The organism is Flavobacterium sp. DG2-3, assembly GCF_030730925.1.
Lineage (GTDB): Bacteria > Bacteroidota > Bacteroidia > Flavobacteriales > Flavobacteriaceae > Flavobacterium.
Genome location: NZ_JAVAMB010000004.1, coordinates 173,014 through 230,684 on the forward strand (window position 1 = coordinate 173,014; position 57,671 = coordinate 230,684).

Sequence of the window (57,671 nt, forward strand, 5' to 3'; positions counted from 1 at the left end):
TGCAAATTTAAATCCTGGCTTTTGAGTTGTTCTATCATCAAATTTAACTGTGATTTTTAATTTTCTCAATTTAGCCGTTAAGTCCTTAACCGCTTCTGAAATTTGAGCCAATTGTTCATCAGTCTTATATATAGGAACAATTACTACTTGTATTGGAGCTAAATTTGGAGGCAATACTAACCCTTGGTCATCAGAATGCGTCATGATAAGCGCACCCATTAAACGAGTAGATACTCCCCAAGAAGTTCCCCAAACATGTTCTTGTTTTCCTTCAGCATTAGCAAACTTAACGTCAAATGCTTTTGCAAAGTTTTGCCCTAAAAAGTGAGATGTACCAGCTTGCAACGCCTTTCCGTCTTGCATCAATGCCTCAATGCAATAGGTTTCATCTGCTCCGGCAAAACGTTCTGTCTCGGTTTTAAAGCCTTTTACTACTGGAATTGCCATAAAATTTTCAGCAAAATCAGCATAAACGTTCATCATTTTTTCTGATTCTTCAATTGCCTCATCTTTTGTTGCGTGAGCCGTATGCCCTTCCTGCCATAAAAACTCAGCAGTTCTCAAGAACAAACGCGTACGCATTTCCCATCGAACCACATTTGCCCATTGATTAATTAATAAAGGTAAATCTCTGTAAGACTGCACCCATCCTTTATATGTAGACCAGATAATTGCTTCACTTGTTGGACGAACGATAAGCTCCTCCTCTAATCTTGCATTTGGATCAACCATTAATTTCCCTGGTCTCTCCTCATCATTTTTTAATCTGTAATGCGTTACTACCGCACATTCTTTTGCAAATCCCTCAGCATTCTTCTCCTCCGCCTCAAACATGCTTTTCGGCACAAACAAAGGAAAATAAGCATTTTGATGTCCAGTTTCTTTGAACATACGATCTAACTCAGCTTGCATTTTTTCCCAAATAGCATATCCGTATGGTTTTATTACCATACAGCCTCTAACTCCTGAATTTTCAGCTAGATCTGCCTTAACAACCAGTTCGTTATACCATTTCGAATAATCTTCTGATCTTGTAGTGAGGTTCTTACTCATATTATATATTTTGGCACAAATTTTGTTTTATACAATTTTAACTAAATAGTTTGACAAAACTAACTAATTTTGTAATGTGCAACAATAAAAAACACCACAGATATGAAAACTTACCTTTCACTCCGCCAAAACTCTAATCATTTTTACTTAATTGGATTACTGAGTTTATTGCTTACATCATGTGGTTCTTACCAAAATTCATCTTATTATGATAATGATGGCGTTTATGGTGGTGGTACATCAGTAAAATATGTACAAACCGGAACAAACAACCAATACAAAGAATATTTCAGATCGCTTCAAGACGATGATCAGCCAACTGAAATATTTACTGACGTTGATAACTATACTAATTATTCTGAAAACGACAGCACGCAAACTGCTTCTGTAGGTTATCCTGCATGGGGAAGTAGCAGTTCTGAAGTTTCTGTAAACCTTTACTCTACTCCATCATGGTCATTCGGATTCGGAATGGGTTATCCATATTACGGATGGGGTTATGGAGGCTACTGGGGATGGGGATACCCATATTATGGTTGGGGATACCCAGGATATTGGGGACCAGGCTGGGGCTATCCAGGATATTGGGGAGGTGGCTACTACGGCTACAACAACTATAGCTATTCTTACGGAAGAAGAGGTTCTGCTGGCTATTACGGAGACCGCAACTACGCTTACAACAGAAATTACTCTTCTGGCAGAGGCTATGCGACCAACAGAAATTATACAACTAATAGAAACTACACTACCAATAGAGGAAATTACACCACAAACAGAGGAAGCTATACAACTAACAGAAATTACACCACAAATAGATCATCTAACGGTTATACAGATTTCAGAAGAAGCTCTAATGTAAACGGCAGAACAACAAGTCCTACTTTTACCAACAGAAGCAATTCAAACTCTAACTATAGCAACGGTACCTATAGCAACAGAAGGTCATACAACAATAGCGGAAACACAACAACAAACAGAAGCTACACACCAAGCAGCAATAGCGGTTCGTCAAGAAGCTACACTCCCAGCAGCCCTTCTCGTTCAATGAACAGCAGTGGCGGAGGCGGAAGTATGAGATCATCTGGCGGTGGCGGCGGCGGAATGAGATCTGGCGGTGGCGGTGGAGGAAGAAGATAATTTTTTCAGCCCACTAAAATTCTAATTTAAACTTATCAAAATGAAAAAAATACTTTTCCTATTTATAACAGGACTAACTGTCAGCGCGTCATATTCACAAGAAGTTTCAGATGCTTTGCGTTATTCACAAGAAAATCTTACCGGAACTGCACGTTATAGAGCAATGAGCGGTGCCTTTGGAGCTGTTGGAGGAGATATATCTGCCTTGAGTGTTAACCCTGCTGGATCTGCCATTTTCAACAGCAACCAAGTTGGAGTAACTTTTAGTAATCAGAATGTGAAAAATAACTCTAATTACTTTGGCACTCAAACTTCTGATAAAGAAAACTCTTTTATTTTAAATCAAGCTGGTGGTGTATTTGTATTTAAAGACAATAACCCAAACAACGGCTGGAATAAAATCGCAATTGGTGCAACTTACGAAAACACTAATAATTTTGACAATCAAGTTTTTTCAGCTGGAACAAATCCTACTAATTCTGTAGATGGCTACTTTTTAGATTATGCAAACGGGATCCGCTTACAAGATATTGACGGCTTAGATTATAGAGATTTAAATTATAGAGAACAGCAAGCCTACATGGGATATTGGGGACATGTAATTGACCCAGCTGCTCTTGACCCAAACAATACAGAATATATAAGTAATGTTCCTGCTGGCGGAAATTACTATCAAGAAAACGAAGTTTACACTAGAGGCTACAATAGCAAATTAGGTTTCAATATCGCAACTTCATATAAAGACAAATTGTACTTTGGAGCCAATTTAAACGTTCACGTGACAGACTACAGAAGAACAACAAGCTTCTACGAAGACAATGACAATCCATTACAGCCATATGAAACGATTTCAAACTTACGTTTCAACAATGAACTTTATACTTATGGAAATGGTTTTTCTTTCCAGCTTGGAGCAATAGGAAAAGTAACCGACAATTTTAGACTTGGTGTTGCTTACGAATCAAACACTTGGTACGAGCTGTACGACGAAACTTCTCAAAGTATATACACAACTAGGCAAGCTGACGGAGGACCTGCATTAAACGCTAATGTAAATCCTAATGTTATAAATGTTTACGAATCTTACACTTTACAAACTCCAGACAAATGGACTTTTAGCGCTGCATACGTATTTGGAAAATCAGGTTTATTAAGCATTGATTATGGCATCAGAAACTACGGAAACAGTAAATTCAAACCTACAAACGACGCTGGTTTTAGAGAAATAAACAGCGACATCAGCAATACTTTAACTAGCACAGGCGAGCTTCGAATTGGTGGTGAATACAAAATCAAACAATTAAGTTTAAGAGGCGGATACCGTTATGAAGGAAGTCCGTACAAAAATGGAATTACTGTTGGAGAATTAAACAGTTATTCTGCTGGTTTAGGTTATAGTTTTGGTGCTACCAAATTAGATTTAGCTTACTCTTATTTAGAAAGAAAATCAAATCAAGGTTTTTTCTCAAGAGGATTTACAGATGGAGCTGAAATCAAGTCTAAATTAAACAATGTCACTATGACTTTATTATTCGAATTGTAATTAAAAATCAAAATAAATGATTGAAAATTTCCGTCAGGTTTTACTTGACGGATTTTTTTTAGCCTTAAAAAATCTAATTCTCAAAACGTAATTCAAGATTTGAAAGCCCGAAAGCTCAGGCAACTTCATAAAAAACAGCTAAAACAAACTGCAAACTAGTGTGGTTTGAATAAAAAAAGTGTAATTTTGCACTCCAATTTATAAAAGTATGAGAACCAAGTCTTTAAAAAAGAACAAAATTAACGTAATCACTCTTGGGTGTTCAAAAAATGTTTATGACAGTGAAGTCCTTATGGGTCAGCTGCGTGCGAATGGAAAAGAGGTTGAACATGAAGCTCCTGCAGAAAAAGAAGGAAACATTATTGTAATCAACACTTGCGGATTTATTGATAATGCAAAAGCAGAATCGGTAAATATGATTTTGGAATATGCAGATAAAAAAGACAGGGGACTTGTAGATAAAGTTTTTGTAACTGGATGTTTATCTGAGCGCTACAGACCAGATTTAGAAAAAGAAATTCCGAACGTTGACCAATATTTTGGAACAACAGAATTACCTCAATTATTAAAAGCTCTTGGAGCAGATTATAAACATGAATTACTTGGAGAGCGTTTAACTACAACTCCAAAAAATTATGCTTACCTTAAAATTGCAGAAGGATGCGACAGACCTTGCAGTTTTTGCGCGATTCCTTTAATGAGAGGTTCTCACGTTTCTCAGCCAATTGAAAAATTAGTTAAAGAAGCTCAAGGTCTTGCTAAAAATGGCGTTAAGGAATTAATCTTAATTGCTCAGGATTTAACGTATTACGGACTTGATCTTTATAAAAAAAGAAATCTTGCAGAACTTCTAGAAGCTTTAGCAGCTGTTGAAGGAATTGAATGGATTCGTTTGCATTATGCTTACCCAACTGGTTTCCCAATGGATGTTTTGGAATTAATGAAACGCGAACCGAAAATCTGTAATTATATTGATATTCCATTACAGCACATTTCAGATTCTATCTTGAAATCAATGCGTCGTGGTACAACTCAGGCTAAAACAACTCAATTATTAAAAGATTTCCGTGCTGCTGTTCCAGGAATGGCAATTAGAACTACTTTAATTGTGGGTTATCCAGGTGAAACTCAGGAAGATTTTGAAATTTTGAAAGATTTTGTTCAAGAAATGAAATTTGACAGAATGGGATGTTTTGCTTATTCTCATGAAGAAAACACTCATGCTTATTTATTGGAAGACAACGTTCCAGATGATGTAAAACAAGCAAGAGCAAATGAAATTATGGAGCTTCAATCTCAAATTTCTTGGGACTTAAACCAAGAAAAAGTGGGGAAAGTTTTCAGATGTATCATTGACAGAAAAGAAGGTGCTCATTTTGTAGGACGTACAGAATTTGACAGCCCAGATGTTGACAACGAAGTTCTAATTGATGCTTCTAAGCATTATGTTAAAACCGGAGAATTTGTTAATATAAAAATAATTGAAGCAACAGAATTTGATTTATACGGCGAACCTGCTTAAATTTACGGTAAACTATTATCAATTTAGATAAACTATTATGAAACCTACGAACATATTTTTTCTTTTGATTTTCACTTTGTGCTGTTTCAATTTGGCATCAGCCCAATATGGTGGCGGTTATGGCGGTTACAATAACGGATATGGCGGCGGTTATGGAAGAGGCGGCGGAATGGGCATGGACAGAAGCATGATGGCCGGCGCAGGACAACAAGGTTCGCAAAGCAAACCTAAAGAAACTCCTCCTGAAGAAACTGCTGGAATGATTGTAGAACAAATGAAGCCTCAGGTAAATCTTGACGAGTTACAAGCTATCGCAATTACAAATGTTTTAGCTGACAGCGTAAGAGAGCAAGGGATTTTGTTAAAAAACGAAAGCAGCAGTCAAGATCAGAAAATTGAGCAGATTAAAGCCCTAAGAGAGAGCACTGATAAAAAAATTACCGCTTTCTTAAATCCTGATCAGGTTGAAAAGTACAAAACTTTTATGAATACCTTAAAAGAAGTTAAGAAACCCAAATCTAAAAAGAAAAAAGACAAAGACTCTAATAAAGATACCAAAGAAGTAAAAGACGCTCCAGATACGAAAATTTCAGAATAATCGTTATTAACTTATAAAACAACGAATTATGACAAAAAAACTTTTTTGTTATCTGACTTTAGCAATTATAGTCAGTGCTTGTTCGACAAATCCGTACAAGAATACTGAAAAAGCTTACGACCAGCAGCTGAAAAATTTAGAAAATCAAATTACAAGCAAAGAAGCAAAACCAATTCCTCCAGTTCCACCTTTAGCAATTGACACTTCTTATGCTCAGCAACTGGGAATCGTAAAAGATACTTTATCAAAAACAGGTTCTACTTATTTAGTAAATGGAATAAATACCGAATGGGTTGGTACGGTAAATTTTAATTTAAGAAAACCTAGCTTTGTAATTATTCATCATACAGCGCAGGATTCTCTGCAACAGACGATAAATACTTTTACAAAAACAAAAACTCAAGTAAGCGCTCACTACGTCATTTCTGAAAACGGAAAAGTTGTACAGATGCTTAATGATTATTTAAGAGCATGGCATGCTGGAAATTCTACTTGGGGAAAGGTTACAGATTTAAATTCTTGCTCTATTGGGATTGAATTGGATAATAATGGTTTTAAACCTTTTACTGAAGCACAAATCAGCAGTTTAGTGGCTCTTTTGACAAAATTGAAAAAGGATTACAACATCCCAACACAAAACTTTTTAGGTCATGCTGATATCGCTCCAGGAAGAAAACAAGACCCAAGCGCCTTATTTCCTTGGAAGATTTTAGCAGAAAAAGGATTTGGAATCTGGCCAGACGAAGTTTTAGAACCAGCTCCATTTGATTTTAAAATTGAACCTGCGTTAAGAATAATTGGTTATAATACCAAAAATTTAACCTCAGCTATTCAAGCATTTAAATTGCATTATATTCAAACTGATGCGACTTCAGTTTTAGACAGAAAAACAATCGATGCTATTTATTCGATATATAAAAAACAGGTTCAATAAAACCTCAACTATAAAATAAAAAAGCGTTTCTATTAATTTAGAAACGCTTTTTTTTCGTCAGGAAAATCCTTTATAATTTAGGAGATACATGCGGTGCGTCTCTACAACAAAAACAACACATATAAATCCTCATCAATTAATAAAAATCCTTTTTATGCAGTATTGGAGACGCACTGCGGTCCGCCTCTACAATAAAACAATTTCAACAATTCAAACCTGAAGTGCAACTTGAAACTTGAAACCTGAAACAAAATAAAAAAGCTGCCAAAACATTAGTAGGTTTCGACAGCTCCAAAAAAAAAAAAAAAAATATCAATCTTTATCTCTAGAAAGAGTATGTTGTTGCAATTAAAGCGTAGAAGCTTCCTCCTGTTGGCAATGCATCTTTATCTAAGAATATATCTTCAGAAGCTGCATCGTATCTTAGCTCAGGAATAATTGTTAATTTTCCGACTTTATAATTTAAAGAAACAGTATTAGCAAATACGTTTGATCCAGTTAATGTTCCTAAACTTGGAGCCGCATCTTTAGCATCAAAATATTCCATTCTGTAAGCCAAAAGCAATGACGGACTGAAAGTGTAATTAGCATATCCTACCAAAGAAAACCATTCTCCATCTAAAGTACTATCAAAATCGTTTGTCGTCTTAGCATACGTTGCATTAAATCCTAAAGCAAATGAATCGCTAATCGTTTTAGATGCTACCAAATCAAACTGTGTTTTATTTTCGTCTGAAACTGGAATTGTACTTCCTGGAATCGGATTGCTACTTCCTGTTGTAAAATTCAAGTAAGCACTTCCTGTATCTCCTATATACCCTAACTGTCCGATGAATGTTTTTTGGTAAGAACCTGCATCCATAGCCGATTTAAAATCTGTCGGATTTGTTATCCCTGCCATAGCCGTAAATTTACCAGAAGTATATTGCGCTTTTACCCCTGTATTAAAAAACGGTCCATAAGAAAACGCATAAGACATACTATAGTTTTTGTTATCTACTGCATCTAGCACTTCATAACCGATATGGGTTCCGAAACTACCCGCTACTACTTTAAATTCATCTGTTAAATTATATGTGAAAAATAATTGTTTAATCATAAATTTTGCACTTGCATCTTTATCTGGCGTTTCATTATATGAAAACTCTGCTGCTCTTTTTCCGAAACCTAAGTCTACAAAAACAGAAGCTTTTCCAAAAGTATGACCTGCTTCGATCGACGCCATTCCTAATTCGAATGAATTCTGTGAGTTGGTAAAGCTCGTCAATCCATTCATTTGTTTTGAAAAATCATATTTATAGTACGCATCTGCAGATCCTCCCCAGGTGGTTGCAGGAGGTGTTGCAGCTTCTTCTTCTTGAGCAAAGGCAAAAGAACTTGTTAACATCGCGGCTAAAATGTGAAATGCTTTTTTCATGTTTTAAATTGGTTTTTAGTTATTAATTGATTCTGGTTAGTTAATCTTTTATATATCTATTTAATAGTATAAGTCATTTCTAAAACCTCTTATTCGCCTTCAAATCATCATCATTTTCATTAGCGAATTTATTAACTTTTGTATGAGTAGAATAATCCAAAAGTGCTTTTTTGACGTTTTAGGCAAAGAATTGCGGATTACAAAAATTAAGTCGCCAATAATCACTATTTAATATTAATCGATATTTGTTTTTGAAAATTCAACAACACATTTTTAGTCAATTTTAAAAAATTTTAGAGGTATTTAAAAATTAAAGCAGACAAAAACTACAAAAAATCGCCACTAACTACAACTAAAAAACATATACCCCCTAAAATTTTAGGGGTATCACTCAAAAAATAAATTTTAACTCAAAATAACACTATTAGAATCAAGAACTAAAACATGAAATTCCATCAGGAAATTATTCTTACAAAAATTCAATTCTCAAAGCTTAAGTTCTAAGCCTTTCTTTACTCTATTTTTTCAATAATTGTCAACCACAAAAAAACAGAGCCTGCTCCAAAATGAAGCAGGCTCTGTTTTTTTTTAACGTATAAATAATTTATTCTTCCTTATTATATTGTCTTAAATATTCGCGGACTTTAATTCCAGATTCTTTCAAGTCCTCATCTTTGCACTTCCCTTCCGATTTGGCTGATTTTTTCAGAATCGAACAGGTTTCGTCTTTATCGGAAACCGACCAAGTAATCCAGCTCAATTTTCGAGCTTCCATCCAATCCACATATTCCTGCCAGGCTTTATAATTTAAAGGGCCGTCGCCAGAAGCTTCCATTCCAGCTGATTCTGAAATAAAAACAGGTAATCCATCTTTAATAGCTCTATCGGTTCTATCTCTTAATTCTTTTCCGTGTGTGGCCGCATAAAAATGCATTGTATACATTATATTAGTATAACCTCTTATTGGATCTTCTGCTGGAAGATCGATATCCTGATCCCAATGCGGACAGCCGACCAAAATAATATTATTAGGATCGTTCTCCCGAATAACCTTAATAACTTCTTCTGCGTAGCTTTTTACTTCCCACCAAGTCTCGTAATCTGGCTCGTTAAACACTTCATATATTATATTAGGGTACTTGGCATACTTTTTAGATATCTCCGCAAAAAATTCCTTCGCTTCTTTCAGATTTACATTATGACTGTGCCAATCTATAATCACATAAATATCTGATTTTATAGCGCCATCTATAACCGCTTCTATTTTCTCTTTTGAAAATTGCGGATCCTTTATATAAGAGTACTCGCCAAGTTCGATTCCCATTGCGGCACGAACTACATTACAATTGAAATCTTTTTTTAACCAACTGACCGCTTTTTCATTATAAAATCTCGGCCACATGCTATGCCAGCCAAAACTTAATCCGCGAAGCACTATTGGATTATTGTCTTTATCTACAAGCTGGGTTCCGAGGACACTTAACTGACCATGTTTTTTCACAAATTGTGCTTTTGAAACATTTACAAGAAGCAAAAAAACAATAGCATACCAAAGCTTTGATTTCATAATATCAATTTAAGGGATTAATTTTAAGGTAATAACGTCATGAGAAGCTATTTCTGCTGAAAAGGCTTTTTTAGTATTCCCGATTTCTTTGTTTTTCCAAAGATCTTTGATTTTGAAGATCGTTTTACTAAAATCAGCTTCATAACCAAAATCGGTATCTTTTAAATTGTTTTTCTTCCAGTCAAAATTGACTTTTTTTGAAGCTTCGGTTCTGTTTACAAAACTGATTGCCCACGCTCCATCAGAAAGTGGTTTTACCCATACTTCCACTCCATCTAAAATAGCATATTTAAATCCTTGAATTCCAAGTTTGTCTTGATTTACAGCAAGCAATTCTTTATTAGTTAAAATGGCTAAAGTTTCTTTTGACATTTTACGGTAATCATTTCCTGTAAACAATGGGGACGAAAGCATGCACCACATTGCGAAATGCGTTTTATCTTCGGTGTCGTTCATTTCGTTTCCAACTTCCATCATATCAAAATCATTCCAGTGATCTGGGCCAGAATATTTACGAATATCTTTTCGCATATCGGCAATTTTCATGAATCCCCAAGACGACCAATTTTCTGGATGTTTGAATTCGCAATCGAAACAAGGATAAATATCCCCAGAAATTCTCCAAAGATTTCCAATTGGTTTTCCCCATTCCCACGGCTGATTATCTCCCCATTCGCAAAGACTGAAAACAATTGGTCTTCCTGCGGTTTTTAATGCATTGCTCATTGTAGCGTAAGCTTCTTTTGCCGTAATGCCTTCTGTATTGCACCAATCGTATTTTAGAAAATCGATTCCTAATTTAGCATAAAATCGGGCATCTTGATACTCATAACCTCTAGTTCCTGGGTAACCTGCGCAAGTTTTAGTTCCCGCGCAATTGTATAATCCGAATTTCAAACCTTTACTATGCACATAATCGATAAGCGATTTCATTCCGTTTGGAAACTTTACTGGATCTGGCACTAAATCACCGTTTGCATCACGTTCGTGGGTCATCCATCCGTCATCTAAGACAATATAATTGTATCCCGCTGCAGCTAAACCCGAAGAAACCATGATATCAGCAGTTTCTTTTACTAATTTTTCATCAATATTAGTTGCAAAAGTATTCCACGAATTCCAACCCATTGGTGGCGTCATTGCAAGTCCTTCAAATTTTCCTCCTTGCTGTTTATGCGTGTTTCCTTGGCTGAAAATAAGACTCGAGATACTCAGACAACATCCTAAAATTATTTTTTTCATTTTTTCTATTTAAAAAAATTAAAAAATGTTCCCTAATTTTTCAACTAGGGAACATTTCAAACTAACTCAATACTTATTATAAAAACCCTATATCATCAATATAAAGTATACTTGCTGGCGTAATTGTTCCTCCAGAAAATTCTTGAATAAACACACTATCAAAATTTCCATCAGGCAAAAGCTCAGGATGCAAAGCTGAAATAGGAATTGAAATATTATTCCATTGCCCTGGCACTAAAGTAACTGTAGTACCTTTAGCAGAATCACCCGTATCACTATTTATGGTAACCATAATTTTAGTACTTTCTGTTGGGAATATAGACATTTTAACGAATTGATAATCTGCAGCTTTTAGAAGCAAGTCTGAGTGCATGAAAAGTCCGCTCCAAGCTTCGGCAACTTTTTTGATTGCATTTGTTCCTCTGCTCACTTTTTCAGTGCTTTCCCAGGTGATGTCGCCTCCCCAGCCCCAGCCCCATCCTTTCAATGAGTCTTCGTATAATAAGTATTTAAGACCAATACCGCTCGGAGCAGAAACTCCAAAGTCTGTCTCTACCACAATAAGAGCATAAGAATCAAAGTCTGCTGGAACAGTTGCCTTTATTTCTGTTTTAGACACTGTAGTAAATGTAGCGGCAGTAGATCCGAATTTTACGCTTTTCACTTTTACAAAATTTTGACCTGTAATGGTAATAACATCTCCAGGAGAAGCCAATACTTGCGATAAGCTTGTAATTGATGGCGCCGGAGGAGTCAATTCTATCACATTACTCAAAACATTTACAAAACCGTTTGTTCCGTAATAATCTAATCCTGGCGCTTCTTTATCAGATCCATTAACCTTTAAAACATTATTGGTTACATTAATACTTAACAGATATAGATCGGGATTCAACGCATTTGCCATTGTAGCATAATCACCTGTTTGCAAATAATCAGCTTCAACGCCATCCAGTTTAGCAACTCTTTTCTTCACGCCTTTAATAACATGACTTAAAACAAGTTGTTTTAAATCTTCTACAGGAACTAAATTTATATCTGGATAACCTAAATCATTAACATAACCGTTGGCTACCAAATAAGCATCGAAAGTAGCATCGTTTGGAACAAAATAAGTATAATTATCAGCTGTATCTAAAGTCGATTCTAAACCAGCTAATTTTATTGCTTTTGTAAACGTAGTTAAATTACTATTTGCTTTAATTAAGCCATATGCTGTATTGTAATTTTGCTGTGCTCCTCCAATATCTTCAATTTCGTTATCGCAGGAAGAAGCAGCAACAACCAAAAAGACACTTAAAGCAATATGTTTTACTTTATTATATATATTTTTCATAAATTCTTTTTTAGTTTTTTAATTATGGTTCCAGATCAATAGAATACACTTTTGTTGAAATCTATTTTTTGAATCCTAACAATTATTTTAGTACCAATCCGATATCATCTAGATAGATCACATTTCCGCCAAAGCCACCAAATTCTTGATATCCAATTTGAGATAATTCAGTTGGATTACCCAATGAACTATATGGCACCTCAACATACGTCCAAGAAGTTCTGATATCAACTATTACAATATTCTTCTCAGCATCTCCATTGGCAAAAAACTTTACTTTTCCTGCTTTTTCACCTTTAGCCCAAAATCTTACCGCTTTGAATTTATCTGTATCATGATAAGACCAATTGTTAATACCAATAACATATCCGTCCCATTCTCCAGCTTTCCATTGAATACACTTAGTTCCTTGCTGAACATCTTTAGCGTAAGCTGCATCAAATTCATTAGTTCCATCCCAAAGAGATTGCCAGCCCCAAATATTAGTGAAAGCGTCATCATAAATTTCAGAACCTATTACTTGCGAAGCCACTGTTGTTCCCGACACATTAGTTACTGACAAGGTTTTTAGATAACTTCCTTCAGGAACTTTAACCACAATCTCTGTTAATGTAGAAGAAATTGGCTCTACTTGAGTATCTCCAAAATTCACTTTAGGGCGCAAGAAATACTCACCTGTAATAGTAATAACATCTCCTGGATTTGAATTGACAGGAAATCCTGTAATATTAGGATTTGGAGGCCTGATCGCTATTTTATAGTTCAAAGTTCCTTTGCCTGTAACGATTTTCATCTCATCCATTTCATTATAGTATGGTGTTTTTGCATCGACCAATACCACAATAGCATTATCTGTAACGAATGTTGGATTAAAATAAGATTCCAACCCATTAAATGATATTGATTTTAATGTCGAAAAACCAGACCCTCTAATGATGTAATAATTTCCTGCATTGATAATTTCTGTAGGAACATCAACTTCTCTATCTCCTTCAACCAAAGGATCATCAACAACAGATTTGCTAATTCCTGTTACTTCAAGCTTTCCAGAAGAACCTCCCGAATCATCATTTGAACAAGAAGCGAACAGCAAAATTGAAATCGAAGCCAAAAAACATAACTTCAATACCATTTTATTTTTTATATTTTTCATAGTGATTTACTTTTAAAAAATTATTTGAAAGTGTAAGGAACTGGCGCTTCTTTCAACTTTGGATTTTTTCTAACTTCAATGTCTGGTTTTGGATAAATAAAGTCTGTTGGAGTTGGCGTATAATGCATTACCCCTTGAGAATCAAAACCTCTATCTTGCTGAGAAATGATATTAATTGCTTCCTGACGTGGCAATCTTCCTAAATCGAACCAAAATTCTCCTTCAAAAGCAAATTCAACTCTACGCTCATGAAATAATGCTGCTTTCGTTAAGGGCACATTAGCTCCTAAAATTCCAAGACCCGCTCTAAATCTCACTTTGTTATAAGAATCTTTTGCTGCGGCATTAGTAGTTTCATCAGCTCCAGCCATAATTGCTTCAGCGTGAATTAATAAAAGATCAGCATAACGCATAATATAATTACAGTTATTCATTCCTCCCCATCCATCAGCCGGACCTGTCTCGCTAGTAACTTGGCCTACAACATACTTCTTAACAGCAGCTCCTGTATTACCTAATGCATCTGGATATTTTGTTTTGTCCATAACAAAACCTACAACACCGTCTCCTTTAAGGTCAGGGTAAGAATCTCCATAAATCATAAACGACTCTTTTCGTCTTAAATCGCCAATTTCAAAAGCATCCTGAACATCATTACTTGGAACATAAGTAGCTCCGTAAGACGCATTATCATTTAAAATATCTAAACCATATTGAATATTAGAAAAATTTCCTCCTCCGTAAGTGTTTATAGCACCAGACCATTGCCAAGAATAGATAGATTCTTCGTTGTTATTTTTACTTGTCAAAAACAAATCTGCAAAATTTGGCACCAAACCAAACTCGCCAGAATTGATTACTTTTTCAGCCATTGTTTTAGAATCAGCATATTTCTTTTCATACAAATACACTTTGGCTAAAAATGCTTCAGCAGAACCTTGAGTTACAAAAATATTGTCTCCACTAGCAGATCTAGATCTCACTTTTGTTTTAAGATTTGTTGCCGCAAATTTTAAATCGTTTTCAATGAAGGTATATACATCTTCAATTCTGTTTGTATTCACCATTGGATCTTTCGCCAAAGCCAGATTATCTTCTATAATTGGCACAGGCCCATACAAACGAACCAAATAAAAATAGGCTATCGCTCTAAAAAAATGCGCTTCAGCAATTGTGTTTTTAATTACCGCCCTGCTCACATCTGCAGTAGCATTTTTTTCAATGTTATTAATTAAGTTATTGGACTGTGCCACAATTGCAAAACAAGCTCTCCAAGGATCTAGCAAAATTGGGCTGTCAGATGTCAATTTAAACTGAATCAATTCTGGTCCATCAGCATACGCTAAACAATTCCCCGATGATAGTTCTGACAATGCGTAAAAGTTCTTAGTATAATAAGGAGCCCACATCGCGCCATACATTCCGTAAGTAGTTCTTGCAACCTGCTCATCAGTATTATAAAATTGATCACTGCTATAACTATCTTCAGATGGGCGATCCAAAAAATCTTCGCTACAAGAAGTAGTTGCCAAACCTAGTGTTAAGAATAAAACTAAGGTCTTTATATTGATATATTTTTTCATAAGAGTAGTAATTAAAATTCTAAATTCATTCCAAAAGTGAAACTACGATTGGTTGGGTAACGCCCTGAATCAATTCCTGATAATAGCGGATCTTGATTGTAAGATCCTACCTCAGGATCATATCCTGTATATTTAGTAAATGTGTAAAGATTTTGAATACCAAAATAGAATCTTAGTTTACTAATACTTGCTTTTGAAATCACATCCGACGGCATATTATAACCTAAAGTTACCTGTTGAATTCTTAAGAACGAACCATCTTCTACATAGCGATCAGAGATTGCTATATTAGGATGTCCATCACCACCATCGGGTCTAGGATATTTGGCATCTGTATTTTCTGGTGTCCAAAAATCTGCCGCTTCTGCTAATTGATTTTCATACAAACGCTGGTTTTTAGTACCTGCACGTCTTGTCAAATTCATTACTTTGTTGCCATAAGATCCTTGTAAAAAGACTCCTAAATCAATATTTTTATATGTAAAAGTATTATTGAATCCGTAAGTAAATTTTGGCTGTGGATTACCAATGTACGTTAAATCCTTGTCATCAATTAGACCGTCTTTATTTTGATCTACGTATTCAACATCTCCCAATTGGCTTTTTACTGCTTTGTTTCCTGTAAAAGGAATCGGTGCATTTGCCAATTGCTCGTTAGTTCTTATAATCCCAACTGTCTCATAGCCATAAAACTGACCAACTGGCATACCTACTACCGTTTTGGTTACAGCTTTATTAGTATAATCATTCAGCATTACGTCTTTCGTTAAATCAAAATTATCCTGTAAACTCATCAGTTTATTTTTATTGGTAGAGAAAATTACTTTTGAGTTCCAGCTAAAGTTTTTGCTAAACTTATTATTGTAATCCAAAGTCATCTCAAAACCTTGATTTCTTAAGCTTCCTAAATTTACACTAGGCGCTCCTAAACCTCCTTGATAAGCATCTGTACCAGTAACATAATATGGCAATGGCAAGACAAACAAAAATCCTGCGGACTGTTTTCTGTACACATCAAATGTTGCCTGAAGTTTTGAATTAAAAAGTGTAAAATCTAAACCTAAGTTGGTTTGTTCAGAAGTTTCCCAAGTCAAATCAGGATTTGCGATATTATTAACCGTAAAGAAATTACCCATTGCCGATTTTATGGCACGAACCGTACTCATATAACCGCCACCGCCAATATTTTGGTTTCCAGTCTCGCCGTAACCTCCTCTAATTTTGATGTTATCAATATATTCTCTAGTTCCTTCCATAAAACTTTCGTTTGAAAGTTTCCAATAACCTGAAACAGAAGGAAAGTAACCCCATTTTTGCCCTGGTCCAAAATTAGAGCTTCCATCCGCTCTCATCGTTACCTGCAATCCATAACGATTATTATAATCATAATTAAAAGTTCCGAAGAAAGAGTAAAAAGCAGAACTTCCTTTATATTCTGAAGCTACAATTGTATCTGGATCTCCTAAACTGATAGAATGAATATCATTACTCAACAAGCCAGAAACGGTTTGCGAGTTTCCGAACCAATGACTATCATTAGCCTCTTGAGCTGCCAAAATATTAAAATGATGATTACCCGCATCAACCTTGTAAGTTAAAACGTTTTTAATATTAAGTTGATACCAATTGTTTGCTCGCTCTGTCAACTGATTTGTTTCTCTAACCGCTGCACCCCATTTATAAGTAGGCTGAAATCCTTCGAAATTATCAATATTAGTAGATCCTCCAAGATCAAATCTATATTCAAGCCCTTTTGCTATTCTAAAATTGGCGTAAAAATTCCCAATAAAATTCTTTTTAATTAACTTATTAGTATTCATCAAAGCCGAAGCCACAGGATTAATCCAAACTCCTATAGAGCCGTCAGCCGGTGGACCAGCATAATTTCCGTTAGTATCTTTTACTGCAACATCTGGAGTAGACAATATAGACGTGCTAATAATCCCGTTACTTGCACCGTTGATTGTAATATCTTCATTTGTTATACCTGCACCAATAGACACTCCAACAGTTAACCAATCTTTTAGCTTACTGTCAACATTCGTTTTAAAGCTATATCTTTTAAAACCAGATCCAATAACAATTCCTTCCTGATTGGTATAACCTCCAGAAATGTAATAGTTAGTACCATCCTTTGCCCCTGAAAACGAAATCTGATGATTATTCATTATCGCCGTTTTGTAAATCTCATCTTGCCAATTTGTTCCGTTACCCAAAACAGACGGAACAGCAAATTCATCTCTTGGAGCAACACCATAGACAGCTGCCAAAGCATTTTGCTGTGCAGCATATTGACTTAAAGTCATAGTATCTAATAAGCGAGTTACATTTTGAATGGAGAAATACGTATCATACGCGATTTTTCCCACTCCTTTTTTTCCTCTTTTTGTAGTAATAATAACAACCCCATTCGACGCTCTAGAACCATAAATAGCAGTTGCAGAAGCATCTTTCAAAATATCTAATGTTTCTATATCATTAGGATTTAAGAAAGCAATAGGACTAGAAGTTACGTTTCCTGTGTTTGTTCCCAAATAACCTGTAACGATTGAACCTCCGGTAGCAGTATTAGCAGCATCTCCCGAAATCGGAATACCATCTACAATATACAATGGTTCATTAGTTCCTGAAATAGAAGTAGTTCCACGAATTTTTACTGAGACACTACCTCCAGGCTGTCCAGAATTATTTGTCACTGTCACCCCTGCAGCACGTCCTTGTAACAATTGATCTACAGACACTTGTGGAGAATCTGCAAAATCTTTAGAAGTAACAGTAGAAATAGCTCCTGTTAAATCCTTTCTCTTAACACTTCTATACCCTACGTTTACTAGAACTTCGCGCAAATCTTCGGCGCTTAGTTTCAAAATAACGTTTACAGTTCCTCCATTTTTAACGTTGATTGTTTGCGCAACATATCCAATAAAGGAAACAGTAATAGTAGAATTTGCAGGTGCATCGATCGAATATTTTCCATCAAAATCGGTTGAAGCCGTTTTTTTCGTACCTGTAACTACTATGTTAGCACCAGGAATAGAAAGTCCCTTTTCATCAGAAACCGTTCCCGAAACCTTTACCTGAGCCGTAATAAAATTACTAGTCAGTAACAAAAATAATATCAAAGGAACGGCCGTGTGGTCAGCCATCCAATGAATGAAGCTAGTCATTAGTTTTTTCATAATAAGTGTTTGGTTAGTTATTTGTTTATTGCATAATCTAAAAGTAATGCCAGGGTAAATTTTACTTTAAAATTATTTAACAAATCTATAACAGAGAGAATTATCAAATCGATAGTATTATATCATTTAATGATAATATTTTTACTAGAATCGATTTAAAAAACAGATATGAAAATAAAATCATATAAATTTTAAATAATTCGCAATCACAGCACCCTAAAAGAACATATCTAATGAATAAAAACCAATGAAAACGCAAAAATCAAACGTTTTCGTTAAAAATAATATTTATGAGTGACAAAAAAGTATCACTATAAAATACGTTTCAAACCTGAAAACTCTTCACGATACTGACTTGGTGTGCAGTTTTTTGTTGCTTTAAAACTGCGATTAAAGTTGGCAATATTATTAAAGCCAGATTTAAACGCAACTTCAGAAACGCTCATATCTTTTTCAACCAGCCAGCGCGCCGCGTAACCAATTCTGATATCATTTATATAATTGACAAAAGTTTTTCCGGTACGTTTTTTTATAAATCGGTTAAAAGAAATAATCGACATGCTCGCCACATTTGCCACATCTTCTAAAGTGATTTTTTCTGCAAAATGTTTCTGCACATATTCATAGACCAATTTCATTTTATCATAATCATCAAACGTATCATAATCTACCGTATAAGTTGAAAGCAATCGCTGATTTCGAGAATTTGCCAAATCATATAACAAAGAGGTAATTTCAAGAAAATAGTCCATACCATCCAGCTTAGAAAGCCTCACAAGCCTTGGAGTCAATTCTTCCGCTGTTTTTTTCGAAAAAAGAATTCCGTGAATAGATCTATTAAACATATCTCGAATCGGATTCATGATTCTTCTAGACAGTAAAGATTCATGAAATAAATCATTATGAAACTGAATGGTTATTTCGTGTATTTTTTTACTGGTACATTTATTTAGCTCCCAACCGTGATATAAATTCGGACCAATTAAAACCAATTCGACATTATCAATTTCTTCAATATTATCTCCCACAACCCGTTTCACTCCTTTTCCGTTCAAAATAAAATTGATCTCAAATTCAGGATGATAATGAACTGGAAAATCAAAACTGTCTTTTACGCGATCAAAAACCAAAAAGCTGTCACTCGCAGCAAGCGGCGCAATTTCTCTATAAAAATTTTTAGTAGTACCCATCTCAAAAACTGTTTTCAGGAAGTAAGTATTCGTTTTTTGACTGCAATAATATGATATATAATTGATAAAATAATATTAATTACACTTTAATCATCCGTTTATCTTTGAAAAAATTAATTATCATTTCTTTAAAAACAACATTAATAATAAACATTAATCATTTTTTATTAAATAACTTTTTATAGTTTTAATAATTTTAGCAATAATAGCTTAGAGAATTTTCGAAAGAAAAAACACTAAGATTTACAAACCGTAAACCCTTGTTTATTTTGCTTTTAGCTAAACAACCAACTTATATTTCGAAATGAAAAAACATTTTTTAACGCTTTTGACCGTAACTTTAATAAGCAGTTCCTGTTTGTCTCAAAAAAACACCGCTAATACTAATTTGTCACTTTCAGATAAAAAAGCAACTTCAGAAACCAAAACTTTATACAAAAACCTTAACACACTTTCTCAAAAAGGTTTTTTATTCGGACATCAAGACGATTTGGCGTATGGTGTAAAATGGAAATATGAAGATGGAAGAAGCGACATAAAAGATGTAGTCGGCGATTATCCTGCTGTTTATGGTTGGGATATTGCGGGTTTAGAAAATGACAGCCCAAATAATATTGACGGCGTTCCCTTTAGCAAAATGAAACAATATATTATCGAAGCAGATGCCAGAGGCGGAATCTCAACAATCAGTTGGCATTTTGATAATCCTGCAACAGGAAAAAACGCATGGGATAATCAGCCAAATTCTTTAAAAACGATTTTGCCTGGTGCAGAAAACCATAAAAAATTCACTTCCTGGTTAGATAAAGCAGCCGTCTTTTTTCTTTCTTTAAAAGATAAAAACGGAAAAAACATTCCAATTCTTTTCCGTCCGTTTCATGAACTTACTGGCGGATGGTTCTGGTGGGGAAAAGGGAACTGCACGCCAGAAGAATTCAAAACCGCATGGAAATTTACCTTCGACTATCTGCAGAAAAAAGGTGTTCACAACTTAATTTATGTGTACAATACAGGAAGTTTTGGCAGTGAAAATGATTTCCTAACTAATTACCCTGGCGATCAATATGCTGATATGTTAAGTTTTGATACCTATCAAAATAACAATGATCCCAATGGTGAAAAGTTCATCTCTGAAGTTCAAAATCAATTTAAAATATTGAACGAAATAAGCCTTAAAAAACATAAATTAATGGCTTTAGCAGAAGCAGGTTACGAAGCAGTTCCAGATCCAAAATGGTGGACAGGAACTTTATTGAAAGCTATTGGAGATTATAAAATTTCTTATGTGCTGTTATGGAGAAACCACGGCTGGCAGGAAAAAGAACAAAAAATGCATTATTATGCGCCATTTTCTGGTCAGGTAAGCGAAAAAGATTTTGTTGATTTTTATAATCTCAATCAGACTATATTTGAAAAAGACATTAAAAAAGCTCTAAAATAAACTAACTCAATTTAAACCTCAAATAATTAACCAATGCACGACAAAATTAGTTTAAAAGAAAAAATCGGTTACGGACTCGGAGATGCCGCTTCATCCATGTTTTGGAAAATTTTCAGCATGTACCTCCTATTTTTCTACACCGATGTTTTCGGATTGGCACCTGCCGTAGTTGGAACCATGTTTCTAATTACTAGAATCTGGGATTCTTGCTTTGACCCAATTGTTGGAATTCTAGCCGATAGAACCAAAAGCAAATGGGGAAAATTCAGACCGTATTTACTTTGGGTAGCCATACCTTTTGCCGTGATTGGAGTGTTAACTTTTTATACTCCAGATTTTGACGAAAAAGGAAAAATCATTTATGCCTACGTTACTTACTCTTTAATGATGATGATTTATTCGTTAATCAATGTGCCGTATGCATCACTTTTGGGCGTAATGTCTTCTGATAGAAAAGAAAGAAATACATTATCGTCTTACCGAATGGTTTTTGCTTTTGGAGGAAGTTTATTAGCGCTTTGGTTAATTGAGCCTTTGGTAAATTATTTTGGCGGAAATTTAAATTCTAAAACGGGCTGGCTAGCCACAATCGCCGTTTTCGGATTAATTACAACTATTTTCTTCTGGGCTTGTTTTTTATTTACTAAAGAAAGAGTACAGCCAATTGGAGACGAACAAAATAACTTAAAAGAAGATTTACAAGATCTTCTAAAAAATAAACCTTGGTGGATTTTATTGGGTGCTGGAATTGGCGCTTTGGTTTTCAATTCTATTCGAGACGGTGCGGCAGTTTACTATTTCAAATATTATGTAAGCAGTTCGGTAAACTTCGATTTTTCACTTTTCGGAACCGATTTCCACATGACACCAACTTCAATTTATTTAGTTTTAGGACAAGCCGCAAATATCATCGGAGTAATTCTAGCCACACCAATTGCCAATAAAATAGGAAAAAAGAAAACCTTTTTCGGAGCAATGGCTTTGGCAGCAATTTTAAGCCTTATTTTCTATTTATTCGGAAAAGAAGATATTTTCCTAATCATGACTTTCCAAGTTTTAATCAGTATTTGTGCGGGTTGCATTTTCCCATTAATCTGGTCAATGTACGCTGACAGCGCCGATTATTCAGAATGGAAACAAGGGCGAAGAGCAACAGGTTTGGTTTTCTCAGCATCCTCAATGTCTCAAAAATTTGGATGGACAATTGGCGGCGCTGGAGCAGGTTGGCTTTTAGGCTATTTCGGATTTCAGGCCAATGTTGAACAAACTGCCTTCACACAAAACGGAATTCAATTAATGCTGAGTATTCTTCCTGCAATTGCAGCTGCAATATCAGTACTATTCATATTATTTTATCCTTTATCTGAAGAAAAATTACAGCTTATAGAACAGGATTTAAACGAAAAGAGAAATCAAAATCATTAAAAATAAAGACAAAGAATAAATCTATATGACAACAATAACCTCTTCAGCCACTTTTCAAGAAAGAAAATCGGCATTAGAAAAACAACATAAAACACTGCTTGAGCAAATAAACGAACCTCAAGAAATAGTTGGAAACGGCATATACGAACGTTACAAAAACCCAGTTGTTACTGCAGCGCACATTCCGTTAAACTGGCGTTTTGATTTTAACGAAAATTCAAATCCGTTTTTACAGGAAAGAATTGGAGTAAATGCTGCTTTTAATGCCGGCGCCATGAAATGGAATGGAAAATATTTATTAGCAGTTCGTGTAGAAGGAATTGATAGAAAATCTTTTTTCGCTATTGCGGAAAGTCCAAACGGGATCGATAATTTCAAGTTTTGGGATAAACCTTGCGTAATTCCACAAACGGAAGAGCCAGATACAAATGTTTACGACATGCGTCTGATCAACCACGAAGACGGATATGTTTACGGCATTTTCTGTACGGAAAGAAAAGATCCAAAAGCACCAAAAGGTGATACAAGTTCGGCTGTAGCCAATGCAGGAATCGTTCGTTCTAAAGATTTAATAAACTGGGAAAGACTTCCAGATTTAATTTCAAACACAGGACAACAACGAAATGTGGTGCTTCATCCTGAATTTGTAAACGGAAAATACGCTTTATATACACGTCCGCAAGACGGTTTTATTGATGTTGGATCTGGAGGCGGAATCGGTTTAGGCTATATTGACGATATGACAAATCCCGTTGTAAAAGAGGAAAAAATCATTTTCGGAAAACAATATCATACGATTTATGAATTGAAAAACGGTTTAGGCCCTGCTCCTATTAAAACTTCAAAAGGCTGGTTGCATCTGGCGCACGGAGTTCGAAATACTGCCGCAGGATTACGTTATACTCTGTATATGTTTATGACTGATTTGAATGATATTACAAAAGTAACGCACGTTCCAGCAGGTCATTTTATGGGGCCAGAAGGAATTGAAAGAGTTGGCGACGTTTCGAATGTTTTATTTTCTAATGGATGGATCGAAGATGAAGACGGAACAGTTTACGTTTACTACGCTTCATCAGATACACGTATGCACGTTGCCGTTTCATCTGTTGACAAATTGGTTGATTATGTAATTAATACTCCAGCAGACACTTTTATTTCTGCAGGTTCTGTTCAGACTATTATTAGCCAAATCGAAAAAAATAACGCAATTTAAAATATCGTGTCACTACAAGTAAAGCTTTTAAAATCGGAACTCACCGCAGAACTAGATTCTATTCTAAACTATTGGTCGAAGCGTACTATTGACGACCAAAATGGTGGTTTTGTCGGGCAAATCGATTTTAATGATCACCAAATTGCGAATGCAGAAAAAGGTTCGGTTTTAAATGCCCGAATTCTTTGGACGTTTTCTGCCAGCTACAAGACCACAAAAAACGAAAACCACAAAAAACTGGCAGAAAGAGCATTTGATTTTCTAGTAGCTTATTTTTATGACACCCAATTTGGAGGTCTTTTTTGGAGTATAAATGAGGATAAAACTCCAAAAGACACCAAAAATCAGATTTACGCATTAGCTTTTGCCATTTACGGATTATCTGAATATTATTCGATTTCTCAGGAAGAAAGAGCTTTAGAAATTGCTAAAAACTTATATCATAAGATTCAAGAATACAGCTACGATCCTGAAAACAAAGGTTATTTTGAAGCTTTTACGAGAGACTGGAAACCGATTGAAGATTTGCGTTTGAGCGAAAAAGATGCCAACGAAAAGAAAACAATGAACACGCATCTTCATATTATTGAAGGCTATGCAAATCTTTACAAAGTCTGGAAAGACGAAAAACTGCTTGCAGACATTGTTGAATTATTAGAAACAATCGAAAAATATTTTATTAATACCAAAACAGGTCATTTACGCTTGTTTTTTGACGAAAACTGGAAAGAAAAACCAGATGTCATTTCGTACGGGCATGACATCGAAGCGGCTTGGCTTTTACAGCAATGTGCCGAAATTTCAGGAAACGAAAAATTAATTGCCAAGTATAAAAAACACGCCATTCAAATTGCTGAAGCTACCAAAAAAGGCTTAGATTCCGACGGCGGATTATGGTATGAATATGATCCTGAAACAAAAGAATTAATTGCCGAAAAACACTGGTGGCCACAAGCCGAGGCTTTAATTGGTTTCTACAATGCATATCAATTAACAGGAAAAGAAGAATATCTGGACATTGTTTTGAAAAACTGGTCTTTTATAAAAAAACACATTCTCGACAAAAAGAACGGAGAATGGTTTTGGGGTGTTTATGACGATTACTATACCATAAAAAAAGACAAAGCCGGATTCTGGAAATGTCCTTATCATAACGGAAGAGCTTGTTTAGAATTGATCAATCGAATTAAAGACTAAAAAGCTGTTCAAAGTTTTGAAAACAAAAAACTTCTAATGAAACATAAAGCCTAGCCCTGATAGAAGTGGAAATCCTTTTATTTTTTTCTTTAAAAAATAAAAGATTGCAACGGATAGCAGGAAATAGCTCCTAAAAAATATCATCATGAAAAATAAATTTCTTAAAACTCTTTCTTTGGCTTTAATTTTCTCAGCAATCGCTTGTCAAGCACAGGAAAAAATCACTGTAAAAGGAAACGAATTTTATAAAGGCGACAAACCATACGCTTATATTGGAACCAATTATTGGTACGGAAGTATGCTGGCGTCTAAAAAAATCGGCGATCGTAAAAGACTTTTGCGCGAATTGGATTTGATGAAGAAAAATGGAATCGATAATCTTCGTGTTTTGGTTGGAGCAGATGGTGGAAAATACGATTTTACCGTTCGTCCCGCGCTTCAATACGAACAGGGAAAATACGATGAGGATTTATTGGACGGTTTGGATTTTTTATTGAATGAAATGCAAAAACGTAATATGTACGCCGTTTTGTACCTCACCAACAATTGGGAATGGTCGGGCGGAATGTCGCAATATTTAGAATGGAATGGCAAAGGTCCGGTTCCCGTTCCTGCGATTCCGCCAAATACTTGGCCACAGTTTATGTCGTATACTGAACAGTTTCACAGCTGTGAGCCTTGTATGGAAGCCTTGAATAATCATGTCAAATTTATTATTGGAAGAACAAATGCTTATTCTAAAAAGAAATACAACGAAGATAATACGATAATGGCATGGCAGGTCGGAAACGAACCGCGACTTTTTACAATCGAAAACGAAGCTAAATTCACAAAATGGCTCAATACTATTGTGAATTTAATTGATAGTTTAGACAAAAATCATTTGGTTTCTACAGGTTCTGAAGGAAAAAACAGTTCAAACGACAGCATGGAAATCTTCGAAAGAACGCATCAAAATCCGAATATTGATTATTTGACGATGCACATCTGGCCGAAAAACTGGAACTGGTTTAAAGCCGATAATGCCGAAGCTACAATGCCAAAAACTATTGAAAATGCTGGAAAATATATTGACGATCATATTAAAGTTGCCAATAATCTGAAAAGACCGATTATTATTGAAGAATTTGGATTGCCGAGAGAAAATGAAAATCTAAATGCTGGAGCGCCTTCGGTTTATCGCGATCAGTTTTACAGCTATATTTTTGGGAGAGTGGTAGAAAGCCGTAAAAATAATGGCCCACTACAAGCTGCAAATTTCTGGGGTTACGGTGGTGAAGGAAAAGCCATTCACCCAGACGGAAAATGGAATCCAGGCGAGCCTTTTACAACCGATCCTCCGCAAGAACCGCAAGGTTTAAACTCAGTGTTTAATGGAGATAAATCAACCTTGGAAATTGTAAAAAAATACAATTTAGAATTGAAGAAAAAATAAAATATTTTAAACCATATAAGTTATATAAGTTCATTTAAATTGGCTTGTGTAAAGAAGGTTTTAAAACATATAAGTCCATAGAAAACCATTTTTAAGTTTATTTTAGAAAAAGCTTAAACAGCAAAATTTATTAAATAAACTTATATAACTTACATGGTTTCAAAAAAACACCCAACATGAAAAATATATTTGTTCTTTTTTGTCTTATAGTCGTAAATCTTTCTTTTTCTCAGAAGAAACAGGATTTTACAGTGACTTCTCCGAATGGAAAAATTGAAGTTACAGTTTCTGTAAATGATAAAATTTCATGGTCAATCTCTAGTGGAAAAGATTTGATTTTAGCTCCATCGGAAATGTCTTTGACTTTGGATCAAAATGAAGTTTTGGGCAAAAATCCTGTGGTTTTAAATTCGAAGAAAGAAAGTGTAAATACTTCTTTTGAAACGCCTTTGTACAAAAAGAAGTCAGTAAAAAATCAATACAATCAGCTGACTTTAAACTTTAAGAATGATTTCAGTATTGAATATCGCGTTTTTGATGATGGTGCGGCGTATCGATTTGTGACTAAAAAGAAAAAAGATATTACGATTAAATGGGAAAATGTCAGCTTAAACTTCGATCAAGATTATTCGACCTTAATGCCGTATGTTCGCGATTTAAGAAATCCGAAAGATCCTTATATTTCTTCTTTTGAAGCACATTATGAAAACAAAAAAATTAGTGAATTCAGCAAAGATACTTTAGCATTTTTGCCTTTTTTAATTGATTATAAAAACCATAAAAAAGCCGTTTTCTTAGAGGCCAATCTAGAAGATTATCCTGGATTGTTTGTAACGAATAATAAAAACAAATCGGGTTTTGAATCACGTTTTTCGAAATATCCAACAAAAGAAACTAATGGAGGTTTCAACAACATTAATCGATTAATTTCTGAAAGAGCCGATTATTTAGTTCAAACAAAAGGAACCAGAAATTTTCCGTGGAGAGCAATTGTTATTGCCGAAAATGATGCCGATTTAGCCAATAATGATATGGTTCAGAAATTAGCCGAACCCTCAAAAATAAAAGATATTTCATGGATCAAACCTGGAAAAGTGGCTTGGGATTGGTGGAACGATTGTAATATTTACAACATCGATTTTAAAGCTGGAATTAACACACAAACCTATAAATATTATATTGATTTTGCTTCGAAAAACAAAGTCGAATATGTAGTTCTAGACGAAGGCTGGAGTTTGGAAGAAGACATTATGAAACACAATCCGAATGTGGATTTGAAAGCTTTGATCGCATACGGAAAAGAAAAAAATGTTGGTCTTATTTTATGGAGTTCGTGGATGGCTTTGACCAAAAACACAGACGGAATTTTAAAAAATTATGCCGATTTAGGAATTAAAGGTTTTAAAGTAGATTTCTTGGATCGTGACGATGCTAAAATGGTCAATTCGGTTTATGATATTTCTCAGAAAGCGGCGAATTATAAATTGATTTTGGATTTCCACGGCATGTACAAGCCAACTGGAATTCAGAGAACGTTTCCGAATATTTTAAATTTTGAAGGCGTAAAAGGTTTAGAAAATAATAAATGGACACCAAATGATGATGTTCCATTATACGATACGACAATTCCGTTTATCAGAATGATGGCTGGCCCAATGGATTATACACCTGGCGCTATGCGAAATGCTACGAAAAGCGAATTCAAGCCAAGTCACTCAACACCAATGAGTCAAGGAACAAGATGCCATCAATTGGCTTTGTACACGATTTTTGAAGCGCCCTTGCAAATGATGGCCGACAGTCCGACTGCTTTTATGAAGGAACAGGAAAGCACCGATTTTATTGCTAAAGTTCCAACGACTTTTGATGAAACTGTTGCACTAGACGGAGAAGTTGGAAAATTTGTTTCTATTGCCCGTAAAAAAGGAAATATTTGGTATTTAGGCGCTATTACAAATTGGGATTCCAGAGATATTACAATCGACTTTTCTTTCCTTGAAAAAGGCAAAAAATATCAAGCAGAAGTTTTCTCAGACGGAGTAAATGCTAATAAAGCGGCGGTCGATTATAAAAGAGAAATTATTACGGTAGATTCTAATTCAAAAATAAAATATCATTTGGCAAACGGCGGAGGTTTGGCGATGATCATTCAATAAGTAAGTCCCAGAGGGACGAAATATTTATAGAAAAATAAACATATATAATATAAAGCTCCAGAGGAGCGACATATTTAGCCTTAATATGCCGCTCCTCTGGAGCTAATATTGTGAATATTATTGATTTTCTATAAATATATTGCTCCTCTGGAGCATAAATACTATATTAATACAATTCACTGATTACAAATATCACGCTAAAATCTTCTCAATCGCATTCAATTCATCATTTGAAAACTCCGTATTCTGCAAACAATCAATATTATTACACAATTGTTTTACAGAACTCGCGCCAATCAAAACCGAAGTGATTCGTTTGTCTTTTTGCAACCAAGCCAAAGCCATTTGCGCCAAAGACTGATTTCTATTCTGAGCAATTTCATTCAGCTGAATTAATTTCTGAATTCTTTCCTGCGTCACCTCATCTTCTCTCAAATGCCCGTTTGGATTATGCGCGCGAGAATTTTCAGGAATTCCGTTTAAATATTTATCTGTCAAAAGTCCTTGTGCCAAAGGCGAAAACGCAATACAGCCCACTCCTTTTTCTTCTAAAACATTCAACAAACCATTTTCTACCCAACGCTCTAACATCGAATATTTTGCTTGATGAATCAAACAAGGCGTTCCTAATTCTTTCAAAATATCCACTGCAACTCTCGTCTGTTCTGCCGAATAATTGCTGATTCCAACATACAATGCTTTTCCGCTTCTAACCGCGTGGTCTAAAGCCATCATTGTTTCTTCAATTGGAGTTTCTGGATCTGGACGATGTGAATAGAAAATATCAACATAATCAATATTCATTCGCTTTAAACTTTGGTCTAAACTTGACAAAAGATATTTTCGAGATCCCCAGTCGCCATAAGGACCATTCCACATCGTGTAGCCCGCTTTGGTAGAAATAACGATTTCATCACGCAGATTTCCTTGAAAATTATGCCATAATATTTTCCCGAAATTCTCCTCTGCAGAACCTGGAACTGGACCATAGTTATTTGCTAAATCAAAATGAGTAATTCCTTTATCAAAAGCCTCAATGGCGATACTTTCGGCATTTTCAAAGTTATCCACCGACCCGAAATTGTGCCATAATCCTAAAGAAATTTCCGGAAGTAATAATCCGCTTCGGCCACATCTGTTGTATTTCATTTTTTTTATTTAATAGTTGGAGTTTTAATAGATTTTAAAAATACAAAATTTTGCCACGAAGGCACAAAGTCACTAAGTTTATTTTAAAATTGTGCTCTGCTGATTTTTAATCGCGCAAAGGCGCAGAGTCGCAAAGTTTTTATTTTTAAGTTAATATGAATTGCGTCCAGCTTTAGCTGGATGAAAAATATTAACACAATTAAAAAGGCTTTAGCCAAACTCAAAAAAGTTTGGCTAAAGCCTTTTGAGCTTCAAAAACTTATCCCCCTAGCTGAAGCTAGGGGCTATTCAAAAAACTTTGCGACTCTGCGCCTTTGCGAGATTATAAACTTACAGCTTAGAAAAAAATCTTTGAGCCTTAGCGCCTTCGTGGCAAAAAAACTTTATTCCTTAATCTCAAAACCACCAGTCAATCCTTTATCAGAGCTTCCTCCAACCATGATTTTAAAAGTTCCTGGTTCTACTAAATATTTTCCTTCATTATTATAAAAACCAAGTTCTTTATCCGTTAAAGTAAAAGTTACCGTTTTTGTTTCTCCTTTTTTCAGGTTTACCAATTCAAAACCTTTTAATTCTTTAATTGGGCGAACGATACTTGCGAATTCATCATGAATATACAACTGAACCACTTCTTTTCCGTCATAATTTCCAGAGTTCGTTACCTCAACTGAAACCTCCACTTTTTCTCCTTTCGCGAAAGCCGTTTTATTCAATTTTAAGTTTTTATAATCGAATTTAGTGTAGCTCAATCCAAAACCAAACGGAAATAAAGGCGTTTTCTCCACATCCATATAATGCGACCAGAAAACATTTTTATCGCTGTCAATTGGTCTTCCAGTACTGTATTTGTTATAATAAATTGGCACCTGACCTACATTTCTAGGAAACGACATTGGCAATTTCCCACTCGGATTATAATCTCCGTATAAAACCTGCGCCACAGCATTTCCTGTTTGAGTTCCTAAATGCCAAGCCTCTACAATTGCCGGAACATTTTCTGCAGCCCATGGAATACTCAACGGACGTCCATTATTTAAAACCAAAACCACATTCGGATTCACTTTATAAATTTCTTCTAACAATTCTTGTTGTAAACCTGGCAAATTTAAATCAGTACGGCTTCTTCCCTCACCGCTTTGAAAACCATATTCACCTAAAACCATTACGACAACATCAGCATTTTTAGCCGCTGTTTTCGCCGCTTCAAAACCGCTTTTGTCTGTGGTATTAAAAACAGTTTCAGTTAAGAAAGTTGCTTTTTGTTTTAATAAATCAGCGCCTTTTTCAAAAGTTAATTGATTGTCTTTGTATTGTTGCATTCCCTCTAAAACCGAAACCGCAGTATCATCAGAAGCCGCAATTCTCCAACTTCCCAACGGACTGTTTTTATCATTTGCCAAAGCTCCAATCAAAGCGATTTTCTGTCCAGATTTTTTTAGCGGAAGCAAATTCTCATTCCTCCCCGACGGACAAGCATTCTTTAAAAGAACGATTGATTTTTTCGCCATATCCAAAACGCCTTCATTATTGGCTTTACTTCCAACAACTTCTTTTTCACGTTTTTCATCACAATATCTGTACGGATCATCAAATAATCCTAATTCAAATTTCACACGAAGAATTCTTCGAACGGCATCATCAACCAAAGCTTCTTTTACTTTTCCAGATTTTACCAAATCAACCAGTTTGGCAACATATAAATAGGATTCCATATCCATATCAGAACCCGCGATTACGGCTTTGGCTGTGGCGTCGGCTTCGTCTTTGGCATAACCGTGAGCGATCATTTCACGAATCGAAGCATAATCCGAAATCACGAATCCGTCAAACTTCCATTTTCCTTTTAAAATATCTCTTTGCAGGAAAGCATTTCCTGTTGCAGGAATTCCATTCAAAGTATTAAACGAATTCATAAACGTACGAACACCCGCTTCTACAGTCGCTTCAAAAGGAGGCAAAACTGAATTATATAATTTAGAATTACTGATATCTACAATATTATACTCCAATCCCGCTTCAACATAACCGTAAGCAGCAAAATGTTTCGCGCAGGCTGCAATCGTATTTACTTTTGCTAAATCAGAAAGTGTTTCTCCCTGAAAACCTTTTATACGTGCATAACCTACTTTACTTCCCAAGTATGGATCTTCACCCGCACCTTCCATCACACGGCCCCAACGCGCATCATTGGCAACGTCAACATTTGGTCCAAAAGTCCAATTGATTCCAGATGCCGAAGCTTCATCTGCCGCAATTGCCGCCGATTTTTTAATCGCCTCTAAATCCCAACTTGCTGCTTCTGCCAACGGAATCGGACTTAACGTTTTATAGCCATGTATTACATCAAAACCAATAATTAGCGGAATTCCCAATCGGGTTTCTTCAACCGCAATTTTCTGTACCGCACGAACTTCTTTCACGCCACGAACCGTCAGCATCGAACCCACTAATCCTTTTCTTAAATGTTCGTATTTTAATTCGGCTGTTCCGCCTTTTGGAGCCGGCCCAGTAACATCCCAAAAACCGTTGTACTGATTCATTTGCCCAACTTTTTCCTCCAAAGTCATCAAAGGCAAAAGCAAATCGATACGCTGTTCAATAGTTTTATTTTTATCCAAATACGGTTTCTTCTGTGCATTCATATTTCCAACAGTAAACAGGGACAAAACCCCGATAATAATTATTTTTTTATTTTTCATATTGTGGTTTAGTTAGTTTTTTTTTAAGCTTCTAAGGTACTGAGATACTAAGGTTCTAAGTTTTTTTTGCTTTTGCCACAAAGACGCTAAGGCACAAAGGTTTTTTCTTTGCGACTTGGTGTCTTTGCGAGATTAAATCATACATCGCGGGCTTCGACTTCGCTCAGCCTGACAATCTAAAATCTAATCTTCACTCGTAAAACAAGAAGCAGGCAAATTCGCTTTATTAAACAAATCTGATTGCGTTGTATTTCCCCATGCAAACCTCACTTTTGCAGGATTAACTACTTTCTTACTTGTCAAAATCACCTGATTATTTTGTATGGAAGCTTCTGCTGGATAGAAAATTCCATCTGCTCCTGCGACTTCAAATTGATTCGATTTTTTGTTTTTAAAATAAAGTCCGTCAGCATAATCAAAAGAAACAATTGCTTTGTTTTTTTCGGTTTTAATGTCTTTAAAAAGCGGTCCATTTACCAAATTAGAATTGGTTTTATACGTCTCCGCTAAAGCCAAATTTGCCAAACGAATTCCAACCGATTTTTTATTTTTTGGATGAATATCAATCGTATCTGAAATGTCTGAAGTTAAAACCATTCCAACATTATTCACTTCTTTTAATAATTTTCGTTGCGAATTTCTAACCGTGACATTCGAGAAATTATTACTTCCCGTTTTAAACGGCGCTATCTGAACATAATAAAAAGGAAACTCGTCTTTCCATTCTTTTCTCCATGAAGTAATTAACGCTCCCAAAGTTTTATCATAAACCAAAGAACCAACATTCGATTCTCCCTGATACCAAAGCGTTCCTGCAATTTTAAAACCAACAATTGGCGAAATCATCGCATTATAAGCGCGCCCAGGTTGTCTTGGTCCGTATTCTTGTTCGTTTAATTTTTTAGCATTTTCTAATAAAAGCGGATCGTTGTTTACCACTTCTTCAGGCATCCAGATTTCAGCTGGAGTTCCGCCCCAATTCGAAGAAATTAATCCGATTGGAACATTTTTTAAATCTTCGCGAAGGCGTTTGGCAAAAAAGTAACCAATCGCACTGAAATACTTCATCGTTTCTGGAGTCGATTCTGTCCAGTTTCCCAATAGATTATTTTGTGGAGTTGTCGCGGTTAATTTCGGAACCGTAAAAAAACGAATGTTTGGATTCGTGGCGTTTTTCATTTCTTCTTCGCCATCATCAATTCCCCAGCCTGCAGACATTTCCATATTCGATTGTCCCGAACAAAGCCAGACTTCACCAATTAAAATGTTTTTTAAAACAACTTCATTATAGCCTTTTATAGAAATTGTAAAGGGCCCGCCGGCTTCCGGAGTTTTGATTGTCAATTCCCATTTCGCCTGATTATTAGTAACAGTTTTATATTCCTGATTGTTCCAGCTTGAAATCAGTTTAATTTCTTCTTTAGGATTTCCCCAGCCCCAAATTTTCACTTCGGAGTTGCGCTGTAAAACCATATTATCACCAAAAATATTCGGAAGAGCCACGTTTGCCATCATAGTACTGGAAATCAATAGAAAGAAAACAAACTTAAAAATATTATTTTTCATTTAGTAACTTCTTTAAAAATGGAGCATATTCATCGGCCAAAACTTTATGATCTTCAACATCTGGATGTCCAGAACAACCTTTTGGTGTCATCGGTTTAAACTTGAAAATCTGAATTTCTTTGTGCTTTTTATCTTTCGCGAAAGCGGCTTTTACTTTATTCAGACAATCTTCGAAAACAGCGCCACGTTCACCGCCCACCATCGGACTGTTGGCAATTACGATCTGTACATTTGGATTGTGTTCGTAAAGCATTTTGATGAAATTAATGTAATTCGAAACATACTTTTCAGCATTAAAAGGCAGACGTTCTTTCTTTCCATCTCCGCCAGAAAAATCATTCGTGCCTAACGCAATACTTATAATATCAGGTTGAAAAGCAAAATCATATTTTGGCTTAGAACCATCTTTCGTTAAATACAAATTCTGATAAACATCAGGCATTATGGCCTCGTCCTTATTTTCGTCATTCCAATTCCGGTACATTCCGATTCCAGAAACACAACTCATTAAATAATCAACTCCAATTTCTCTCGCGATTCTTGGTCCGTATGCATAATAACCGTTATGGTGATCCATATATTCGCCTTTATCGCAAGGCACATCAGACGGATCACTCGCAGCACCACATGTAATAGAATCACCAATAAATTCGATTTTCTTTCTCTTTTTAAATGAAATCGAAGTCAGTTTTGCTGTAGTTCCAGCAAATAAAATATTACCGCTTTGTGCTTCGGTATTTTTATAGATTTCTAAATGATGTTCTTTTTTGTTTGAAGTTATTTTGATTGGAAAAGACTGAACAGCACCTTTCTCAATTTTAATCTTTCCTATATATTTCCCATCTAAAACCAACTGAACATAATTATGATGCTCATAAGAATCAACACTTTGAAGAGAAATCGAACATTCTTTTCCCGTAAAATTGAATGAAACCGAAGCCGCAGTTCCGATTAAAATGACTTGATCATTCTGCAATTTTTCGATTCTTCCTTCGTATAAGAAAGTTTTGCTGGCATTTTGAGTTTGTGATGTCGAAAGGACCGAAATCAGCAAAAACAAAATTAAAAGTGCTCTTTTTTTGAGAAACATAATTTATTTGTTAAAATATAAATACGATTCACAAATATATTGGAAAGAGAATATCTAGAAAGATACTAAAATGTCAAAAAGCAATAAAAAAACACCACATAAACACATCATTTGGAAACAAACTTGGCTTATTTGTATTTTTTAGGGTGTTTTTGTTCTTTTTAAAGTAAAATAACAGTCTATATTTAGCGTTAAAATTGATATAAAACTAAAAAAATGAGATCGCGCGTATTATTATTTTTAATTTCTGCTATTTTGCTTTCTTCTTTTACCTTAAAAAAGAACGAAGCTCAAATAGCCGTTTCAAACACTAAAATTCAAAGTAAAATCAATCGCGATTCTATCATTGTTTACGCTAAAAAATATTTGGGCACACCTTACGTATATGCGAGCAGTAATCCGCAAAAAGGTTTTGACTGTTCGGGATTTGTAAGTTATGTTTTTAAAAATTTTGGATTAACGCTTCCGCGAAGTTCTGGCGCTTATAAAAATTTAGGAAAAACGGTAAAACCTGAAGACTTTAAAGTCGGTGATATTTTAGTTTTTTATGGTTATAAAGACAGAACCATTATCGGGCATCTCGGTATAATCTGCGAAGCCAACGGAATGCAGTCAAAATTTATTCACGCTTCTTCTGGAAAAGCGCAACAAGTTACAATTACAGCGCTCGATACAGAACATTATACCAAACGCTTTTATAAGTGTATTGATGTTTTAGGTGAATAGCTTTTTTTTTCGCCACGAATTACACGAATTGCACTAATTATTTCTTTTATTCTTTTGCCGCAAATTACACAAATTTTCGCAAATTTTATTTCGCTACGATTAAATATGCCACAGATTAAAGGATTAAAAAAGATTAATCTGTGGAAATCTTTTTATCCCGATAGCTATCGGGAGTGGCAAAAAAAGAAATTTGCGAAAATTTGTGTAATTTGTGGTTTAAAAAACTACTCTTCAGTCAATAATTTTATCAAACTTTCGTCTCGGCTGTAAATATCTTTGTAGAAATTTAAATTTCCTTCTCGATCCACCCAAGCGGTAAAATAGCCGATATAAACGGGTACTTTTTTCTTAAGCGTATACCAGTTTTCTTTTCCGGCGTGCATAGCTTTATCTATTCTTGCAGGATTCCAAGCTGGGTCTGGTTTTAATAATTCGATAGCCAATTCTCTTGGTTTTGCAACACGCACGCAGCCGTGGCTAAACGCGCGACTTTCTCTTTCGAATAAACTTTTTGATGGCGTATCATGTAAATAAATATTACTTGAATTCGGAAATAAAAATTTTACCAAGCCTAAAGAATTGTTTTTTCCAGGCAATTGACGAACGGCACCATTATTCCACTCCAGATTTTTCTTTGCTAAATAATTTTTATCCCTAGCCATTCCAGGTTTAATTTCGCTTTTGATAATACTCGGTGGCACATTCCAATACGGACTGAATACAATATTATTCATCATTCCGCTGAAAACAACGGTTTTTGTCATCGCCCTTCCAACCACAACTGCTGAAGTAAAAGCAATTTTTCCGTCTTCAATTAAGTACAATTTAAACTCTGGAATATTAACTTCAATATATTTCTGCCCTTTTTCCAATTCAGGATCAATCCAACGGCAGCGCTCCATATTGACAATAATGGTTTTAATACGCTCAGAAACTGGAATATTTAAATCGTTAATATGCTCTTTTAAAATGATATTTTTTGGCGCATAGCCATGACGGATTTCGTAATTCTTAATCGCTTTTATCAAAGTCGTGTCGCAAATCGCACTTTTAGTATCTTCTTTAATGTCTTTGGTTACAAAAAGCCTTTCTCTAATTTGTGCAACTGTGCTTGAAGAATCGCCAACTTTTAAGCTTTTATAATCTTCTCCGATTTCAATAGTTTTCCAACCTCCATTTTTCTCAATTTCTCGATATTCTTTCAGTGCATCACGAAGTTTGTAATACTGGCTGAACATCTTTCTTTTCTTATCGTCGAGAATGGTCGATTTTTTAAAAATAGAATCAGAAAGCACTTGGTAGTTGAACTTTTTTCGCGGTAAAAGCCATTCTAACGAAATACTAGTTTTTTCGTCAAAACCTGCATACACTTTTTCGGCGTAGAAATAATACAAATTAGAAAGCAGTAAATCTGTATCTTCTTTGGAAAGTTTTTTAGCTGGATTATTTTCAAAAACAGAGTTTAGCTGTTCATTGTACGGATAATTGGTTTTTAATCCTTCCTCACCCAAATTTTTATATTGATTGAATAATGTATTGGCAAATTCGACAATTCCTTTATTGTCCTGCCACAATTGAGTCGATTTATTTTTTTGATATAAAGAAGTTACATCACCTTTAAATTTATCCAATTTCGGATAATTTTCATAGAATTTTGCAATGCGAACGCTGTCGATTGTAAGTTTTAATTCTGGAATTTTTTCAACTGTTTTTATTGAATTTTCTTCTTTTTTATCTGCTTTAGAATTACACGAAAAAAAAGCAAAAAACACAATTGCAATAAGAGGCGAATACCAAATTTTCATAGCTTATAATTTTCATTAAAAGTAAAAAATTTTCTATTAAATCAAAATTTCGAAGTTAAACTTAACAATTGTATTTAGAGGAAATATATTTTATTTCTGGCTGGTTGTTTTTTAACCGCAAAGAGCGCAAGGTTTTTTATAGAAAAAATACTCTTCATACATATTTTAAGTTCGCAAAGCTTATCTGTCAAAGCTTTGCGAACTTAATCGTAAGTGTAATTTCACATTAAAAATCCTTGCGTTCTTTGCGGTAAAAATTTAGACAAAGCAAAAAATAAAAAGCTCCAAACAATTTTCATGTCTGGAGCTTTTGCCATATAACCAACCTATTAAAATCTTAGATAACCGTACCTTTTAAAGTAAGTACTTTTGGAGTTGTTTCTGCACTAGTTGTTACAGTAACCGTTTTTGTAAAAGCACCTTTGTTTGCAGCGTTGTAAGTTGCAGTAACTTTTGCAGATTTACCTGGCTGAATTGGTTCTTTTGTATAATCTGTAGCTGTACATCCGCAAGATCCTTGCACGTTTTTAATTACTACAGCTGTTTTTCCTGTATTTTTAAATTCGTAAACAATTGCTTTTGGAGTTCCTTGTGGAATTTGTCCAACGTCAATTGTTTCTGCTTTCCAAACAATTGTAGATCCAGCCTCTGCAGCAATTTCAGTTTCTGAAACTAAAGATTGTACTGGAGCAATTGCTGAAAAAGACATTAGGCCTAATGCCAAAGCTAACATCGAAATTTTGATCATTTTCATAACTGATATATTTAAAATGGTTTTTAGTTCAACTTGATATTACAAAGGTAATTCAGACAAATTCAAATCGCTGTTAACTGGTTTCAAACGTTTGTTAATGACTTGTTAATCGCTTATTTTCAGGCTAAAATTCATTAATATTACACTCTCAAAATTTCCTATTCTTGAAAATTAATAAACTCAACAGCATCATTATCTTAGGATTGGTAGCCATCATTAGTATTCTGGTGGCACAATTGTTATGGACAAAAGAGGCTTTTACAATTGAACAAAAAAAACTGAGCCAGAAAGCGCATATTGCTTTGCTTGAAGTGGCTAAAAAATTATACGAAGGAACGAATCATGAACTTCCAGTACAGAATCCGGTACAGAAAATTGCGAACGACTATTATATTGTAAATGTCGATAACGAGTTTGAACCCGATATTTTAGAGTTTTACCTGAAAACGGAATTCAAAAAAATGAATATCACGACCGATTTCGAGTATGCGATGTACAATTGCCAAAGCGACGAAATGATTTATGGAGATTATATTTCGCTTTATAAGAAAAAGGCCGAATGCAAAAAAAGCGTCTATTTTCCAAAACATAAGAATCTAGTTTATTATTTTGCCGTTCGTTTTCCGAATGAAACGACATATTTATTCAGTTCAATGCGATTTTGGTTTATTCTTTCAACTGCATTGATTCTGATTTTACTGATTTACGTTTATTCGATTTTTACCCTTTTACAGCATAAAAAATATTCAGAATTGCAGCGTGATTTTATTAATAATATGACGCATGAGTTTAAAACGCCGCTAGCTTCTATTCTTATCGCTTCCAAATATTTGATTGAACAAAAACCAATTAAAGAAGACAAGAAACTTTATACGTATACAGATATTATTATCAATCAAGGAAATAAGTTAAACGGGCATATTGAGAAAATTCTAAATATTGCAAAATCTGATTATGCGCCTTTGGAAATCAAGAAAGAAAGTGTTTTAATTGTTCCTATTATTGAAGAAACAATCGAAAACATTCAGCTGAAATATCCAGATGCTTCCATCAAAATTGAATCTTCATCTAAAGATTATGTATTAGAGACAGATACTTTTCATTTTGCCAATTTAGTTTACAATTTGCTGGATAATGCGATAAAGTACTGTAACGAAAAACCAGAAGTTACTATTAAAATTACCGAAGATAATAACTGTCTAAAACTGGAGTTTATTGATAATGGAATTGGGATTAATCCTAAAAAAATATCTTTTATCTTTGATAAGTTTTATAGAGTTCAAAATGAAAAGAGCAATGAAGTTAATGGGTTTGGACTTGGTTTATACTATGTAAAAGAAATATGCAGTCTGCAAAACTGGAAAATAAAAGCCGAAAATAATCAAGAAAAAGGTGTTACCTTAACTTTATCAATTCCTTACAAAAAATGAGAAACTTCAAAATACTTTATGCCGAAGACGACGAAACTCTTGCGTTTTTAACCAAAGACAATTTGGAGCAGAATAATTATGAAGTTATTCATTGTTCTGACGGAAAATCGGCGCTTAAAATTTTTGAAGAAGAAGAATTTGACATCTGCATTTTTGATATTATGATGCCCAAAATGGACGGTTTTGAACTTGCAGAAGCGGTTCGAAAAATAGATGTTGACGTTCCTATTATTTTTCTTTCAGCTAAAACTTTGAAAGAAGACCGAATTAAAGGTTTGCGTTTGGGTGCCGATGATTATCTCGTAAAACCATTCAGCATTGAAGAATTACTGCTAAAGATTGAAATTTTCTTAAAGCGTTCGCAAAAAAATATTCCTCAGGCAAAAACTATTTATGAAGTTGGAAAATATCAGTTTGACACCAAAAATTTCATTCTTTTCAACAATGAAGAAAAAGTTGGGTTAACTCAGCGAGAAGCTGAATTATTAAAACTTTTTCTAGATCATAAAAACTCTGTTTTGAAAAGAGAGCAAATTTTAACTTCATTATGGGGAACAGACGACTATTTTATGGGAAGAAGTTTGGATGTTTTTATTTCGCGTCTGCGTAAAATCTTAGCCAATGAACAGGGAATTTCGATTGAAAACCTACACGGAATTGGGTTTCGGTTTTCTATTGGGTAAATCACAATTCTGTTAAAAATAAAGAAAAATCTGTAAGCAGTTTTTCGAAAAACTTTGTATTTTTAATATCTAATTTTCTCGGATATGAAATTACATCATTTGCGAAATGCCACTTTGGTAATTGAAACAGAAAAGCATGTCATTTTAGTTGACCCAATGTTAGGTAAAAGAAAAACAATTCCGCCTTTTACTATTTTCAGATACAAACCGAAAAGAAATCCTTTGGTAGCCTTGCCAAAAAACAGTCGCGAGATATTAAGTCGTGTTACGCATTGTTTGATCACGCATTTGCATCCTGACCATATCGACAAAGCGGGAGAAGTTTTTTTAAGACGAAAAAGCATTCCTGTTATCTGCAGTTCTAAAGATGAAAAAGCTTTAGTTCAAAGAGGACTTAGCGTAATTCAGACTTTGGAATATTGGGAACCGCAAAAGTTTTTGGATGGAAAAATTACTGGAATTCCTGCTATTCACGGTTATGGTTTTATTGCTAAATTGATGGGAAATGTTATGGGATTTCTTATTGAATTGGCAGATCAAAAATCGATCTATATAAGCTCTGATACCATTTTTACACAACACGTAGAAAAAGTGCTAACTCAATTGAAACCAGACATAGCTATTGTTGCCTGTGGTACCGCAAGATTGGATTTCGGACAACCATTATTAATGCGAATGGATGATATTTTGAAATTTGCTACACTGGCACCAGGGAAAGTTCTCGCTAATCATTTAGAAGCTTTAAATCATTGTCCGACAACAAGATTACAATTAAGAACTGCGCTTTCGGATCATGGCCTTTTGAGTAAAACTTCTATTCCGAATGATGGAGAATGTATTGAATATTAAAGCACCAATAAACCGAACTCTCGCAAAGTATTTACAGGTTTAGAATACCAAAACAGTTCAAAATCTTCAAGCGAAGTTTCAAAGTCATTTTTGACTTCTTGAAAAGTATAATTTTTAGCTCCAGAAACGTTTATTTTCGATAAAATCGAAACAAGCCACTCGCCTTCTTCTTTACTGGTTTGAATATCAAAACTTTCTTTTTTGTCGTGAAAAGTCAGCGACATCATTTCCCAGCTTCTTCCTTTTTTTGATTTGGTAAAAGCAGATGCAGAAGGTCTTCCGCCAAGCCAAACTACTTTTGCATTTGGTTTGGTATTGAAATCGTTTTGTTCTTCTAACGCATTAAAAATAAAATCGGGGTGAATTTTTGTTTTCGGAATTTTAAAATCAAACCAATCCTGCAATTCGTAATCAAAACAAATTCCGTGCATGAAATTGAAAAGCGATTTCTTTAAGCCAAAACTAAATTTATCGTGATTGATTCCTGTAGAATCTGTATATTCGATATCGTTGTTAGCGAAAGTTCCTATGGCTTCTGTCTTCTTTGTAACACCAAATTGTTCTGGATACAATCCGACTGGACTATGAGCTGTAAGTGCAAACTGATGCCAAAAACCAGACTGCAAAACTCCTGCTTCAAACAATTGGCGAACCATTTCAAGACTATCAACAGTTTCTTGAATAGTTTGTGTAGGATATCCGTACATTAGGTACGCATGCACCATAATTCCTGCTTCGGTAAAATTTCGGGTTACTTTGGCAACTTGCTCAACCGTTACACCTTTATCAATTAATTTTAATAATCTATCTGAAGCGACTTCTAAACCACCAGAAACGGCAATACAGCCAGAAGCTTTCAGCAGCAGACATAAATCTTTTGAAAAGCTTTTTTCAAATCGAATATTCGTCCACCAAGTTACAGCCAATTTTCGTTTTAAAATTTCTAGAGCCAAAGCACGCATCAAAGCTGGCGGTGCAGCTTCATCAACAAAATGAAATCCGTTTTGACCTGTTTTTTCGATCAATTCTTCTATTCGGTCGCAAAGCAAACTTGCCGCAACAGGCTCATATACTTTTATATAATCTAAAGAAATATCACAGAACGTACATTTTCCCCAATAACAGCCGTGCGCCATGGTCAGTTTGTTCCAGCGCCCGTCACTCCACATTCGATGCATCGGATTTACAATTTCTATAACCGAAATATATTTATCTAAAGGAAGATCGGAGTAATCAGGCGTTCCTACATAAGCTTGTTTATAATCGTGTTTTAGAGAATTGTTTTTGTAAACCACTTCTCCGTTTTCAAGTAGAAATGTCCTTTTAAAAGAAGCTGAATCTGGATTTTCTAAATGAAAAATTAGTTCTTCAATTGGAACTTCTCCGTCATCCAAAGTAATAAAATCGAAAAATTCAAAAACGCGTTTATCAGAAAGCGATCGTAATTCGGTATTTGGGAAACCGCCTCCCATTGAAATCTTAATTTCAGTATGATTTTCTTTTACCCATTGTGCGCATCTGAAAGCGCTATATAAATTTCCAGGAAAGGGAACAGAAATTAAAAACAATGATGGTTTTACAGCTTCTATTTTTTCTTTTAAAATCGAAATTAAAATCGAATCGATGTATGTTGGCTCTTGCTGTAAAACAGTATATAATTCATCAAAAGAATTAGCGCTTCGTCCTAAACGTTCGGCATATCGGCTAAAGCCAAAGTTTTCATCGACACATTCTACTATAAAATCTGAAATATCTTCTAGATACAAAGTAGCTAAATGTTTTGCTTTGTCCTGCGTTCCCATGGTTCCAAAAGCCCAATCGAGTTCTTCTAATTGTGCGAAACGAGAAGCTTCAGGGAGAAAATCTTCCTGACAAATCTGCAAAGCCAAAGTTGGATTTTTTCCCTGCAAAAATTGAATTACAAAATCTATCGTTTTGATATATTCGTCTTGAAGCGCAAAAATGCGTTTAGAGTTATCTGAGATTTCAGAATCTAAAACTTCAAACTTGAAACTTGAATACTGAAACAAATCAATAAGTCCTTTCTTAGAAAACAGTTCTAAAATCACATCAATACCCAAATCTGCCTGAACCGATTCTATATTTTTAGTGTTTAGAAAGCCTTTTATATACGCCGTTGCCGGATACGGGGTATTCAGTTGGGTAAATGGTGGCGTAATTACAAAAAGTTTCGTTTTCAAAAGGGAATTATTTTTTTTGCAAAAATACGGGATATTGGCGACTTTTCAAGGAAAAGATTTTATTGCTTTATTTCAAGAAAAGAACCGAAGGATTCAAATGTTTATAGAAAAGAGTTGTCACGGTGAGTACGACCCTGAAAGGGTCGAATGTACAACGCAATCTTTATGCTATAAACATTTGAATCCTTCGGATTCGATACAAAAAAACCTCCGATTAAAACTGGAGGTTCTACATATTAATAGTTTCTTTTTCTCTTTTTAAAACTTATGTTCGTCTTTACTAATTACTAAAAATGAAATTAAAGATATCAACGCCGCAGCGACTAAATAAAAGCCCACATAACTCACATCATACGTCTTAGCTAACCAAATTGCAATCATCGGCGCAAAAGCTGCACCAAGAATTCCTGCCATATTAAAAGTCAACGAAGCTCCAGAATAACGAACATTGGTTGGAAATAATTCGGATAAGAACGTTCCTAACGGACCATAAGTAAATCCCATTAAAGACATTCCGATGCAGGCAAAAATCGTAACTAGAGTAATATTTCCTTCACTTAAAAAATAAGAAAAGAAAAATCCGAAAACGGCAATCGCTGCTGTTGCTGCAATAAGCATTTTACGACGTCCGATTTTATCTGCCACAACAGCCGAAACTGGAATAAAAATGGCAAAAAATAACACCGAGAACAATTGAATTAACAATCCGTCTCTTTTTACAATTCCTAAGTCTGAAGTCGCCCAGCTTAGTGTAAACACTGTCATTAAATAAAAAACCAAGAATGTTGTTATGGCTGCAAGTGTTCCAAAAATCAATTGATTTTTATACGATTTAACCAGCTCTAAAAATGGCACTTTTACCTCTTCTTCCTCTTTTTTAGCATTTTCAAACGAAGGTGTTTCCGTAATTTTTGTTCGAATATAAAAACCAACAATAACTAAAAGCGCGCTGGCAATAAAAGGAATTCTCCAACCGTAGTTCATAAAATCTTCATTGCTCATAGAATCGGTCAATAAAAGAAAAGTTCCTCCTGAAAGCAATAATCCGATTGGAGCTCCCAATTGCGGGAACATTCCGTACCACGCACGTTTGTTAGGCGGAGCATTTTCTATCGCTAATAAAACGGCTCCTCCCCATTCGCCTCCTAAACCAACACCTTGTCCGAATCGGCAAAGCATTAATAATAATGGCGCTACAACTCCAATACTTTCATAACTTGGCAAAAATCCGATCGTTACGGTCGAAATTCCCATTGTCAATAAAGCCGCAACAAGCGTAAATTTACGTCCAATCTTATCGCCATAATGTCCGAAAAATGCAGATCCCAATGGTCGCGATAAAAAGGCAATAGAGAAAGTTGCTAAAGATTCCAGAGTCGCCATTGTCGAATCTGAGCTCGGGAAAAATAATTGTGGAAAAACCAATACGGCTGCATTGGCATAAATATAAAAATCAAAAAATTCGATCGTAGTACCAATAAGACTTCCGAAAAGGACATGTCTCAAAGAATTCTGTTTAGGCTTCATTTAAAATAGATATAACTTTTTTATTGCAAAAATATAGTTTCATTATTAATAATTCATGTTTACAAGAATTAGTTTTAAAACACTTATGCTTTTTTAACAAATACAATGTGATTTCGATTTAAAAACAACACATTTCACTTCATTTTAAAAACTTGATTTTATGCGTTTTAAAACAAAAATTAAAAATCAATTCTTAAGCAATTGTTAATAGCGTTTTTAACTGTATATTTTCATTAAATTTACAGCTGTCAAAAATAAATTTAAAATTATGCCTACCGACTGTATCAGCTTTCAAACTTCTGGATATTTCTCTAAATTAATGCAAGATTACTTAGATCAAAAACCAGAGTTAAAACCGCTGTACAACCATTTTCCAAGCCTAGAAAATTTCGAAAAACAAATTGCTGAAAAATCAGCCAATTTTAATCATAGCAACCGAACTGTATTGGTTGAAACTCTTCAGAAACAATATCAAAACATTGAAGCTTCCGATTTAACCAATCAGAATATTTCGCTTTTAGCACTCGAAAACACTTTTACCATTACAACAGGACATCAGTTAAATCTTTTTAGCGGGCCGTTGTATTTTTTATATAAAATTATTTCTACCATTAATTTAACTAAAGAATTAAAATCGAAATATCCATCGTACAATTTTGTTCCCATTTACTGGATGGCTACGGAAGATCATGATTTTGAAGAAATTAATTATTTTAATTTTAAAGGAAAGAAAATCCGCTGGAATGCAGAAAGTACAGGTCCTGTCGGAAGACTTTCAACTAACGGACTAGAAGATTTGTTTGAAGTTTATTCTAAAGAATTAGGTTCGAGCACAAACGCCAATACTTTAAAAAAACTTTTTGAAGACGCTTATTTAAAACATGAAAATCTGGCTGATGCCACTCGTTATTTAGCCAATGCCCTTTTCACAAATTACGGTTTGGTGATTATAGATGCAGACGATGCCGATCTAAAACGCGCTTTTATTCCGTTTGTAAAAGAAGAATTAGAAAGTCAGACTTCGTTTAAAGCTGTTCAAAAATCAATTGAAAAGCTTTCAAATTATAATGTTCAGGTAAATCCGCGTGAGATTAATTTATTTTATATTGAAGATAAACTTCGTGAAAGAATCATTTTCGAAAATGACAAATACATAGTAAACAACACCAAAATCTCATTTTCAAAAGACGAAATTTTTAAATTACTAGAAAGCAATCCTGAAAAATTCAGTCCAAACGTAATCATGCGTCCGTTATATCAAGAGATTATTTTACCAAATCTATGCTACATTGGCGGAGGCGGAGAAATTGCTTATTGGTTAGAATTAAAAGGCTTCTTTGATGCGGTAAATATTACTTTTCCAATATTACTGGTTCGAAATTCAGTTCTTTTAGCGACAGAAAAACAAGTTAAAAAAGCCGATAATTTAAATTTATCTTGGAAAGATTTATTCAATAAATCTGAGAATTTAGTTAACGAAATTACGCATAAACTTTCTCCATTTCCGATAGATTTGACTCCTCAAAAAGAAGCTTTAGAAAAACAATTTGCCTATCTTTTTGAATTGGCCGAAAAGACCGATAAATCGTTTTCTGGCGCCGTAAAAGCACAAGAAGTAAAACAAAAGAAAGGTCTTGAAAATCTAGAGAAACGTTTATTAAAAGCACAAAAAAGAAAACTCGCAGATCAAATAGAACGTGTTACCGATTTACAATGCGAATTATTTCCTAATCAAAGTCTTCAAGAACGTCAGGCTAATTTTTCTGAATTTTATTTAGAAAAAGGCGAACAATTGATTCCGCTTTTGATTCAGAAACTAAAACCCTTGGAACATAATTTTGACATTATAATCATCTAAAAATAATTATCTTTAGAAATTTAAAAGCAATAATTTTAGGAACAAATAACCAGCACATCTCCTAGATTACTGCTCTCTCAAACCAAATAGAATTATATTTTATAACCTATTAACTAACTAACCTAATGGTAAGAGAACGCCTAATTTCGCTTGATGTCTTTCGCGGACTGACTATTCTATTGATGACTATCGTAAACAATCCCGGTGATTGGGGAAATGTTTATCCGCCGCTTTTGCACGCGCACTGGAACGGCTGCACACCAACCGATCTTGTATTTCCGTTTTTCATTTTTATAATGGGAGTCGCCGTACCGCTTGCAATGCCAGAGAAAAAATACGACGAAACTACATTCAATAAAATTCTGATTCGTTCTTTAAGAATGCTCTGTTTGGGGATTTTCTTTAATTTCTTTGGAAAAATTCAGTTGTTTGGTCTTGAAGGAATCCCGCTTTTAATAGCACGACTAATTATTACTTTCGCCGTTGGTTATGCTTTAATGGGCAGTTTCAGCACTCGATTAAAAAACATCTTTGCTTTCGGCATATTAGCCATTTATCTCATCTTAGCTTACGGTGGATTTGAAAATTATCAAGACGTTCGTCTCCCTGGAGTTTTACAGCGTATTGCTGTCGTATATTTTGTGGTTTCGCTTTTATATTTAAAAACTTCTAGAAAAGCCCAAATCATAACTGGAGTGGTTTTACTTTTTGGATATTGGGCGGTTATGACTTTAATTCCAGTTCCGGGATTTGGAGAAGCCAATTTAGAAAGAGGCACCAATTTAGCCGCTTGGGTTGACAGCGTACTTCTAAAAGGACATATGTACCACGAAACCAATACTTGGGATCCAGAAGGAATTTTGAGCACATTGCCATCAATTGTAAACGGAATTATCGGTTTATTCATCGGCCAAATTTTATTGCTTAATGTCACTAAAATTCAAAAAGCCCAAAGAATGGGTATGATAGGCACCGCACTAATCTTTTTCGGATTAATTTGGGATTTAGTTTTCCCCATAAACAAATCAATTTGGACAAGCAGTTATGTTTTATACACTACAGGATTGGCAACTGTTTGCTTAACTGCTTTGTATTATATAATCGATATTAAAGAATATAAAAAAGGCTTTAAACTATTCGTGATTTGGGGAGTAAACCCAATGATTGTTTTCTTTGCCTCACAAATTATTCCGCAGGCATTGACCATGATTCGTTTTCAAAACCCTCGAAATCCAGAAGAACAAACCAATCTTTTAGATTATTTATACCGTTTCGGAATTGCTCCATTCTTTAGTAATCCAATGACTGCATCTTTAGCAGGCGCATTGACATACGTTGCCATCTGGACCTTTATATTAAGGATTTTCTACAGAAACAAATTAATTTTTAAAGTGTAAAAAATTTCACCATATTATGTAGAGACGCACCGCAGTGCGTCTTTTTTTTAAACCATAGAAGTAAAATAAGTTCATATTACAGGAATAGCCAAATAGCAACTCCTTAATCAATTAAATGAACTTACACGAACTTATATGGTTCAAAAATATCTTTCTTGCTCAAAACATCATTGTAACCTATTTAAATTATGAATTTATTAAAATCAATTCATAAAAAAAGTATACTTTTGCACAAAATTTAATAAAATATAAAATGGCAACAAATAGAACTTTTACAATGATTAAACCAGATGCTGTTGCAAACGGACACATCGGGAATATCTTAGCAATGATTACTAATGGTGGTTTCAAAATCGTTTCATTAAAATTAACTCAATTAACTGTAGCTGATGCTAAAGCATTTTACGCAGTTCACGCAGAAAGACCTTTCTACGGAGAATTAGTTGAATTTATGTCTCGCGGACCAATTGTTGCTGCTATTTTAGAAAAAGAAAACGCAGTAGAAGATTTCAGAACTTTAATTGGAGCTACAAACCCAGCTGAAGCTGCCGAAGGAACTATTCGTAAAGCATACGCTACTTCAATCGGAGAAAATGCAGTTCACGGATCTGACAGCGACGAAAATGCTGCTATCGAAGGTGCATTCCACTTCGCAGGAAGAGAGCAATTCTAATAATTTTAGATTTCTGAATTTAGATTTTAGATTTAAAAATCTCATAAAAAAAACATCCGCCTCGGCGGATGTTTTTTTTATAAACTTAGCAGCTTAGAACCTTAGCAACTCAGAACCTTATCTCAAGATCACATCCTTCACCACTTCACGCCCAAGCTCCTCATTGATCATTTTCACAATTTTATACTTTCCATGAGCCAATTCTTCGCGCAAAACAGAAGAACCTAACTCAACATAAAGCGTACTCCCTTTAAGGACAACATTTTTAGTATACGTATTCACACCACTTCCCATAAGGTTTTTCCACGCATCACGCACATCAATTTGATCCATTCCAGGTTGCAATTTGTTTACCTGAATGATCTGCTGTAAAACAGCACTTATAGGAGTTTCGTTATTTAGTCTTTTCGCCATCATTCAATAAATTTATGGGTGCTGCTTTTTTATAATGATATTCTATTTTTTGCGGGTTTTTAACCACCAATTTGTCATCAGAAAGCGATATAATTTCTTCGCTCCATTTTGTATAATCCGTTTTATAATCCAAGAAAACCTGTTCTCCAGCAAAACGTACCGATACATTTTCGAAAGTATCTGTAGTTAAAAAAGTACCGTCAAATTGTGGCATTACTTTCGTTCGAACTCCTTTATTATTCTTAATTTGAAAAAAATCAAAAGTCTCGTTCATTTTATATTCTTTCTCTTCACCTTTCGCAAAAACCACTTTTTCAATTTCCCAATAGCCATTCAATTTAGCAATATCCGCTGGTTTTATTTCCTGCTTGCAACTCACAAACAATAGCGAAACAAACAAAACTATAAAAGTGTTTTTCATAAATAAAAATATTAAAATTTATTCTTTGTAATCTGATGAAGTCGAAGAATTAGGAGCTGATTCCTGCTGTCCGCTGTATTCCCGATAAACAAAAACTACAGCTAAAAAGCTTTGTTTTTCTAAATCGGGAGATGCCGCTCCCATCAGGGCTAGGGTTCCCGTTTTCAAAAGAAATTATTCGGACTACAAAGATAATCTTATAATGATCAAAAGAAATTTTTATCTCTTAATTTATTTTTCAATAAAAATCTAAAAAAAATAAATGCTTTACATCAATAAAAAACGAGCCTTTAAATCAAATACTTAAAGGCTCATTTATATTTTTTATTCTTACTATTTATTACTTTTTATTCTCTTTAAAACTCCTAAAAAGAATAAAACGACACCAGCAACAAGCAAAATATAGTAAACAGAAAGATTTTTATCCTTGAAAACATTTGCTAAAACAAAACTGATTACACTGGCAAAATAAAAAGTAAGTGCCGATATATTTTTGAAATCCATTATAAATTATTTAAAGAAACTGTCTACGAATTCGTATTTATTAAAAACTTGCAAATCTTCAATTCCTTCACCAACCCCAATATATTTAACCGGAATCTGAAACTGATCTGAAATACCAATCACAACACCACCTTTCGCAGTTCCGTCCAATTTAGTTACAGCTAATGAAGTTACTTCTGTCGCTGCTGTAAATTGTTTTGCCTGCTCAAAAGCATTCTGACCAGTAGAACCATCCAAAACTAAAAGTACATCATGAGGCGCATCAGCAACAACTTTCTGCATTACACGTTTTACTTTTGTCAATTCGTTCATCAAGTTGATTTTATTATGAAGACGACCAGCAGTATCAATAATCACCACATCTGCATTTTGAGCCACAGCTGATTGCAAAGTATCAAAAGCTACAGAAGCTGGATCACTTCCCATTTGCTGCCTTACAATAGGAACACCTACACGATCTGCCCAAACTTGCAATTGGTCAATTGCCGCCGCACGAAACGTATCTGCCGCTCCTAAAACCACATTGTGACCCGCTTTCTTAAACTGATAGGCCAACTTTCCAATAGTCGTTGTTTTTCCAACACCATTTACACCAACCACCATTAAAACATACGGTTTTTTATCTTTCGGAATTTCAAATTCTGTCGCTTCACCCGTATTGGTTTCAGACAATAAAGCACCTATTTCATCACGAAGAATCTGATTCAATTCTTCTGTTCCTAGATATTTATCTTCAGCAACACGTTTTTCAATTCTTGAAATAATTTTCAAAGTCGTATTTACTCCTACATCTGAAGCCACCAAAACCTCTTCCAGATTATCTAAAACATCATCATCAACTTTAGATTTTCCTGCTACGGCTTTGCTTAACTTCGAGAAAAAAGTAGTTTTCGTTTTTTCAAGACCTTTGTCTAAAGTCTCTTTTTTTTCGGTAGAGAATAATTTTTTAAAAAAACTCATTTTTTGTAGATTATTTAGATTTACTAGATTTCTTGATTTTCAGACAAGAAACCCAAATCTTTAAAGAAAGCGCAATTGTTTTTCAAAAAAAGACAATTTGTTACGATTCTTCAAATTTTTAGACAAATATAGGTAATAAAAAAGCTACTTCCGAAAGAAAGTAGCTTTTCTATATAATGTAAATGTAATTATTTCTTTTTCAAGAATTCATCAACTTCTTCAGGAGCCATAATAGATTCTACGAATGTATATGCACCAGTTTTAGGAGATTTCACCATTTTGATGGCTTTTGATAATCTCTTAGAAGATGTTTGTAACGATGCTACGGTTTTCTTTGCCATGATTCAAATGTTATTGAACTTTTCATAAAACTCGAATGGCCAAACCATTTGAGATTTATAAAAATCTCTAATTATTACTTAATTTCTTTGTGAACAGTTACTCTTTTTAAGATTGGATTAAATTTTTTAATCTCTAATCTATCTGGAGTGTTTTTTTTGTTCTTAGTTGTAATATATCTAGAAGTTCCTGGAACACCAGAAGTTTTGTGCTCAGTACATTCTAAAATTACTTGGATTCTATTACCTTTCTTTGCCATCTTGCTATATATTTATTTAGGAAAAGATTATTTGATAAATCCTTCTGACTGCGCTTTTTTCAAAACTGCAGTGATTCCATTTTTATTAATTGTTTTTATCGTAGATGCTGCTACTCTAAGAGTAATCCATCTATCTTCTTCTGGAAGATAAAAACGCTTTTTAACTAAGTTTACAGAAAACTTTCTCTTAGTTTTGTTCATAGCGTGAGAAACGTTATTTCCTACCATCGCTCTTTTACCTGTAAGGTCACAAACTCTTGACATTATACTTATCTTTTATCGTTATTCAAAATCAGGGTGCAAAGAAAAGAAAAATAAACCATTGTAGCAAAAAATTATTGCACAATTTTTAAAATTTCTTTCTGCAATATTTCTAAACTCTTAACTGTTGCCCTATCTATCACTTTTTCACGCGGTTGTCCAAAGTTAAATTCTTCCACAATTACGCCGTTTGGTGTTGCCAAAGCAATAAAAACTGCACCAATTTCAGCATCAGAATCGCCTTTTGAAGGTCCTGCATTGCCCGTCGTTGCTATTGCATAGTCGGTTTGCATTAAATTTTTCACATTCGAAGCCATTACAGATGCAACTTGCGCGCTCACAACAGAATACTCCTCAACTAAATCTTTGGAAACTCCCAAAACATTTATTTTAGCTTCGGTCGCATACGAAACGACACTTCCTTTAAAATAAGCCGACGCTCCAGGCACAGCAGATAATAAAGAAGCTACTTTTCCACCCGTAAAACTTTCTGCTGTTGCAATCGTTTTATTGTGCTTAGCCAGCATTTTACCTACAACCGCTTCTATTGTTTCATTTTCATCATAACCTACTATAATATCATGAATAATAGCATCTAGTGAGGCTACATTATCTTCAATTGCTTTTTCTAAAAGCTCTTTATCTGTTCCTCTTGCCGTTAATCTTAAACGTACACGGCCAGGATTTGGCAGATAAGCCAGTTTTATAAACTCTGGCAGATTATTTTCCCAATGTTCGATACGCTCTGCAACTAAACTTTCGCCCTGACCATAAGTCAAAATGGTTTTATGAATAATATAGGGACGTTTGTATTCGTGAACAATTTTTGGAATTATTTCCTCCTCAACCAAATATTTCATCTCGTACGGAACTCCAGGGAGCGAAATAAAAACGGTATTTTCTTTCTTCATCCACATTCCGGGTGCAGTACCAACTTTATTTGGCAAAACCGTACATTTTGAAGGAACCAATGCCTGATCCTTATTCATTTGAGAAATTGGTCTTTTATAAAAGCCCTCAATCAATTCTGTTACGTGTGCCAAAACCTTTTGATCAACCACCAATTCATCATCAAAATATTCGCAGAACGTTTTCTTTGTAACATCGTCTTTTGTCGGACCAAGTCCGCCGGTTATAATTACAACATCTACTTTGTTTTGAAAATGAGAAAACGTATCTAAAATATGTTTTTTATCATCGCTGATAGAAAGCATCTCTGCTACCTCAACTCCAATTCTGTCCAGTGATTTAGCAATAAAAGCTGAATTTGTATCAACGATTTGGCCAATTAAGATTTCATCTCCAATAGTAATAATAGCTGCTTTCATATCAGTGAAGTATTTTTTTCCTTGCTTACGCAAGTCAATAATTTATAAGTAGATTTATTTAAATTTTGCCTCAGAGGAATATTAACGGCTTTTACAAACTATAAGCCGTTAGCAAAATTTAAAAATGATTTTGACTTATTCCTATTCAAACAACAGAAAATAAGTCAAAATTTATATTAAAGATCAAAGTCTTTTTTAATTTCTTTAATCGCTTCTTTTACTTGTACTTTAATACTTTTAAAAGTCTCGATAATATCTTTTTTCTTGCCTTCAGCTTTTGTCCAAGCTTCTACCTGCAAGATTTCTTCAAAAGCAACATTAAGCCCCATTAAATCTAAAGTCGGCTTTATTTTATGTGCATAAGAATAGGCATATTTATGATCCTTCTTTTTAATTCCTTCCTTGATTTGTTTTAAATCTTCTGGTACTTCTGTTACAAACAAGGTTAAAATCTGATTTACAAATTCAGGATCATTATCTGAAAGCGCATATACTTTCGAAAGGTTGTATTTTAAAGCCATTATTTTACTTGTATTCTGAATAATTTTTTATCTTCTAAAAAGCCTTCTAAAACATCATTTGGTTTTACAGCCGCCACACCTGCTGGCGTTCCTGTAAAAATAATATCCCCAATTTTTAATGTAAAAAATTGAGATACGTGAGCAATCAGTTCATCAATTTTCCAGAGCATCATTTCTGAATTTCCTTTCTGAACTGTCTCGCCGTTACTTTTTAATTCAAAATTAAGATTTTCCATAGAAACAAAATCAGTTTTTGGCAAAAAATCACCAATAACTGCCGAACCGTCAAAAGCTTTGGCTTTTTCCCACGGAAGTCCTTTTTCTTTCAGTTTACTTTGCAGATCTCGAGCTGTAAAATCAATTCCAACACTTATTTCATCATAATATTTATGAGCAAATTTTGGCTCAATATATTTTCCGACTTTATTAATCTTTACGATTATTTCAACTTCGTGATGAACATCTTCAGAAAATTCAGGAATAACAAATGGATGCTGTTTCAGCAAAACTGCCGAATCTGGCTTCATAAAAACAACTGGCTCCGATGGACGTTCGTTTTTCAACTCTTCTATATGATTGGCATAATTCCTGCCGACACAAATAATTTTCATTTTTTTTATAGGTTCTAAGATTCTAAGGCGCTAAGGTTCTAAGAAAGTAAAACTTAGCTTCTTAGAAGCTTAGCAGCTCAGCACCTTTACTTCGTATTTAATTTTCTTAATTTAATTGCTGTCAAAACTTTTTTGGTGTACAAAGGAAAATCAGCATTTTGAATCCAGCTGAAATATCCTGGTTCTGTTTCCAAAACTTTCTCCACTTTAGCTCCTTTATGTTTTCCAAAAGTAAAAATTTCTTCATCATCTTTATCAAAAGCGATCATTCCGGCAAAGTCGGCGATTTTTTTACGAGTTGTAAATTCAGACAAAGATTTCATATCATTTTCCAGTTCCGGATAACGATCTAACTGTGCTTTTAGAATTTCATAAGTTGCCATTGTATCTGCTTCTGCCGAGTGCGCATTGTCTAACGTTTTTCCGCAATAAAACTTTAAAGCCGCACTCAAAGTACGCTCCTCCATTTTATGGAAAATAGTCTGCACATCTACAGAAACTTTGTTTTTCATATCAAAATCTACTCCAGCGCGAAGCAATTCTTCAGCCAGAAGCGGAATATCAAAACGATCAGAATTGAATCCGCCAAGATCACTGTCTTTAATCATATTATGAATATGCGGAGCAAGTTCTGCAAAAGTAGGTTCGTTGGCCACTTTTTCGTCTGTGATGCCGTGAACTGCAGTTGTTTGTGGAGGAATTGGAATTGTTGGATTAACCAGCCAGGTTTTACTTTCTTTGTTTCCGTTAGGAAAAACTTTGAATATTGAAATTTCTACGATTCTATCTTTACCGATATCAATTCCCGTTGTTTCGAGATCAAAAAAGCAAATTGGTTTGTTAAGTTTTAATTCCATTTCTAATTTTTATAAGTTTACAAATGTAATTTTTAAAGCGGAATATCTTCCTTTATTCTGATTTTTTTTGTCTAAAAAAGCTTTCAAATCGCGATTTTAACTTTTCTAAAATAAGTCTTCAATAAGATCACGCATTTCCACTTAATTCTTTTCTTACAAAAGAAAATCCGATAAGTTTTAAACCTATCGGATTTGAATTTATTTTATAATTGAATTTTAAAAATCTCTATCTACATCAAAAGCTTCTAAATATTCTGCAACTCTTTTTACGAAACTTCCTCCAAGCGCTCCATCAACAACTCTATGATCGTAAGAGTGCGACAAGAACATTTTCTGGCGGATTCCGATAAAATCACCTTCTGGCGTTTCAATAACCGCAGGCACTTTACGAATTGCTCCAAGAGCTAAAATTCCAACTTGAGGCTGGTTGATAATCGGAGTTCCAAAAACACTTCCAAAAGTACCAACGTTTGTAACCGTATAAGTTCCGCCTTGTGTATCGTCTGGTTTTAGTTTTCCAGCTTTTGCACGGTTTCCTAAATCGTTAACCGCTTTTGCCATTCCAACTAAATTCAACTGATCTGCATTTTTAATTACAGGAACAATTAAATTTCCGTTTGGAAGAGCCGCTGCCATTCCTAAATTGATATTTTTCTTTTTAATGATATAATCTCCATCTACAGAAATATTCATTCCTGGAAAATCTTTTAAAGCTTTTGCAACAGCTTCCATCATAATTGGAGTAAAAGTCAATTTCTCGCCTTCTCTTTTCTCAAAAGCGGCTTTTACTTTATCTCTCCATTTTACAATGTTAGTTACATCTACCTCAATAAAAGACTGAACGTGAGCCGAAGTTTGAACCGAAGCCACCATATAACCTGAAATCAGTTTACGCATTCTGTCCATTTCGACAATCTCATCACCGCCATTTACAGAAACAGGAACTGCTTGCTGACTTTTTTGAACAACTGGCTCAACTGCTTTCGGAGCTTCTGCTTTTGGAGTTTCAACTACTTTCGGAGCTGCTTCTACTGCCTTAGGTGCTTGAACTGCTCCAGATTTACGACCTTCTACATATTTTAGAATATCTTCTTTTGTCACTCGTCCGTCTTTACCAGAACCCGCAATATTTTCAAGTTCGCTTAAAGAAATCCCTTCTTCTTTTGCAATATTTTTTACTAATGGAGAAAAGAATTTATCTGAACTTGAGAAGTCTTGAGAAGTTGTTACCGTTTCTTTAACTGCTTCAATTGTTTTTTCAATTTCAGCAGCTTCGGCAGGAGCGGCAGTTTCTTCAGTGTTATTTATTGCTGCAGTTGGCGCGTCGCCTCCTTCAGTTTCAATAATCGCAATGGTCTGCCCTACTTGCACTAAATCATCTTTACCAAACAATTGCTCAACTAAAATCCCTGATACTTCGCTAGGCACTTCACTGTCAACTTTATCGGTTGCAATTTCGAGTACGGCTTCATCAGCCTCAATTTTGTCTCCTACTTCTTTCAACCAATTGGTAATAGTTGCTTCAGCGACACTTTCTCCCATTTTCGGAAGCTTTAATTCAAATCTTGCCATATTGTTAATCTAAAAGATGTTTTTGATTTTCAGATTGCGAAATTAACGAATATTTTAAACATAAATTACACTTAATATAATTTTTTACTCAATTTTTACGATTTGCCCTCTGTCATTTCTGGAATTGCTTCCAATAATAAAATGGGTCTTTTTGGGTAAAATTTTAAAAGTAATCCTCTTATCTTTAAGAGTTTCTATGATTTCGATACATTTTTTGAATGAAATGTATTGATTATCTAAAATAATTTCGACCTTTTTTCCCTTAAAAATCAGGCACGAATTTACCATTTTTTCTTTCGGGATTTTTAAAAACCGGACTTTATTTTTTAAAGTTAAGGCTAATTTTTGAGACAAATCTTCATTTAAAGAATAAAAAACATACGATTCTGGATTGGGTTTTATTCTCGCATTCCCCTGAAACATTTTTACAAAAGAGAAAAACCAAGTTCCGATTTGGATGAAAAAACTAAAAAACAGCGATTTCTTAAAATGTTTCTGATAAAAGAAATTCATCGCTTCTTGAAACCTCATCATATATTTTTCGTCTTTTACCGTACTTTCTCCTTTATAATGTAAAACAGTGGTCTCGTGAAAATAATAATTAGTCTTTTTCTTTTGTAATGCACGGTAAGACAAGTCGATATCATCAGCATACATAAAACAGTTTTCATCAAAACCATTTAAATCTTCATACAGACTTCTTTCTAAAAACATAAAAGCGCCAACGAGAATATCGACTTTTCCTGTTTCGTTTTCTTTTAAATGCCGTGCGTAATATTGATTAAAAAGTCTGGTTTGAGGAAAGATTTTATACAATCCGAAAATTTTTGTGAACGCAACCCAAGGTGTTGGAATTCCGCGTTTGCTTTCTGGGAGAAATTCTCCGGTTCCAT

Annotated in this window: 48 protein-coding genes (2 of these 48 only partly in view); 18 read left to right on the plus strand and 30 right to left on the minus strand. The window is 34.6% G+C overall.

Translation table 11 applies throughout. The annotated features are described in order from the left end of the window. On the minus strand, positions 1-1,053 hold the 5' portion of the coding sequence (gene proS / locus Q9Q97_RS08215; protein WP_306156075.1) for a proline--tRNA ligase. It extends 426 nt beyond the left edge of the window; 1,053 of the gene's 1,479 nt are visible here — the first part of the coding sequence; the start codon lies at positions 1,051-1,053; its stop codon lies beyond the left edge, outside the window. Positions 1,054-1,155: 102 nt separating this feature from the next. Between proS and Q9Q97_RS08220 the strand changes: the two genes are divergently transcribed. From Q9Q97_RS08220 to Q9Q97_RS08240, 5 genes are all read left to right on the plus strand, one after another. Continuing rightward, on the plus strand, positions 1,156-2,190 hold the full coding sequence (locus Q9Q97_RS08220; RefSeq protein ID WP_306156076.1) for a hypothetical protein: 1,035 nt from the start codon (positions 1,156-1,158) through the stop codon (positions 2,188-2,190). Positions 2,191-2,230: 40 nt separating this feature from the next. After that, on the plus strand, positions 2,231-3,733 hold the full coding sequence (locus tag Q9Q97_RS08225; RefSeq protein WP_306156077.1) for an OmpP1/FadL family transporter: 1,503 nt from the start codon (positions 2,231-2,233) through the stop codon (positions 3,731-3,733). Positions 3,734-3,941: 208 nt separating this feature from the next. After that, on the plus strand, positions 3,942-5,255 hold the full coding sequence (rimO, locus tag Q9Q97_RS08230; RefSeq protein WP_109194570.1) for a 30S ribosomal protein S12 methylthiotransferase RimO: 1,314 nt from the start codon (positions 3,942-3,944) through the stop codon (positions 5,253-5,255). Between the two features lie 37 nt (positions 5,256-5,292). After that, complete coding sequence (locus Q9Q97_RS08235) at positions 5,293-5,853, plus strand: hypothetical protein (protein ID WP_306156078.1); 561 nt, start codon at positions 5,293-5,295, stop codon at positions 5,851-5,853. Positions 5,854-5,881: 28 nt separating this feature from the next. Further along, the gene (locus Q9Q97_RS08240) at positions 5,882-6,787 is read left to right on the plus strand and encodes an N-acetylmuramoyl-L-alanine amidase (protein ID WP_306156079.1); all 906 of its coding nucleotides are present in this window, start codon (positions 5,882-5,884) and stop codon (positions 6,785-6,787) included. Between the two features lie 325 nt (positions 6,788-7,112). Here the strand turns inward: Q9Q97_RS08240 and Q9Q97_RS08245 are convergent, their stop codons facing one another. The 8 genes from Q9Q97_RS08245 to Q9Q97_RS08280 form a co-directional block, all read right to left on the minus strand. After that, positions 7,113-8,204: an outer membrane beta-barrel protein gene (locus Q9Q97_RS08245; protein WP_306156081.1), complete on the minus strand. Its 1,092-nt coding sequence runs from the start codon at positions 8,202-8,204 to the stop codon at positions 7,113-7,115. 604 nt (positions 8,205-8,808) lie between these two features. After that, a complete protein-coding gene (locus Q9Q97_RS08250; RefSeq protein ID WP_306156083.1) occupies positions 8,809-9,771 on the minus strand; it encodes a glycoside hydrolase family 5 protein in 963 nt (320 codons plus the stop codon). Positions 9,772-9,780: 9 nt separating this feature from the next. Further along, positions 9,781-11,013, minus strand: coding sequence for a glycoside hydrolase family 27 protein (locus tag Q9Q97_RS08255; RefSeq protein WP_306156084.1), 1,233 nt, complete (start codon positions 11,011-11,013; stop codon positions 9,781-9,783). Positions 11,014-11,089: 76 nt separating this feature from the next. Continuing rightward, positions 11,090-12,349 (minus strand): fasciclin domain-containing protein, encoded by a 1,260-nt coding sequence (locus Q9Q97_RS08260; RefSeq protein WP_306156085.1) that lies wholly within the window; start codon positions 12,347-12,349, stop codon positions 11,090-11,092. An 82-nt stretch (positions 12,350-12,431) separates the two neighbouring features. Beyond that, positions 12,432-13,502: an IPT/TIG domain-containing protein gene (locus Q9Q97_RS08265; protein WP_306156087.1), complete on the minus strand. Its 1,071-nt coding sequence runs from the start codon at positions 13,500-13,502 to the stop codon at positions 12,432-12,434. A gap of 20 nt (positions 13,503-13,522) precedes the next feature. Beyond that, positions 13,523-15,085: a RagB/SusD family nutrient uptake outer membrane protein gene (locus tag Q9Q97_RS08270; RefSeq protein WP_306156088.1), complete on the minus strand. Its 1,563-nt coding sequence runs from the start codon at positions 15,083-15,085 to the stop codon at positions 13,523-13,525. A gap of 11 nt (positions 15,086-15,096) precedes the next feature. Next, a complete protein-coding gene (locus tag Q9Q97_RS08275) occupies positions 15,097-18,264 on the minus strand; it encodes a TonB-dependent receptor (protein ID WP_306156090.1) in 3,168 nt (1,055 codons plus the stop codon). A gap of 311 nt (positions 18,265-18,575) precedes the next feature. After that, positions 18,576-19,454: an AraC family transcriptional regulator gene (locus tag Q9Q97_RS08280; protein WP_306156092.1), complete on the minus strand. Its 879-nt coding sequence runs from the start codon at positions 19,452-19,454 to the stop codon at positions 18,576-18,578. Positions 19,455-19,758: 304 nt separating this feature from the next. On the opposite strand from Q9Q97_RS08280, the gene Q9Q97_RS08285 reads away from it, so the two are divergent. The 6 genes from Q9Q97_RS08285 (at position 19,759) to Q9Q97_RS08310 (ending at position 28,324) form a co-directional block, all read left to right on the plus strand. Then, positions 19,759-20,895 (plus strand): glycoside hydrolase family 26 protein, encoded by a 1,137-nt coding sequence (locus Q9Q97_RS08285; RefSeq protein ID WP_306156093.1) that lies wholly within the window; start codon positions 19,759-19,761, stop codon positions 20,893-20,895. Positions 20,896-20,928: 33 nt separating this feature from the next. Next, the gene (locus Q9Q97_RS08290; protein WP_306156095.1) at positions 20,929-22,320 is read left to right on the plus strand and encodes an MFS transporter; all 1,392 of its coding nucleotides are present in this window, start codon (positions 20,929-20,931) and stop codon (positions 22,318-22,320) included. Between the two features lie 25 nt (positions 22,321-22,345). Beyond that, entirely contained in the window at positions 22,346-23,536 is a 1,191-nt protein-coding gene (locus tag Q9Q97_RS08295) for a glycosidase (protein WP_306156096.1), read from the plus strand. Between the two features lie 6 nt (positions 23,537-23,542). Next, positions 23,543-24,733 (plus strand): AGE family epimerase/isomerase, encoded by a 1,191-nt coding sequence (locus Q9Q97_RS08300; RefSeq protein WP_306156097.1) that lies wholly within the window; start codon positions 23,543-23,545, stop codon positions 24,731-24,733. A gap of 145 nt (positions 24,734-24,878) precedes the next feature. Continuing rightward, the gene (locus tag Q9Q97_RS08305; protein ID WP_306156098.1) at positions 24,879-26,168 is read left to right on the plus strand and encodes a cellulase family glycosylhydrolase; all 1,290 of its coding nucleotides are present in this window, start codon (positions 24,879-24,881) and stop codon (positions 26,166-26,168) included. Positions 26,169-26,344: 176 nt separating this feature from the next. Further along, entirely contained in the window at positions 26,345-28,324 is a 1,980-nt protein-coding gene (locus tag Q9Q97_RS08310) for a glycoside hydrolase family 97 protein (RefSeq protein ID WP_306156099.1), read from the plus strand. Between the two features lie 192 nt (positions 28,325-28,516). On the opposite strand, the gene mgrA is transcribed toward Q9Q97_RS08310, so the two are convergent. The 4 genes from mgrA to Q9Q97_RS08330 form a co-directional block, all read right to left on the minus strand. Beyond that, positions 28,517-29,473, minus strand: coding sequence for an L-glyceraldehyde 3-phosphate reductase (mgrA, locus tag Q9Q97_RS08315; protein ID WP_306156101.1), 957 nt, complete (start codon positions 29,471-29,473; stop codon positions 28,517-28,519). A gap of 383 nt (positions 29,474-29,856) precedes the next feature. After that, a complete protein-coding gene (gene bglX, locus Q9Q97_RS08320) occupies positions 29,857-32,172 on the minus strand; it encodes a beta-glucosidase BglX (protein WP_306156103.1) in 2,316 nt (771 codons plus the stop codon). A gap of 183 nt (positions 32,173-32,355) precedes the next feature. Further along, positions 32,356-33,738: a sialate O-acetylesterase gene (locus tag Q9Q97_RS08325; RefSeq protein WP_306156105.1), complete on the minus strand. Its 1,383-nt coding sequence runs from the start codon at positions 33,736-33,738 to the stop codon at positions 32,356-32,358. Further along, positions 33,728-34,828, minus strand: coding sequence for an SGNH/GDSL hydrolase family protein (locus Q9Q97_RS08330; RefSeq protein ID WP_306156107.1), 1,101 nt, complete (start codon positions 34,826-34,828; stop codon positions 33,728-33,730). The genes Q9Q97_RS08325 and Q9Q97_RS08330 overlap by 11 nt, the downstream gene beginning before the upstream one ends. Before the next feature lie 216 nt (positions 34,829-35,044). Between Q9Q97_RS08330 and Q9Q97_RS08335 the strand changes: the two genes are divergently transcribed. Next, the gene (locus Q9Q97_RS08335) at positions 35,045-35,554 is read left to right on the plus strand and encodes a C40 family peptidase (protein ID WP_306156108.1); all 510 of its coding nucleotides are present in this window, start codon (positions 35,045-35,047) and stop codon (positions 35,552-35,554) included. A 224-nt stretch (positions 35,555-35,778) separates the two neighbouring features. On the opposite strand, the gene Q9Q97_RS08340 is transcribed toward Q9Q97_RS08335, so the two are convergent. Together Q9Q97_RS08340 and Q9Q97_RS08345 are read right to left on the minus strand one after the other, a co-directional pair. Then, on the minus strand, positions 35,779-37,359 hold the full coding sequence (locus tag Q9Q97_RS08340) for a murein L,D-transpeptidase (protein ID WP_306156109.1): 1,581 nt from the start codon (positions 37,357-37,359) through the stop codon (positions 35,779-35,781). A 337-nt stretch (positions 37,360-37,696) separates the two neighbouring features. Further along, the gene (locus tag Q9Q97_RS08345) at positions 37,697-38,113 is read right to left on the minus strand and encodes a DUF1573 domain-containing protein (RefSeq protein ID WP_306156110.1); all 417 of its coding nucleotides are present in this window, start codon (positions 38,111-38,113) and stop codon (positions 37,697-37,699) included. Positions 38,114-38,277: 164 nt separating this feature from the next. Between Q9Q97_RS08345 and Q9Q97_RS08350 the strand changes: the two genes are divergently transcribed. The 3 genes from Q9Q97_RS08350 (at position 38,278) to Q9Q97_RS08360 (ending at position 41,075) form a co-directional block, all read left to right on the plus strand. Further along, positions 38,278-39,543 (plus strand): sensor histidine kinase KdpD, encoded by a 1,266-nt coding sequence (locus tag Q9Q97_RS08350; RefSeq protein WP_306156111.1) that lies wholly within the window; start codon positions 38,278-38,280, stop codon positions 39,541-39,543. After that, on the plus strand, positions 39,540-40,226 hold the full coding sequence (locus Q9Q97_RS08355) for a response regulator transcription factor (RefSeq protein ID WP_306156112.1): 687 nt from the start codon (positions 39,540-39,542) through the stop codon (positions 40,224-40,226). The genes Q9Q97_RS08350 and Q9Q97_RS08355 overlap by 4 nt, the downstream gene beginning before the upstream one ends. Positions 40,227-40,310: 84 nt before the next feature. Continuing rightward, on the plus strand, positions 40,311-41,075 hold the full coding sequence (locus Q9Q97_RS08360) for an MBL fold metallo-hydrolase (RefSeq protein WP_306156113.1): 765 nt from the start codon (positions 40,311-40,313) through the stop codon (positions 41,073-41,075). Here Q9Q97_RS08360 and Q9Q97_RS08365 read toward each other — a convergent pair. Both Q9Q97_RS08365 and Q9Q97_RS08370 read right to left on the minus strand, forming a co-directional pair. Continuing rightward, on the minus strand, positions 41,072-43,276 hold the full coding sequence (locus Q9Q97_RS08365) for a radical SAM protein (protein WP_306156114.1): 2,205 nt from the start codon (positions 43,274-43,276) through the stop codon (positions 41,072-41,074). The two genes, Q9Q97_RS08360 and Q9Q97_RS08365, sit on opposite strands and share 4 nt — an antisense overlap. A gap of 258 nt (positions 43,277-43,534) precedes the next feature. Continuing rightward, positions 43,535-44,782: an MFS transporter gene (locus Q9Q97_RS08370; RefSeq protein ID WP_306156115.1), complete on the minus strand. Its 1,248-nt coding sequence runs from the start codon at positions 44,780-44,782 to the stop codon at positions 43,535-43,537. A gap of 289 nt (positions 44,783-45,071) precedes the next feature. On the opposite strand from Q9Q97_RS08370, the gene bshC reads away from it, so the two are divergent. From bshC to Q9Q97_RS08385, 3 genes are all read left to right on the plus strand, one after another. Further along, a complete protein-coding gene (gene bshC, locus Q9Q97_RS08375) occupies positions 45,072-46,661 on the plus strand; it encodes a bacillithiol biosynthesis cysteine-adding enzyme BshC (RefSeq protein ID WP_306156117.1) in 1,590 nt (529 codons plus the stop codon). A 125-nt stretch (positions 46,662-46,786) separates the two neighbouring features. Continuing rightward, a complete protein-coding gene (locus tag Q9Q97_RS08380; RefSeq protein ID WP_306156118.1) occupies positions 46,787-48,058 on the plus strand; it encodes an acyltransferase family protein in 1,272 nt (423 codons plus the stop codon). Positions 48,059-48,311: 253 nt separating this feature from the next. Then, positions 48,312-48,731, plus strand: a complete 420-nt coding sequence (locus tag Q9Q97_RS08385; RefSeq protein WP_223704072.1) for a nucleoside-diphosphate kinase — start codon at positions 48,312-48,314, stop codon at positions 48,729-48,731. A gap of 117 nt (positions 48,732-48,848) precedes the next feature. On the opposite strand, the gene Q9Q97_RS08390 is transcribed toward Q9Q97_RS08385, so the two are convergent. The 13 genes from Q9Q97_RS08390 to Q9Q97_RS08450 all read right to left on the minus strand — a co-directional run. Further along, positions 48,849-49,145 (minus strand): DUF721 domain-containing protein, encoded by a 297-nt coding sequence (locus Q9Q97_RS08390; protein ID WP_306156245.1) that lies wholly within the window; start codon positions 49,143-49,145, stop codon positions 48,849-48,851. Continuing rightward, on the minus strand, positions 49,126-49,566 hold the full coding sequence (locus Q9Q97_RS08395) for a lipocalin family protein (protein ID WP_306156119.1): 441 nt from the start codon (positions 49,564-49,566) through the stop codon (positions 49,126-49,128). The genes Q9Q97_RS08390 and Q9Q97_RS08395 overlap by 20 nt, the downstream gene beginning before the upstream one ends. A gap of 18 nt (positions 49,567-49,584) precedes the next feature. After that, positions 49,585-49,734 carry a hypothetical protein gene (locus Q9Q97_RS08400; RefSeq protein ID WP_306156120.1) on the minus strand — a complete coding sequence of 50 codons (150 nt, stop codon included), beginning with the start codon at positions 49,732-49,734 and terminating at the stop codon, positions 49,585-49,587. A gap of 342 nt (positions 49,735-50,076) precedes the next feature. Next, positions 50,077-51,030, minus strand: coding sequence for a signal recognition particle-docking protein FtsY (ftsY, locus tag Q9Q97_RS08405; RefSeq protein WP_306156121.1), 954 nt, complete (start codon positions 51,028-51,030; stop codon positions 50,077-50,079). A 188-nt stretch (positions 51,031-51,218) separates the two neighbouring features. Next, the gene (locus Q9Q97_RS08410; protein WP_008468081.1) at positions 51,219-51,371 is read right to left on the minus strand and encodes a DUF4295 domain-containing protein; all 153 of its coding nucleotides are present in this window, start codon (positions 51,369-51,371) and stop codon (positions 51,219-51,221) included. A 74-nt stretch (positions 51,372-51,445) separates the two neighbouring features. Next, complete coding sequence (gene rpmG, locus Q9Q97_RS08415) at positions 51,446-51,628, minus strand: 50S ribosomal protein L33 (protein ID WP_008253902.1); 183 nt, start codon at positions 51,626-51,628, stop codon at positions 51,446-51,448. Between the two features lie 27 nt (positions 51,629-51,655). Continuing rightward, positions 51,656-51,892: a 50S ribosomal protein L28 gene (rpmB, locus tag Q9Q97_RS08420; RefSeq protein ID WP_008468080.1), complete on the minus strand. Its 237-nt coding sequence runs from the start codon at positions 51,890-51,892 to the stop codon at positions 51,656-51,658. Between the two features lie 71 nt (positions 51,893-51,963). Then, positions 51,964-53,217 carry a competence/damage-inducible protein A gene (locus Q9Q97_RS08425; protein ID WP_306156144.1) on the minus strand — a complete coding sequence of 418 codons (1,254 nt, stop codon included), beginning with the start codon at positions 53,215-53,217 and terminating at the stop codon, positions 51,964-51,966. A gap of 176 nt (positions 53,218-53,393) precedes the next feature. Further along, entirely contained in the window at positions 53,394-53,738 is a 345-nt protein-coding gene (locus tag Q9Q97_RS08430) for an Hpt domain-containing protein (protein WP_008468078.1), read from the minus strand. Continuing rightward, positions 53,738-54,349 carry a fumarylacetoacetate hydrolase family protein gene (locus Q9Q97_RS08435; RefSeq protein ID WP_306156145.1) on the minus strand — a complete coding sequence of 204 codons (612 nt, stop codon included), beginning with the start codon at positions 54,347-54,349 and terminating at the stop codon, positions 53,738-53,740. Before Q9Q97_RS08435 ends, Q9Q97_RS08430 begins: the two co-directional genes overlap by 1 nt. Positions 54,350-54,435: 86 nt before the next feature. After that, positions 54,436-55,206 carry a 3'-5' exonuclease gene (locus tag Q9Q97_RS08440; RefSeq protein ID WP_306156146.1) on the minus strand — a complete coding sequence of 257 codons (771 nt, stop codon included), beginning with the start codon at positions 55,204-55,206 and terminating at the stop codon, positions 54,436-54,438. A 216-nt stretch (positions 55,207-55,422) separates the two neighbouring features. Beyond that, a complete protein-coding gene (locus Q9Q97_RS08445; protein ID WP_306156148.1) occupies positions 55,423-56,778 on the minus strand; it encodes a dihydrolipoamide acetyltransferase family protein in 1,356 nt (451 codons plus the stop codon). Between the two features lie 84 nt (positions 56,779-56,862). Continuing rightward, on the minus strand, positions 56,863-57,671 hold the 3' portion of the coding sequence (locus tag Q9Q97_RS08450) for a glycosyltransferase family 2 protein (RefSeq protein ID WP_306156150.1). It continues 355 nt past the right edge of the window; only the last 809 of its 1,164 coding nucleotides appear in the window; its start codon lies off the right edge, out of view; its stop codon occupies positions 56,863-56,865.

Bases quoted from the DNA above. Each gene is read 5' to 3' on its own strand.
- rpmG (WP_008253902.1), bottom strand. From the start codon at position 51,628: ATGGCAAAGAAAGGTAATAGAATCCAAGTAATTTTAGAATGTACTGAG.
- Q9Q97_RS08280 (WP_306156092.1), bottom strand. From the start codon at position 19,454: ATGGGTACTACTAAAAATTTTTATAGAGAAATTGCGCCGCTTGCTGCG.
- ftsY (WP_306156121.1), bottom strand. From the start codon at position 51,030: ATGAGTTTTTTTAAAAAATTATTCTCTACCGAAAAAAAAGAGACTTTA.
- Q9Q97_RS08445 (WP_306156148.1), bottom strand. From the start codon at position 56,778: ATGGCAAGATTTGAATTAAAGCTTCCGAAAATGGGAGAAAGTGTCGCT.
- Q9Q97_RS08440 (WP_306156146.1), bottom strand. From the start codon at position 55,206: ATGGAATTAAAACTTAACAAACCAATTTGCTTTTTTGATCTCGAAACA.
- Q9Q97_RS08395 (WP_306156119.1), bottom strand. From the start codon at position 49,566: ATGAAAAACACTTTTATAGTTTTGTTTGTTTCGCTATTGTTTGTGAGT.
- Q9Q97_RS08275 (WP_306156090.1), bottom strand. From the start codon at position 18,264: ATGAAAAAACTAATGACTAGCTTCATTCATTGGATGGCTGACCACACG.
- bshC (WP_306156117.1), top strand. From the start codon at position 45,072: ATGCCTACCGACTGTATCAGCTTTCAAACTTCTGGATATTTCTCTAAA.
- Q9Q97_RS08290 (WP_306156095.1), top strand. From the start codon at position 20,929: ATGCACGACAAAATTAGTTTAAAAGAAAAAATCGGTTACGGACTCGGA.
- Q9Q97_RS08425 (WP_306156144.1), bottom strand. From the start codon at position 53,217: ATGAAAGCAGCTATTATTACTATTGGAGATGAAATCTTAATTGGCCAA.
- Q9Q97_RS08225 (WP_306156077.1), top strand. From the start codon at position 2,231: ATGAAAAAAATACTTTTCCTATTTATAACAGGACTAACTGTCAGCGCG.
- Q9Q97_RS08285 (WP_306156093.1), top strand. From the start codon at position 19,759: ATGAAAAAACATTTTTTAACGCTTTTGACCGTAACTTTAATAAGCAGT.
- Q9Q97_RS08380 (WP_306156118.1), top strand. From the start codon at position 46,787: ATGGTAAGAGAACGCCTAATTTCGCTTGATGTCTTTCGCGGACTGACT.
- Q9Q97_RS08265 (WP_306156087.1), bottom strand. From the start codon at position 13,502: ATGAAAAATATAAAAAATAAAATGGTATTGAAGTTATGTTTTTTGGCT.
- mgrA (WP_306156101.1), bottom strand. From the start codon at position 29,473: ATGAAATACAACAGATGTGGCCGAAGCGGATTATTACTTCCGGAAATT.
- Q9Q97_RS08310 (WP_306156099.1), top strand. From the start codon at position 26,345: ATGAAAAATATATTTGTTCTTTTTTGTCTTATAGTCGTAAATCTTTCT.
- Q9Q97_RS08430 (WP_008468078.1), bottom strand. From the start codon at position 53,738: ATGGCTTTAAAATACAACCTTTCGAAAGTATATGCGCTTTCAGATAAT.
- Q9Q97_RS08235 (WP_306156078.1), top strand. From the start codon at position 5,293: ATGAAACCTACGAACATATTTTTTCTTTTGATTTTCACTTTGTGCTGT.
- Q9Q97_RS08305 (WP_306156098.1), top strand. From the start codon at position 24,879: ATGAAAAATAAATTTCTTAAAACTCTTTCTTTGGCTTTAATTTTCTCA.
- Q9Q97_RS08260 (WP_306156085.1), bottom strand. From the start codon at position 12,349: ATGAAAAATATATATAATAAAGTAAAACATATTGCTTTAAGTGTCTTT.
- rimO (WP_109194570.1), top strand. From the start codon at position 3,942: ATGAGAACCAAGTCTTTAAAAAAGAACAAAATTAACGTAATCACTCTT.
- Q9Q97_RS08435 (WP_306156145.1), bottom strand. From the start codon at position 54,349: ATGAAAATTATTTGTGTCGGCAGGAATTATGCCAATCATATAGAAGAG.
- Q9Q97_RS08295 (WP_306156096.1), top strand. From the start codon at position 22,346: ATGACAACAATAACCTCTTCAGCCACTTTTCAAGAAAGAAAATCGGCA.
- Q9Q97_RS08340 (WP_306156109.1), bottom strand. From the start codon at position 37,359: ATGAAAATTTGGTATTCGCCTCTTATTGCAATTGTGTTTTTTGCTTTT.
- Q9Q97_RS08220 (WP_306156076.1), top strand. From the start codon at position 1,156: ATGAAAACTTACCTTTCACTCCGCCAAAACTCTAATCATTTTTACTTA.
- bglX (WP_306156103.1), bottom strand. From the start codon at position 32,172: ATGAAAAATAAAAAAATAATTATTATCGGGGTTTTGTCCCTGTTTACT.
- rpmB (WP_008468080.1), bottom strand. From the start codon at position 51,892: ATGTCAAGAGTTTGTGACCTTACAGGTAAAAGAGCGATGGTAGGAAAT.
- Q9Q97_RS08325 (WP_306156105.1), bottom strand. From the start codon at position 33,738: ATGAAAAATAATATTTTTAAGTTTGTTTTCTTTCTATTGATTTCCAGT.
- Q9Q97_RS08270 (WP_306156088.1), bottom strand. From the start codon at position 15,085: ATGAAAAAATATATCAATATAAAGACCTTAGTTTTATTCTTAACACTA.
- Q9Q97_RS08345 (WP_306156110.1), bottom strand. From the start codon at position 38,113: ATGAAAATGATCAAAATTTCGATGTTAGCTTTGGCATTAGGCCTAATG.
- Q9Q97_RS08330 (WP_306156107.1), bottom strand. From the start codon at position 34,828: ATGTTTCTCAAAAAAAGAGCACTTTTAATTTTGTTTTTGCTGATTTCG.
- Q9Q97_RS08255 (WP_306156084.1), bottom strand. From the start codon at position 11,013: ATGAAAAAAATAATTTTAGGATGTTGTCTGAGTATCTCGAGTCTTATT.
- Q9Q97_RS08410 (WP_008468081.1), bottom strand. From the start codon at position 51,371: ATGGCAAAGAAAACCGTAGCATCGTTACAAACATCTTCTAAGAGATTA.
- Q9Q97_RS08240 (WP_306156079.1), top strand. From the start codon at position 5,882: ATGACAAAAAAACTTTTTTGTTATCTGACTTTAGCAATTATAGTCAGT.
- Q9Q97_RS08385 (WP_223704072.1), top strand. From the start codon at position 48,312: ATGGCAACAAATAGAACTTTTACAATGATTAAACCAGATGCTGTTGCA.
- Q9Q97_RS08390 (WP_306156245.1), bottom strand. From the start codon at position 49,145: ATGGCGAAAAGACTAAATAACGAAACTCCTATAAGTGCTGTTTTACAG.
- Q9Q97_RS08335 (WP_306156108.1), top strand. From the start codon at position 35,045: ATGAGATCGCGCGTATTATTATTTTTAATTTCTGCTATTTTGCTTTCT.
- Q9Q97_RS08250 (WP_306156083.1), bottom strand. From the start codon at position 9,771: ATGAAATCAAAGCTTTGGTATGCTATTGTTTTTTTGCTTCTTGTAAAT.
- Q9Q97_RS08245 (WP_306156081.1), bottom strand. From the start codon at position 8,204: ATGAAAAAAGCATTTCACATTTTAGCCGCGATGTTAACAAGTTCTTTT.
- Q9Q97_RS08360 (WP_306156113.1), top strand. From the start codon at position 40,311: ATGAAATTACATCATTTGCGAAATGCCACTTTGGTAATTGAAACAGAA.
- Q9Q97_RS08355 (WP_306156112.1), top strand. From the start codon at position 39,540: ATGAGAAACTTCAAAATACTTTATGCCGAAGACGACGAAACTCTTGCG.